Genomic DNA, 56,877 nt, shown 5'->3' with positions numbered 1-56,877 from the left:
GCGGCGTGCTGATCGGCACCGGCACCGGGCCGGACGATTTCGGCCTCAAGGGTATCGCGCTGTGCGCGGTGGTGGCGATCGGCTTGAACCTGATCCTGCCGGGCAATGACAGCTGGAAGCACAAGAAGGCGAATGAGCCGCTGATCTAAAGCCTCAGGCAATACCTTGTGGCGAGGGGGCTTGCCCCCGTTCGGCTGCGAAGCAGTCGTAAATCCAGCGAGCGCGGTCTGTCAGTTGACTCGCGGTTGAAGGATTCAGGGCCGCTCCGCGACCCAACGGGGGCAAGCCCCCTCGCCACAACAGCCCGTCAACCCACAGTTTGTATGCCTACAATGCAATCGGTGCCCTTTCACACAAGGTCGCCAACGCCTTCGCCCAATGCGGGTCATCGTTGAGGCACGGCACCAACACCAGATCCTCTCCCCCCGCTGCGCGGAATTGCTCCTTGCCGCGATCACCGATCTCTTCCAGGGTCTCGATGCAATCGGCTACGAATGCCGGGCACATCACCAGAATCTTTTTCACGCCGCTTTTGGCCAACTCATCGAGGCGCGCTTCGGTGTAGGGTTCGATCCATTTGGCGCGCCCCAACCGCGACTGAAACGACACCGACCACTTGCCCTCCGGCAATCCCATGCGCTTGGCGAACTCTGCCGCCGTACGCAGGCACTGGCCGCGATAACAGGTGGCGACCACCTCCGGCGGCGCACCGGCGCAGCAATCACCGCCACCCTCGAAGCTGTGACCGGGGTTGAGCTTCTTCAGATGCCGTTCCGGCAAGCCATGAAAGCTCATCAGCAAGTGATCGAAATCCTGCTGCAAATGCGGCCGGGTCGTGGCCACCAGCGCATCGAGGTATTCCGGTTGGTCGTAGAACGGCTGGAGCACCGACAACTGCACGTCGAGGTTTTTCTCGCGTACCACGCGCCTCGCCTCTTCTATGACCGTAGTCGTGGTGCTGTCGGCGAACTGTGGATAAAGCGGCGCCAGGGTGATTCGCTTGTGCCCCGCCGCGACCAGGCGCACCAGCGTCGATTCGATCGACGGCTCGCCGTAACGCATTGCCAGCTCGACCGGGCCGTGTTGCCACTGACTGGTCATCGCTTGTTGCAGGCGACGGCTGAGCACCACCAGCGGCGAGCCCTCGTCCCACCAGATCGAGGCATAAGCATGGGCCGACTGCTCGGGACGCTTGATCAGGATCAGCGACACCAGCAGCCGTCGAACCGGCCATGGCAGGTCGATCACGTACGGGTCCATCAGAAATTGATTGAGGTAGCTGCGCACATCCGCCACCGAGGTGGAGGCAGGTGAACCCAGGTTGACCAGAAGCAACGCGTGATCGGTCATGCAACGTCCTATTTCAAAGGCGACTGGACAGGTCGTCCAAAGCCGCGCGCAAATCCGTGAACTTAAAAGTGAAACCTGCCTGTAACAAACGCACTGGAGTGGCGCGCTGGCCGCCCAGCAACAACGAAGACAATTCGCCCAGGCCTACTTTCAAGGCAAGGGTCGGCATCGGCATGAACGCCGGGCGATGCAGCACGCTACCCAGTGTTTTGGCAAACTCGCGATTACGCACGGGTTCGGGCGCGCACGCATTATAGGGACCGCTGGCCTCGTTGCGATGCAGAAGAAAATCAATCAGGGCGATTTGATCGTCGATATGAATCCACGGCATCCACTGCCGGCCGTTGCCGATCGGCCCTCCCAGGCCCAGTTTGAACGGCAGTAACAGCCGCGACAAAAAGCCGCCCTCTGCCGACAGCACCAACCCGGTTCGAATAAGGATGACGCGAATGCCCAGCACCTCAGCTCGCTGTGCGGTCTCTTCCCAGGCGATGCATAACTGACTGGCAAAATCATCGATGACCGGTGGCGACTCTTCGGTCAACTCACGTTCGCCACCATCGCCATACCAACCGATTGCAGAACCGGAGATCAGCACCTGCGGTTTCTGTGCGCGGCTTTCAAGCCAGGCCAGAAGGGTTTCGGTCAGCGTGATGCGGCTACTCCACAACAGGGCTTTGCGTTTGTGCGTCCAGAGTCGGTCGGCAATCGGTGCCCCGGCAAGATTGATAATCGCATCGACAGGTTCTTGCCCCAGATCCTCCAGCCGTGCAACTCCACGCACTTGGGCACCACATATTTTCGCGACATTTTCAGGTTGGCGACTCCAGACTGTCAGGCGATGACCTTGGCCCAACCAGTGCCGGCAGAGCTGACGTCCTATCAAACCAGTACCGCCGGTCAGCAATATGTGCATGACTTCTTCCTCGCGTGGCGTTTTACCTTGTCCATTAGTCTATTTTTATAAGCAGGGATCTTTGGTATCGAGCAGGCTCTGTGTTTAACAATAGGCCAACCTGTCAGATCGAGAACGCTAAAAGTTATACCAAAAAACAATATTGTACAGGTTTGAACCCCGGCGTAGTCTGTACAGAAAGGTAAACGAGGCCCCTATGACTGTACCTATCGCAATCATCGGCACCGGCATTGCCGGACTCTCCGCCGCCCAGGCCCTGACGGACCTAGGGCACGTGGTCCAACTGTTCGATAAAAGTCGCGGCAGCGGCGGGCGCATGTCGAGCAAGCGCAGCGATGCGGGTGCTCTGGACATGGGCGCGCAGTATTTCACTGCCCGCGACCGGCGTTTTGTCAACGAAGTCCAGCGCTGGCAAGCCAAGGGCTGGGTCGCCGAGTGGACGCCGCAGCTGTACACCTACCATGGCGGCCAACTCAACCTGTCGCCGGACGAGCAGACCCGCTGGGTCGGCACGCCTCGCATGAGCGCCATCACCCGCGCCCTGCTCGGTGACCTCGAAGTGCATTTCGCCTGCCGGATCACCGAGGTCTATCGCGGTGAAGAACACTGGCACCTGCAGGACGCCGAAGGCTTCACCCACGGACCGTTCAGCCATGTGGTCATCGCCACGCCGGCCCCACAGGCCACGGCTCTGCTGGCATCTGCGCCGAAACTCGCCGGGGCCGCCGCCGGGGTGAAAATGGACCCGACCTGGGCCATCGCCCTGGCCTTCGAAACGCCGCTGGAAACGCCCATGGAAGGCTGCTTCGTACAGGACAGCCCCCTCGACTGGCTGGCCCGAAACCGCAGTAAACCCGGACGCGACAACACCCTCGACACCTGGGTCTTGCATGCCACCAGCGCCTGGAGTCGCCAGCACATCGACCTGTCCAAGGAAGCGGTGATCGAACAGTTGCACGGCGCATTTGCCGAACTGCTGCACGATTCAATGCCCGCGCCGAGCTTCAGCCTCGCCCACCGCTGGCTCTACGCCCGCCCCGCCAGCAGTCACGAATGGGGCACCCTGGCCGATGCCGACCTGGGGCTGTACGCCTGTGGCGACTGGTGCCTGTCCGGACGCGTCGAAGGGGCCTGGCTCAGCGGTCAGGAGGCCGCCCGCCGCTTGCATGAGCACCTGCAGTAAAGAGCATCAATCCGAGCAAATCGCTGCTGTCGCCCTGACAGCAGCCCGTCAAAAACCTATACAAATAATTTGACTTGTACAACTTCGAATCTATGATGAAGTTATCTTGTACAGACCCGAATGTTTGTACAGGTTTAGATTCGAGGTGCTCCGATGCTCCACTCCCCCGCCAAACCGAAAATCGCCATCAGCGCCTGCCTGATGGGGCTCGACGTACGCTACAACGGCGGACACAAGGAATCGCGGTTGTGCAGCCGCACCCTCACTGACTACTTCGATTTCATCCCGGTCTGCCCGGAAGTGGCCATCGGCCTGGGCGTACCCCGCCAACCGATTCGGCTGGTGGCCAGTGCAGATCAACCCGAAGCCCTGGGCACCCTCGATCACAACCTTAACGTGACACAACCGCTGGCCACCTACGGCCAGGAAATGGCAGAGCATCTGCGGGGTATTTGTGGCTACATCTTCATGCAAAATTCCCCGTCCTGCGGCCTGGAGCGGGTCAAGGTCTACCACGCCAACGGCGCACGGGCGGACAGTGGCGGGCGCGGGATCTACGCCCGGGCCTTCTGCCTGCGGCACCCGGACTTGCCGGTGGAGGAAGACGGCCGGCTCAACGATCCGGTGCTGCGGGAAAACTTCCTCACCCGAGTGTTCGCCTACAGCGCCTGGCAGCAGCTACGCCAAGAGGGCATGAGCCGGCGCGGTCTCACGGACTTTCATTCGCGCTACAAATACCTGCTGATGGCCCACAACCCGGTGCAATACAAAACCCTGGGCAACCTGCTGGGCAACATGGGCAAAACCGATCCACAGGAACTGGGCCCCCGATATTTCAGCGAACTGATGGCTGCGCTGAAAAAATGCGCCACACGTCGCACTCACACCAACGTCCTGCAACACCTCAGTGGCTACCTGAAACAGGCCATCAGCGGCGAAGACAAGCGGGAGGTGCAGCACGTGATCAGCCAGTACCGTCTGGGCATCGTGCCGCTGGTGGTGCCGCTGACACTGCTCAAACATCACTTTCGCCAACACCCCGATCCGTACATCGCACAGCAGGTTTACCTGCAACCGCACCCGGAAAACCTCAGCCTGCGAAACGCCATTTGATGAAAAAAGCACTCGACACCAGCGCCCGCGAAGACCTCGGCGATGACTTTAAAAAGGCGCTGGACGAAGGCTGGCTGCCGATCCGTGAGGTGGCGCGGCAGACCGGAGTCAATGCCGTGACCTTGCGTGCCTGGGAGCGGCGCTACGGTCTGATCGTGCCGCTACGCACGCCCAAGGGCCATCGGTTGTTCTCGGCCGACCACGTACAACGCATCCAGACCATCCTCACCTGGCTCAACCGTGGCGTTGCCGTCAGCCAGGTCAAACCATTGCTCGACACGCCGCAAGCCTTCAGCGAGTCCGTCGACAACGATTGGCACGCCTTGCTGCAAACGTTGCTGCAGGCAGTCAGCCGATTGCAGGAACGCGCCCTGGATGACAGCGTCAATCAGGCGATGGCGCTGTATCCGCCGCGAACCCTGTGCGAGCAATTGCTAATGCCCTTGCTGGCCGCTCTGGAGCAACGCTGGCAAGGCCAGTTCGGGGCGCAGATGGAGCGGGGCTTTTTTTGTGCCTGGTTGCGCAGCAAGTTCGGAGCGCGCATCTACCATAACAATCGTCAGTTGCGCACCGCGCCGCTGCTGCTGGTCAACCACTCGGACCTGCCTGTGGAACCGCACCTGTGGCTCACGGCCTGGCTGATCAGCAGCGCGGATTGCCCGGTGGAGGTCTTCGACTGGCCGCTGCCTGTCGGAGAATTGGCATTGGCGGTCGAACTTCTGCAACCCCGAGGAGTTCTGCTGTACTCAAGCAAAGCCCTGAATCCGGCGCAGCTGCCGAAACTTTTCAAAGGTGTCAGTTGCCCAAAAATGATTGCCGGACCAACGGTATGCATCCACCACACCGAGTTGTCCGCAAGTACTGCCGTGATCGCTGATCTGTACCTGGCCGAAGATCCGTTGTCGGCACATCAGGCACTCGTTCAGCGCGGGTTGATTTAAATGGATCGCGTGGATACCAAAATGCAATTGATCTGGCTGCGCAGCGACTTGCGCCTACATGACAACACCGCCCTCTCGGCCGCCGCGGCTCGCGGCCCGTGCTTGGCGGTGTACCTGCTGAGTCCGGAACAATGGCTGGAACACGACGATGCGCCCTGCAAAGTGGACTTCTGGCTGCGCAACCTGCGCGAGTTGAGCCGCGAACTGGGTCAACTGAACATTCCCCTGCTGATCCGCCAGGCCCCTCGCTGGGATGACGCACCCAGCGTATTGCTGAACCTGTGCCGACAGTGGCAGGTCGATGCGTTGCACCTCAACGAGGAATACGGCATCCACGAGTCCCGTCGCGATGCAGCGGTCGCCCGGACGCTACAGGCTGAAGGGATCGAAGTTCGCCGCTACCTCGATCAATTGCTGTTCAAGCCCGGGAGCGTGCTGACCCGCACCGGCACTTACTTTCAGGTCTTCAGCCAGTTCCGCAAAGTCTGCTACGAACGACTGCACCACTCGCTGCCCAGCCTGGTCCGCGCGCCGCACAAACAAGCGCCGCTGAACATTGCCAGCGATGCGATCCCCTTGAGTGTCGACGGCTTCGCAACACCCGCTGATAACCTGCGCAACCTGTGGCCGGCGGGCGAAGCCGAAGCCCGGCGTCGCCTCGACAGCTTTAGCGATGTGCAGATCGAGCACTATCAAAGCGAACGGGATTTCCCGGCGAAGCCCGGCACCAGTCAGCTCTCGGCCTATCTCGCCGCCGGGGTGATTTCTGCGCGCCAATGCCTGCACGCCGCCTTGAACAGCAATCAAGGTGAATTCGAAAGCGGCAAGACCGGCGCCGTCACCTGGATCAACGAACTGCTGTGGCGCGAGTTCTACAAACACATCCTGGTAGGCTACCCACGGGTTTCCCGGCACCGCGCGTTTCGTTCGGAAACCGAAGCGCTGGCCTGGCGCAACGCCCCAGAAGAGCTGGCCGCCTGGCAACAGGCGCGTACTGGCTTGCCGATCATCGACGCCGCCATGCGCCAACTGCTGGCAACCGGCTGGATGCACAACCGCCTGCGCATGGTGGTGGCGATGTTCCTGACCAAAAACCTGCTGATCGACTGGCGCGAAGGCGAACGCTTTTTCATGCGTCACCTGATCGATGGCGACCTGGCGGCGAACAATGGTGGCTGGCAGTGGAGTTCTTCCACCGGCACCGACTCGGCGCCTTACTTCCGGATTTTCAACCCGCTGAGCCAGTCGGAAAAATTCGACCCCGAAGGCGTATTCATCAAGCAGTGGTTGCCAGAACTGGCCGGGTTGAATAAAAAAGACGTGCACAACCCCGCCAATCTCGGCGGCCTTTTCGGTGTTGTGGATTACCCCTCACCGATCGTCGACCTGGGTACTTCCCGTACACGTGCGTTGACGGCATTCAAAAACCTGCCCTCACGGCAATACGCCGCCGCTGGGTCATGAATTACCGCCACCGGGATTACTTCGATGCCGGGGGCTTTGCTTTATGAACATTTACCCGTATTGGGCCGGGCAATTGCCTGGCTGAAAAGGAGATTGGGATGAGTCGGACACTCGCACGACGATACTGGCTGACCGGTGCAAGCAGCGGCATCGGTGCCGCCCTGGCCGAAGAAATCCTGAAAACCGGTGCGCACCTGGCCGTCAGTTCGCGCACCGTGGCCCCCCTGAAAGACTTGTCGCTACGTTATCCGGGGCAAGTGCTGGTGGTCCCCGGAGACCTGACCAACAGCCAGACCGTACGCGAGATCGGCGAGCAGATTGCCGAGGACTGGGGCTCGCTGGACACCGTGATACTGAACGCCGGCACCTGCGAGTACGTGGATGCCAAGCAGTTCGATGCGTCGATTGTCGAGCATGTGGTGCGCACTAACCTGTTGGCCAACAGCTATTGCATCGACGCCGCCCTGCCATTGCTGCGTGCCGGCACCGCACCGCATATGGTGGCCATGGCCAGTACGGTGACCTACCTGCCGCTGCCCAAGGCAGAAGCCTACGGCACTTCGAAGGCCGGGCTACGTTATCTGTTCGAATCCCTGCGCATCGACCTGGCCCCGGAAGGCATAGAACTCACGGTAATCAGCCCCGGGTTCGTCGATACGCCGCTGACGGCAAAAAACGACTCGCCCATGGCCTTGAGCTGGCCGGTGGAGAAAGCCGCGCGGCACATCTTCGAAAAACTCAAGGACCGCCCGTTGGAAATCGCTTTCCCGGCAGCGTTCATGGCCGCCCTCTGGCCACTCTCCAAGCGGCCGGACCAAGTAAAACTGGAGATCGGCAAACGCATGGTGCGCAGCCAGCCGCCGATCAAGGATCAACCCTGAAAGTCGTCATCAATGGCGGCGGTGTCTCGGGCGCTCCGATATTTGAGCGTCCGTCAGACCTTTCACACAGTACCCGGTGACTGCCTTACACTGCGCGCCATGAAAACCATCCCCCATACGCAAATCGCGGAACCCGCGGTCACCTGCTCGACCTGCGCAGCTTGCTGCTGCCAGCTCGAAGTCATGCTGATCACAGATACGGGCGTGCCTGAACGGTTCATCGATACCGATGACTGGGGCGGGGAAGTGATGTTGCGCCTGGATGACGGTTGGTGTGCCGCGCTGGATCGCAACACGATGATGTGCACGATCTACGAAAAACGCCCGCTGATCTGCCGGGAGTTCGAGATGGGCGCTCCGGAGTGCATCGACGAACGCCAGGGGATTTCAACGGCGTATCGCTGAACTGGAAAACCACGTGCCCCCCCCCCCTGTGGGGGCGAGCTTGCTCGCGATAGCGATTTCAGACTCAACATTGATGTTGAATGAAACATCGTCATCGCGAGTAAGCTCGCTCCCACAGAGGGATTTACAACCCGCTGAAACCGTGGTGCTTACAACGGCATCGTGTAATGCAATGCGTAACTTTCTACACCATCGTTCGGAGTGGTGATCCCGGCGTTGGAATAGTGCGTCGCACGAACCCCGACTTCATGTCCGCCGGCAAAGCGCAAACCGAAACCAAAGCGGTCTTCGAACTGAAAGGCGCTGCCCAGATCGTTGCTTTCGACTTCGGTGCTGGCAAACGCCGCCACGCCAATCCCAAACTCGATGTAGGGTTTGACGTTCTGGCCGGCAAACTCATAAACAAGCACGGGTGAGAACGACAGGCTGTGGTTACTGGATTTCTCGTCACCTTCCCAATAGGTATAGGCGCCGTCCCAGTAACCGGTCAGACGACCAACGTCGCTCTGCCACCAGCTCTGGTCCCAATCGAATTGCATCCCCAATCGATAGGTCATGGTCGACTCGCCGGTTTGCCCCACGGCAAATTCCACACCTGCCGCCTGCGCGGTAAAAGTGTGCCCCAAAAGTGCGGTCGCAATCGCGGCCAAGCAGAATAGTCGCTTCACTTGAAACTTCCTTTTCCGAACGATTTCGTATGGTTTTTTTTTGTTACCAAGCCCTGCAAAACTATAGAAGTCAGCGATTGATCAGAAGTTTACCCCGACTCTTCGTATTCCCCCGGACAGCCATCTACCTGTTGAAGCTTCGCACAACACCAGAGGTATTCCACAGTATCGGCAAGATATTTCTGAAATGAAGCGGATCGGCGCTGGTCCAGAACTGTGCCTCACGGGAAGGTCCCTGGGCGAGCAGCTCGCCTTCGGCCAGCAGACGCTGAAGTTGTCGCGCGACGGCGGCGCCGGTGTCGATCAGGCTGATGTCCTCGGGGATCATCTGCCGCAGCATCGGCTTGAGAAAGGGGTAATGGGTGCAGCCGAGAATCAGAGTGTCCGCGCCGGCAGCCAGCAGTGGCTCGACATACCCGGCCAACAGCTGGCGCAACTCGGGGCTGCGCAGGTCGCCGTTTTCAATCAGCTCCACAAGCCCTGGACAGGGTTGGGTGATCACTTTCACATCCGTGGCGAAGCGGTCGAGCAACGCGGCGAACTTGGCGCTCTGCAAAGTGCCTGTGGTGGCCAGCACCCCCACCACGCCGGAGCGGGTTGCGGCGGCGGCCGGCTTGACTGCCGGCTCCATGCCAACGATGGGCCATTCCGGATAGTCGCGACGCAGGTCGGCGACCCCGGCAACCGTCGCCGTGTTGCACGCCAGCACCAAAGCCTTGGCGCCCTGTTGCCGAAAGAAGTCGGCCATCACGCTGCAACGTTGCTGGATAAATGCCGGGGATTTTTCGCCGTAGGGAACATTCCCGCAGTCGGCGACGTACAACAGCGACTCGTTGGGCAGCAAACGCTGGATCTCGGCCAGTACCGAGAGCCCACCGACACCGGAGTCGAAAACGCCGATCGGCGCTTCACGCATGTTTCGACCCACAGACGCTGCAGCCCGGATCGCGCTTGACCCGCAGTTCACGGAAGCGCGTGCCCAAGGCATCGATCAACAACAGGCGCCCCACCAGCGGCTCGCCGAATCCGGCCAGCAACTTCAACGCTTCAAGCGCTTGCAGACTGCCGACCAGCCCCACCAGCGGACCGACCACGCCGGCCTCGCTACAGGTCAATTCGGCTTCGCTGCCGTGCCCGTATAAACAGTGGTAGCACGGACTCTCCGGTCGACGCGGATCGAACACCGACAGCTGCCCTTCGAGGCGGATCGCCGCGCCGCTGACCAGCGGTTTACCGGCCGCCACACAAGCGGCGTTGACCGCTTCACGGGTGGAAAAATTGTCAGAACAATCGAGGACCAGATCCACTCTGGCCACTACGGCGGCCAGGGAGTCTTCGTCCAGCGCCGCACTATGGGCGATCAGTTGAATCTCGGGGTTGATCGCCGTCAGGCGCTTGATTGCCGAATCGACCTTGGTCATGCCGACGCTGTCGGTGTCGTGAATGATCTGGCGTTGCAGGTTGGTCAGGTCGACCGTATCGAAGTCCGCCAGGTGCAACTCACCAACGCCGGCGGCCGCCAGATACAGCGCCACTGGCGCGCCAAGACCGCCAAGACCGACGATCAATACGCGGCTTTCCTTGAGCCGCAACTGGCCGTCGATATCGATGTGTTGCAGCAGAATCTGCCGGCTGTAACGCAGCAATTCCTGATCATTCAGCACGGCAGGCGCCCCAGACTGATGCGTTGATGACCGCCCAGATCGGTGCGGCTGTGGACTTCTTCGAAACCCCGGGTCAGCAGCAAATCGCGAACCGCCTCGGCCTGATCATAGCCGTGTTCGAGCATCAGCCAACCGCCGGCGTCCAGATGGTCCGGTGCCTGGGCAACGATCAAGCGCAGATCGTCGAGCCCGTCGACACCCGCCACCAGGGCGCTGGCCGGTTCAAAGCGCACGTCGCCCTCGACCAGATGCGGATCGGCCGCTGCGATGTAGGGCGGATTGCTGATGATCAGTTGAAAACGCTGACCTTCCAGGGCGCTGAACCAATGGCTGCTCAGCACGGTGGCGTTGTCCAGGTGCAGGCGCTGGCGATTGCGTTCGGCCAGGGCCACGGCTTCCAGGACACGATCCACGGCAGTGACGCTCCAGGCCGGACGCTCGCTGGCCAGGGCCAGGGCAATCGCGCCGCTGCCCGTGCCAAGGTCGAGTACCTTGGCTGGTGTTGCCGGCAACAGTTCCAGCGCGGCTTCCACCAGCAGTTCGGTGTCGGGGCGCGGGATCAGCGTGTGCGGTGCCACTTCCAGGTCCAGCTTCCAGAAACCCTGCTGGCCGAGGATATAGGCCACCGGCTCACCGCTGCGGCGGCGCTGCAAATACTCGGCGAACGTCAGCGCCGCTTCGCTCGGCACGATGCGCTCCGGCCAGGTATGCAGGAAACTGCGGGACTTGCCCAAGGCCGCCGCCAGCAGCAGTTCGGCATCCAGACGCGCCGTCGGCGAGTCGGGTAAATCGGCGGCGCGCAACAAACTGGCAATGATCGTCATTTACTCACCTATCGCTGCCAGTTGATCGGCCTGGTACTCGGCCAGCAACGGCTCGATCACCGCCTCGACACCGCCGGCGAGGATCTCGTCGAGGGAATACAAGGTCAGGTTGACCCGATGATCGGTGACCCGGCCCTGGGCAAAATTATAGGTGCGGATACGCTCTGAGCGGTCGCCGGAACCGACCAGCAACTTGCGCTCGCTGGCGATGGCGTTGGCCGCGGCGGAGGTCTGCTGATCGTTCAGCTTGGCCGACAACCAGGACATCGCCCGGGCGCGGTTCTTGTGCTGTGAACGTTCTTCCTGGCACTCGACCACAATACCGGATGGCAAGTGCGTGATACGGATCGCCGAGTCGGTCTTGTTGACGTGCTGGCCACCGGCGCCGGAGGAGCGATAGGTATCGATGCGCAGATCGGCCGGGTTGATCTCGATGGCTTCCTGTTCGTCCGGCTCGGGCAATACCGCCACGGTGCAGGCCGACGTGTGAATGCGGCCTTGGGATTCGGTCGCCGGAACCCGCTGCACGCGGTGCGCGCCGGATTCGAACTTCAGCTTGCCGTAGACGTTGTCGCCCTCGACCCGGGCAATCACCTCTTTATAGCCGCCGTGTTCACCCTCGTTCTCCGAAAGGATCTCCACCCGCCAGCCACGACGCTCGGCGTAACGCGAATACATGCGGAACAGGTCGCCGGAGAAAATCGCCGCTTCGTCACCACCGGTACCGGCACGGATCTCGAGGAACACGTTGCGGCCGTCGTTCGGGTCCTTGGGCAGCAGCATGCGCTGCAGGTCGGCTTCGAGCGTGACCAGGCGTTCCTTGGCCTCGCGGACTTCTTCCACGGCCATTTCCCGCATGTCCGGGTCGCTGTCCTTGAGCAGTGCCTGGGCGCCTTCGAGGTCGTCCTGCACTTTCAGCAGTTCTTTATAGGCGCCCACGATCGGTTCAACTTCCGCGTACTCCTTGGAATAGGTGCGGAACTTGTTCTGATCGGAAATGACCTCGCCATCGCCCAACAGGGCGGTCAATTCCTCGAAACGGTCCTGGAGGATATCCAGCTTATTGAGCAGTGACGCTTTCATTGCGGTTTTTTATCCGAAAAGCTATCCGATGAGCCCTCACCGAGGGCAAAGAGTTCCTGGGCCATCGCCAGCGCATCCAGGCGACCTTCGGCAGAGAGCTTTTTCAACTGCACGCTCGGTGCGTGCAACAGTTTGTTGGTCAGCCCGCGGGCCAGTTGCACCAGCACCTCTTCGGCACTGGTGCCGTTGGCCAGCATGCGCTGGGCCTTTTGCAATTCTTCATCGCGCAGGCGTTCGCTCTGTTGACGATAGGCCTTGAGCACGTCCACCGCCGCCAATTCGCGCAGGCGGATCATGAAATCTTCGGCACCGATCGAGACCATCTCTTCGGCGGCCTGGGCTGCGCCCTGGCGGCTCTTGAGGTTCTCGGCAACCACTTCGTGGAGGTCGTCGACGCTATAGAGGTAAACGTCGTCCAGTTCGCCGACTTCTGGCTCGATGTCGCGGGGAACAGCGATATCCACCATGAAGATCGGTTTGTGCTTGCGCAGTTTCAAGGCGCTTTCCACCGCACCCTTGCCCAGAATCGGCAACTGACTGGCGGTGGAACTGATGACGATATCGCTGCGCACCAGTTCTGCCGGAATATCCGACAACAACACCGCATGGGCACCGAACTGTTCGGCCAGAATGCTTGCGCGCTCCAGGGTACGGTTGGCGACCACAATGCGCTTTACACCCAGGTCATGCAGATGGCGGGCGACCAGGGTGATGGTCTCGCCGGCGCCGATCAACAAGGCCTGGCTGCGTTGCAGGTCGCTGAAAATCTGCTTGGCCAGGCTTACCGCGGCAAACGCTACCGACACCGGGTTCTCGCCGATGGCCGTGTCGGTGCGCACCTGCTTGGCCGCATTGAACGTGGCCTGGAACAGCCTACCGAGCAACGGCCCGATGGTGCCGGCCTCGCGTGCCACGGCATAGGCCGATTTCATCTGGCCAAGAATCTGCGGTTCGCCCAACACCAGCGAGTCGAGCCCGGAAGCCACCCGCATCATGTGACGAACTGCCGCATCATCTTCATGCACATAGGCGCTTTCGCGCAGCTCGTCGTAGCTCAAATGATGATATTCGGCCAGCCAGCGCAGCACGACGTCTGCCGACAGGTGATCCTGTTCTATATAGAGTTCACTGCGATTGCAGGTGGAGAGGATCGCAGCTTCGCGGCTGTCGGTGAGTCGGCAGAGCTGCTGCAAGGCCTCAACCAGCTGCTCAGGGGTAAAAGCCACGCGCTCGCGGACGTCTACTGAAGCAGTCTTGTGGTTAATACCGAGTGCAAGGAAGGCCATTCAAAGTCGCTGATGGTGACGTGAAGCCGGCAATTGTCCTACTTCGACGGAATCAGAACAACTACTCGATATCTATCGCCCCATCAGGCGCCGCCGCGGGCTGCGAGCAGTTCTCGTTTACACAAGCATCAGGGCGACGCGGATCGGGCTGGCAGGTAAATTGCCGGGCCGGTTATGTTTGCTCGAAAGCTTGTGTCATGATGATCCGACCGCAGGTTAGTCGTCCTCTTCCTATATGAATAGATCCTCCGCGTTGCTCCTCGCTCTTGTCTTCCTCAGCGGCTGCCAAGCCTTGGCACCCGTTTCGTCGGACGGTGCGCCGCCGGTTGAAGACAGCACCCCGGCCCCTGAAAAGCCCAAGGTCTACAGCCCATTCAGCGAGGAAACCATCTTCAGCCTGTTGAGCGCCGAACTGGCCGGCCAGCGCAATCGTTTTGACATTGCCCTGGACAACTATGTGACCCAGGCCATCAACACCCAGGATCCGGGCATCTCCGAGCGGGCATTTCGTATCGCCGAATATCTGGGCGCCGACCAGGCAGCCCTGGATACTGCGCTGATCTGGGCCAGGAACGCCCCCGACGACCTCGAAGCGCAACGCGCCGCCGCCGTGCAACTGGCACGCGCCGGGCGTTATGACGACTCCATGGTCTATATGGAGAAAGTCCTGCAAGGCAAAGGCGACACCCATTTCGACTTCCTTGCGCTGTCCGCGGCCGACACCGACCAGGACACCCGCAACGGCTTGATGAAAAGCTTCGATCGTTTGTTGCAGCGTCATCCGGACAACGGCCAGCTGATTTTCGGCAAGGCCTTGCTGATGCAACAGGATGGCGACGCCAAGGGCGCGCTGAAGCTGCTGGAAGACAATCCGCCAGAGGACGGCGAAATTGCGCCGATCCTGCTGCGCGCACGCCTGCTGCAAACCTTGAATCGCGGTGACGAAGCCCTGCCGCTGCTGCAGAAAAGCATCAAGAAATACCCGGACGACAAGCGCCTGCGCCTGACTTACGCGAGGATGCTGGTTGAACAGGACCGCATGGACGACGCCAAGGCCGAGTTCTCGAGCCTGGTCCAGCAATACCCGGAAGACGACGAACTGCGTTACTCCCTGGCGCTGGTGTGCCTGGAAGCCAAGGACTGGAATGAGGCCAAGGGTCATCTTGAAGACCTGATCGCCCGGGAAAGCCATGTCGACTCGGCGCACCTGAACCTCGGCCGCATCGCCGAAGAACAAAACGACCCGCAAGGCGCACTGATCGAATACGCCAAGGTTGGCCCGGGCAACGACTTCCTGCCGGCGCAATTGCGTCAGGCCGACATCCTGATCAACAACGGCAAGACCGCCGAAGCGCAACGCAAGCTGGCGGCAGAGCGCGATGAGCAGCCAGATTACGCCATCCAGTTGTACCTGATCGAAGTCGAAACCCTGTCCGCCAACAATCAGGGCGACAAGGCCTGGAATGCTCTGCAACAGGCCTTGCAGAAATACCCGGACGACCTGAACCTGCTCTACACCCGCGCCATGCAGGCGGAAAAACGCAATGATCTGGCGCAGATGGAAAAAGACCTGCGTACGATCATCAAGCGCGACCCGGACAATGCCATGGCGTTGAATGCCCTGGGCTACACCCTGTCCGACCGCACCACGCGCTACGCCGAAGCCAAGGCCCTGATCGAACAGGCGCACCAGATCAGTCCGGAAGACCCGGCGGTACTCGACAGCCTTGGCTGGGTGAATTACCGCTTGGGCAATCTCGACGAAGCCGAGCGCCTGCTGCGCCAGGCCCTGGATCGCTTCCCCGATCAGGAAGTCGCCGCTCACCTGGGTGAAGTCCTGTGGGCCAACGGCAAACAGCGTGAAGCGAAACAAGTCTGGGGCAAGTTCCTCAAGGAACAGCCTGACAGCCCGACCCTGCGCGGCACCATCAAACGCCTGACCGGATCAGAGACTCTTTAAGATTATGTTTTTGCGCCATTTCATCGTTTTCAGCTTTATCGCCCTGCTCGCCGGTTGCGCAGGCCTGGGTCCCCGTGAGTCGGTCGAGGGCCATGGCAACGCCGCCCAATGGCGTGAGCACAAACAGCAACTGACCGGCCTCGATGGCTGGCAGATCGACGGCAAGATCGGCATCCGTGCCCCGAAAGACTCGGGCAGCGGCACGCTGTTCTGGTTGCAGCGCCAGGATTACTACGACATTCGCCTGTCGGGACCACTGGGCCGCGGCGCGGCTCGCCTGACCGGACGCCCGGGCAAGGTGTCGCTGGAAGTCGCCAACCAGGGACGTTACGACGCGCCGAATCCGGAAGTGCTGCTCGAAGAACAGCTTGGCTGGAAGCTGCCGGTGTCCAACCTGGCCTGGTGGGTGCGCGGGCTCCCGGCTCCCGACAGCAAAAGTCGCCTGACCCTGGACGGCGACAGCCGCCTGGCGAGCCTTGAACAGGATGGCTGGAAGGTCGACTACACCACCTACACCCAGCAAAACGGTTTCTGGCTACCCGAGCGCATCAAGCTCAGCGGCACCGACCTTGATGTCACGCTGGTGATCAAGATCTGGCAACCGCGCAAACTGGGGTCGTGACATGCCGGCCAATCGCCTGACGCTGCCCTCGCCAGCCAAACTCAATTTGATGCTGCACATCCTGGGTCGCCGCGAAGACGGCTACCACGAACTGCAGACGATGTTTCAGTTTCTCGATTACGGCGACGAAATCACCTACGCCCTGCGCGATGACGGTGTCATTCATCTGCACACTGAGTTCGAAGGTGTTCCCCACGACAGCAACCTGATCGTCAAGGCCGCCAGAAAACTGCAGGAGCAATCCGCTTGCTCGCTGGGCGTCGATATCTGGATCGACAAGATCCTGCCCATGGGCGGCGGCATCGGTGGCGGCAGCTCGAATGCCGCAACAACATTGCTGGGCTTGAATCATCTGTGGCAATTGGGCTGGGATGAAGATCGCCTGGCCGGACTGGGGTTGACGCTGGGCGCCGACGTCCCGGTTTTCGTACGTGGCCACGCGGCTTTCGCCGAGGGCGTGGGGGAGAAACTGACCCCTGTGGACCCGGAAGAACCGTGGTATCTGGTGCTGGTGCCGCAAGTCTCTGTTAGTACGGCAGAAATTTTTTCAGATCCGTTGTTGACACGTAACACTCCTCCCATTAAAGTGCGCCCCGTTCCCAAGGGAAACAGTCGAAATGACTGCTTGCCGGTGGTAACAAGGCGTTATCCAGAGGTACGTAACGCTTTGAATTTGTTAGGTAAATTTACCGAAGCAAAACTCACCGGAACTGGAAGTTGTGTGTTTGGGGGCTTCCCAAGCAAAGCTGAAGCTGATAAAGTCTCGGCCCTTCTGACAGAGACCCTTACAGGATTTGTAGCAAAAGGAAGCAACGTTTCGATGTTGCATCGCAAGCTGCAAAGTCTGCTCTAAAGGAACCGATTACTGGGTAATCGTTGCAACAGATACAGGGGCGTCGCCAAGCGGTAAGGCAGCAGGTTTTGATCCTGCCATGCGTTGGTTCGAATCCAGCCGCCCCTGCCATTTTCCTATACTCATCCAGGTTACCCTCAGCCTTCAGGTACTGCGCGTGTCCAAGATGATGGTCTTTACGGGGAACGCTAACCCCGATCTGGCTCGGCGTGTCGTACGTCAGCTGCATATCCCTCTCGGTGACATCTCTGTCGGTAAATTCTCCGACGGCGAAATTACAGCCGAGATCAATGAAAACGTTCGCGGTAAAGACGTCTTCATTATTCAGCCGACTTGCGCTCCGACCAACGATAACCTGATGGAACTGGTAGTGATGGCTGATGCCTTCCGCCGCTCCTCGGCTACTCGTATCACTGCTGTTATTCCTTACTTTGGTTATGCCCGTCAGGATCGCCGTCCGCGTTCCGCACGTGTGGCTATCAGCGCGAAAGTCGTGGCTGACATGCTTACCGTAGTCGGCATCGACCGTGTTCTCACGGTTGATCTGCATGCTGACCAAATCCAGGGTTTCTTCGATATTCCGGTAGATAACATCTACGGCTCCCCGGTTCTGGTGGATGACATCGAAGATCAGCGCTTCGAAAACCTGATGATCGTGTCCCCGGACATTGGTGGCGTCGTGCGTGCACGTGCCGTTGCCAAATCCCTGGGCGTGGATCTCGGGATCATCGACAAACGCCGTGAGAAAGCCAATCACTCTGAAGTGATGCATATCATCGGTGATGTCGAAGGGCGTACCTGTATTCTGGTCGATGACATGGTCGATACCGCCGGCACCCTGTGCCACGCGGCCAAGGCCTTGAAAGAGCATGGCGCTGCCAAGGTTTTCGCCTACTGCACGCACCCTGTGCTGTCGGGTCGGGCGATCGAAAACATCGAAAATTCCGTGCTGGACGAGTTGGTGGTGACTAACACCATTCCTCTGTCCGCTGCAGCACAAGCCTGTGCGCGTATCCGCCAACTGGATATCGCACCGGTAGTTGCCGAGGCGGTCCGCCGCATCAGCAATGAAGAATCGATCAGCGCGATGTTCCGCTAAGGGCCCAGCCCTTCTCGAAATGTCTCGTTGACGAAAAGCGCCCCGCCCCGGCATTCCTGTCGGGGCGGGGCTTTTTTGCCCATATCGCCTTTAGCGCTGGTCGCAAACGCTGGGGCGAGTGTGGTTATTTTGGAGATACAACATGAACGATTTTACTCTGAATGCTGAAGTGCGTTCCGACCTGGGGAAAGGTGCGAGCCGCCGCCTGCGTCGTCTCGCAAGCCTGGTTCCAGCTGTAGTTTACGGTGGCGACAAAGCCCCTGAATCCATCAGCATGCTGGCCAAAGAAGTTGCCAAACTGCTCGAAAACGAAGCGGCTTACAGCCACATCATCGAGCTGAACGTTGGTGGCACCAAGCAGAACGTCGTGATCAAAGCCCTGCAGCGTCACCCGGCCAAAGGCCACGTGATGCATGCTGACTTCGTACGCGTAGTAGCCGGCCAGAAACTGACCGCTATCGTTCCAGTGCACTTCATCAACGAAGAAGCACCGACCAAGAAAGGCGGCGAAATCTCGCACGTTGTTGCCGAGATCGAAGTTTCCTGCCTGCCGAAAGATCTGCCTGAGTTCATCGAAGTCGACCTGGCTAACGCTGAAATCGGTTCGATCATTCACCTGTCGGACCTCAAGGCTCCTAAAGGCGTTGAGTTCGTGGCCCTGGCACACGGTGATGACAAGGCTGTTGCCAACGTCCACGCTCCACGTGTTGCTCCAGAAGCTGCAGAAGGCGCTGCAGAGTAATTTTACTCTGTACGCCGGAGTGACCGGAAACATCGCGGACTAGAGCATAGCGAGAAAGCGGGCGAGAACGCGGAGTTTACATCATGGTAAATGAGCAATTTTCGTCCACTTTCGCCGCTATCCCTGATTGCGGCGATGTTATCCACCACTCCAAGGAAGGGCCCCTATCGTGACTGCCATCAAACTGATCGTTGGCCTGGGAAATCCAGGCGCTGAATACGAACAGACCCGGCATAACGCAGGGGCCCTTTTTGTTGAGCGCATCGCGAACGCACAAGGCGTAAACCTTGTGGCGGACCGCAAATATTTCGGCCTGACCGGGCGCTATTCGCATCAGGGTCAGGATGTTCGTCTGCTGATTCCCACCACGTACATGAACCGCAGCGGCCAGGCCGTGGCGGCCCTTGCAGGTTTCTTCCGCATCAAGCCTGAAGAAATCCTCGTGGCACACGACGAACTCGACCTGCCACCCGGCGTCGCCAAACTCAAAGTGGGCGGTGGCCATGGCGGTCACAACGGGTTGCGCGACATCATTGCGCAACTGGGCAATCAGAACACTTTCCACCGCCTGCGGCTTGGCATCGGTCATCCGGGCGTCGCCAGTATGGTTTCAAATTTCGTCCTGGGTCGTGCGCCACGCGCCGAACAGGAAAAACTCGATGCCAGCATCGACTTTGCCCTCGGCGTGCTGCCGGATATCCTCGCCGGGGAATGGAACCGCGCGATGAAAAACCTGCACAGCCAGAAGGCCTGACTCTTATCCGAGGGGAAACACCATGGGATTCAATTGCGGCATCGTCGGCCTGCCTAACGTCGGCAAGTCCACCCTGTTCAACGCCCTGACCAAATCCGGGATCGCGGCCGAGAACTTCCCCTTCTGCACCATCGAGCCTAACAGCGGTATCGTGCCGATGCCGGATCCGCGCCTGGAAGCCCTGGCTGCCATCGTCAATCCAAAGCGCATCCTGCCGACCACCATGGAATTCGTCGACATCGCGGGCCTGGTTGCCGGCGCGTCGAAAGGTGAAGGCCTGGGCAACAAGTTCCTGGCCAACATCCGTGAAACCGATGCCATCGCCCACGTGGTCCGCTGCTTCGAAGACGAGAACGTGATTCACGTCTCCAACAGCGTCGACCCGAAACGCGACATCGAAATCATCGACCTGGAACTGATCTTCGCCGACCTCGACAGCTGCGAGAAGCAACTGCAGAAAGTCGCGCGCAACGCCAAGGGCGGTGACAAGGACGCAGTGGTCCAGAAAGGCCTGCTGGAGCAACTGATCGCTCACTTCACCGAAGGCAAGCCGGCGCGCAGCCTGATGAAGAACATGGGCACCGACGAGAAAGCGGTGATCAAGGGCTTCCACCTGCTGACCACCAAGCCGGTCATGTATATCGCCAACGTCGCTGAAGACGGTTTCGAGAACAACCCGCACCTGGACGTTGTACGCGCCATCGCCGAAGAAGAAGGCGCCGTGGTTGTTCCGGTGTGCAACAAGATCGAAGCGGAAATCGCCGAGCTCGATGACGGCGAAGAAAAAGACATGTTCCTCGAAGCCCTGGGCCTCGAAGAGCCTGGCCTGAACCGCGTGATCCGCGCCGGCTACGAAATGCTGCACCTGCAGACCTACTTCACCGCCGGTGTCGAAGAAGTCCGCGCCTGGACCGTCCGCGTCGGTGCCACCGCACCACAAGCCGCTGGCGTGATCCACACCGACTTCGAAAAAGGCTTCATCCGCGCCGAAGTGATCGCCTACAACGACTTCATCCAGTACAAGGGCGAAGCCGGTACCAAGGAAGCCGGTAAATGGCGTCTGGAAGGCAAGGATTACATCGTTAAAGACGGCGACGTGATGCACTTCCGTTTCAACGTGTAAGCCATACGCCCAAGAAAAAGCCGCGTTTGATACGCGGCTTTTTTTGTGCCTTGTTTTTGCTTTTCTGTGGGAGCGAGCTTGCTCGCGATAGCGGTGTGTCAGCCAACAAAGATACTGACTGACACTCCGTCATCGCGAGCAAGCTCGCTCCCACAGGGGATTTGTGCTGGATCAGGACTTTTTCGTACGCGGCAGGAAGATCGCCAGCACCCCAAACAGCGGCAGGAACGAACACAGGTAGTACACGTATTCGATGCCGTGAATATCCGCCAGATGGCCCAGCAACGCCGCGCCAATCCCACCGAAGCCGAACATCAAACCGAAGAATATCCCGGCGATCATCCCAACATTACCCGGCACCAGTTCCTGGGCGTACACCACGATGGCCGAGAATGCCGAGGCGAGAATGAAGCCGATGACCACGCTGAGAATGCTGGTCCAGAACAGGTCGACATGGGGCAGCAGCAAGGTGAACGGCGCAACGCCGAGGATCGAGAACCAGATCACCGCCTTGCGCCCGATCCTGTCGCCGATCGGCCCGCCAAAGAACGTCCCCGCCGCAACCGCGCCGAGAAACAGGAACAGATGCAGCTGCGAGCTGGCCACCGACAGGTCGAACTTCTCGATCAGATAAAAGGTGAAGTAGCTGGTGAGGCTCGACATGTAGAAATACTTGGAGAACACCAGCAACCCGAGCACCACCAGCGCACTGGTCACTCGGCCCTTGGACAAGCCGTGAGTCGCCGCCTGACCCTGCTTGAGCTTGAACAGGTTCAAATGGTTGGCGTACCAGCGGCTGATCCGGTAAAGCACGAACAGCGCAAACACCGCGAACAGGCCGAACCAGGCCACCTGCCCTTGACCGTAGGGAATGATGATCGCCGCCGCCAGCAACGGGCCGAACGCCGAGCCTGCGTTACCGCCGACCTGGAAGGTCGATTGCGCCAGCCCGAAGCGTCCGCCCGAAGCCAGGCGCGCCACGCGGGACGCTTCCGGGTGGAAGGTCGATGAACCGATGCCGATCAGCCCCGCCGCCAACAGGATTAGCGGGAAGCTGCCGACCACCGACATCATCAGAATCCCGACCAGGGTGCAGACCGTACCCGCCGGCAACAACCAGGGCTTGGGATGACGATCGGTGTAGTAACCGACCCACGGCTGCAGCAGCGAGGCCGTCAACTGGAACGTCAGGGTGATCAGGCCGACCTGGGTGAAGGTCAGGCCATAGTTGGCCTTGAGCATCGGATAGATCGACGGCAGCACCGACTGGATCAGGTCGTTGATCAAATGCGCCAGCGCTACCGCGCCAATGATGCGCATCACCAGGGGACTGCTTTGGGGCGTAGCGGACGCCGGCACTGAGCCGGTCTGGGCGTTGCTGATAGCCATGGGAATTTCCAGACAACAGGAGGTACAAACGTGCAGGTGCGCCAATGTGCCATTTTTCGGTGCGGCAACGCCATCCCCTTAGCCTGCTAACGACCTCGTTTTTCATCACCACAACCTTGATGGCGCAAAGCCATGGTCTGAATCTTGCCTTCCTTGTCTGCTTGAACGCGGCTTCCTTACAAAGGAGACCGACAATGGGAAGTTTCGCTACAGAGTCGGCCTACAGAGCGGACAAGGGTGAACTTTCGAGGCCTTTTTAGAGGGCACGAGTCGGGGGTGCGACAACCTCCGTCGCACGCCAATAGTGCGTGGTGTCCAGAGGAGTCATGGGGCATGCAGGCTTTTTTATCACCGGGGATCGGGCTGCTGGGGCGTTTTGGCTTCGCACGTAAATTCCAGCTGTTGTTTCTGCTGTTTATCCTGCCGCTGGCCGGCAGCCTGTGGATGATCGGCCAGGACTATCGCGACAAACTCAGCCTGATCTCCGGCGAACGCGCCGGGGTGCGGCAACTGCTTGCGCTCGATGCGCTGGATGACCTGCTCGCCGCCCAGCGTGATCGCGCCGCCAGGTGGCGCGCCACGGAAACCAATCGCCAGCCAACGCCGGCCACCCTCGCCGCGATGGCCGCCGTCGATGGGGTTCAGCCCGCCGTCAGCCAGGCCACTGCCGAATTGGGCAATGCCCTGCAAAAAGAAAGCGCCGAGGGCGAAACCCTGTCGCGTTATCAGGCCCTGCAAACCGCCCTCGATGGCCTCGACTCAAAAAGCCTGAGTGCTGTCGGTTGGTGGCCGGATGGATATGATCGCTTCACCAACGCCTTGAGCGCCCTGCAAGCCTTGCGCGAGCAGATCGCCATGGACAATCGCCTGACGCTGGCACCGTGGCTGGAAACCTACTTGCTGACGCAGATCTCCACACAGCATGCGCCGGACCTGATCGAACGGGTCGGTCGTCTGGCTGCTGTGGGCCAGGCCTCGGTGGTGTCCGGACAGTTCACCCTGCAAAGCCGCCTGCAACTGCGCGACTTGCGCAGCCGCATCGGCGATGCGCGCGAGCAGCTGGTGAAAACCGCAGGCCTGCTCGAAGCGCGCTTGCCCAACGCCCTGCAAACCTGGGCCGGGCAATACCACGACAGCCTCAAGCGCCTGGATGCGGGCCTGAAGGTGCTGGATGACGGCGTGTTCGGCGGCAGCATCAACCTCAAGCCGGAGGACTTCGAACGCAGTCTCGATGCCCTGCTCTCTGACCTCGCCTCGTTGCGTCAGCAGTCGCTGGTGTCGCTGGATCAACGCCTGGATTACTACCACGACTCGGCGATCCGCCAGTTCGTTGTTGTGGCCGCCGTGTTGGGCTGCCTGCTGTTGGCCGCGCTGTATCTGTTCATCTGTTTGCAGGCCTCGATCCGCCGCAGCGCCAGCGGCATCACGGTACTGGCCGAGGCCCTGCGCGATGGCAATCTGAGCCTGCAAGTGCCGGTTCAAGGCCGGGACGAACTGGCGGTCATCAGCACCGCGCTGAACGTCGCCGTGGTGCAACTGCGCACCAGCCTGCAAGGGGTGGATCACGAAACCCTGCAACTGAGCAACGCGGTACAAACCCTCAACCATCATTCCAGCGACGCCCTGGGCGAAGTCGAAGCCCAGCAGTTGCAGATCAGCCAGATTGCCGCTGCCGCGACGCAACTGGCCGCCACCTCACAAGGGGTGGCCCACAGTTGCGAACAGGCGTCCGGCAGCGCCCAGCACACCCGGCGCATTGCCGCCGACAGCAGCCGTGACAGCCAGCGCACCACCGCGAGTATCCAGCAGCTCAATCAACGTCTGAACGAGACCGCTGCGGCGCTGGGCCGGGTCAGTGAACAAGGACAGCAGATTCAACTGGTGGTCGACACCATTCGCGGTGTCGCCGAGCAGACCAACCTGCTGGCACTCAACGCCGCCATCGAGGCGGCCCGGGCGGGCGAGCAAGGGCGTGGCTTCGCAGTGGTGGCCGATGAAGTGCGCAGCCTGTCCCAACGCACCCAGTCGTCGACCGCACAGATCGCCGGCACGGTCGACAGCCTGCGCAACACCGTGAATGAGGCCGTCAGCCTGATGCAAGCCGCGTGCAGTCAGGCAGAGAGCGATGCGCAAGCGGTCACCGGCCTCGGTGAACGGCTCGGGGAAATCGCCAGTGCGGTGCAGAGCGTCACCGATACCCTGGCGCAAATCGCCACGGCGGTGGAGGAACAGGCCAGTACCGCCGACGAGGTCAGCGGCAATATCCAGCAGGTCGATCAAGCGGCGGTGCGCTTGCTCGAAGGGGCTCGCGCGGTGAACCAGGCCGCGGACACCCTGAGCCACGGCAGCAAAGCCTTAAGCGACAACACCGGGCGCTTCCGTTTGAGTTGAACCCGCCAGGACTTCTCAGGCGCGGATCACCGCCTCCGGGAAGTCCTGCTCCAGTTCGCTCTTGAGCCAGTCGATAAACCACGCCGCGTCCGCCGAGAGTTCGGCGGACGGCGTCAGCACTCGATAGCTTTCCAGCTTCACTTGCGCCTCCACCACCCGCACCAGCTTGCCGCTATGGAGTTCGTCGCGCACCAGCACTTCGTTGGCCAGTGCGATGCCCTGCCCGCTCTCGGCCACCGACAGCGCGTGGTCGTTGTTGACGTAGAGCATGTCCGAATTGAGGTGCATGTCGAGGTCGTTGGCGGCGAACCACAGGTTCCACCACTCGCCGTCATCCACATGGATCAGGTTGTGTTTCACCAGGTCCGCGGGGCTGTCGATGGGCTCGACGCTGGCCAGATAGTCGGGGGAACAGATCGGAAACACCCGAGGACAAATCAGGCTGGTGCGCGAGTGCGCATATTGGCCGTCCAACCCGTAGACGATGCCCAGGTCAGCGCTTTTGCCATCCACTTCGGTGAAGGTGGAGTTGGGCTCGATGGCGAACTTCAAGCCCGGGCGCAGATGACGCATGGCCTCGATGCGCGGCATCAGCCAGCGCTTGGCAAACCCTGGCACAACCATGATGCGCAGCCAGCGTTCGGCGTGTTTTGGCTGCACCTCTTTTCCAGCTTCGATGATCAGTTGCAAGGCGGCGGTGATCTTGCGGTGGTACTTCTCCCCCGCCGTCGTCAGGTTGACCCCGCGTGAGGTGCGCTCGAACAGTTGGATGCCCAGCCAGTCTTCCAGCAATTTCACATGGCGGCCGATGGCCGGCTGGGTCACGTGCAGGGCTTTGGAGGCTTCGACATAGCTGCCCAACCGGGCCGCGGCATCAAAGGCACGCACCGCGTTGAGCGGCGGCAAACGGTGGTCAGGCATGGTTTCCGGGCGCCTTCTGCTGTTAAATTTTTTAACAGCCCCTATGTTAAAATTGAAGTTTCGCCCCCGCAACCCCTCGCTGATAATCGATCCACAGCAGAACAACAAAACAGCTGGTTACAACACCCGAACGCAATCTCGATCCTGCCCAGAAAAATAATATCCATGGCCCGACGACACAGCTGTTTTCAGCACGTGCGCAGGCGATGGGGGAATCGGAGGTAACGCATGAATGCCCTGCATTCGCTGCAAACGCTGGCGGTGTCCATCCGCTCAGTGCGCAAAGTCTACGGTGATCCAAAGACTGGCCCGGTGGCACTCAAAAGCATCGACCTGGACATTCGCGACAACGAGTTCTTCACCCTTCTCGGCCCTTCGGGCTGCGGCAAAACCACGCTCCTGCGGATGATCGCCGGGTTCGAATTCCCTACCGAAGGCGAAATTCTGCTCTACGGCGAAAACATCGCCGACCGCCCGCCCTTCCAGCGCCCGGTCAACACAGTGTTCCAGCATTACGCGCTGTTCCCGCACATGACCATCGCCGAGAACCTGGCCTTCGGCCTTGAGTCCCACCCGATGGGCAAAGTCCTGAACAAAACGCAAATGGCAGAACGGGTGCGCGAGATGCTCGCCCTGGTGCAGATGGAGCGCTTTGCCAACCGCAAGCCGGCGCAACTGTCTGGCGGTCAGCAACAGCGTGTCGCCCTCGCTCGTGCATTGGCGCCGCATCCCAAAGTCTTGCTGCTCGACGAACCGCTTTCGGCGTTGGACCTCAAGCTGCGCCAGGCCATGCGCGAAGAGTTGAAAACCATTCAGGCGCGCACCGGCATCACTTTCATCTTCGTCACCCACGACCAGGAAGAAGCCCTGACCATGTCCGACCGTATCGCCGTGTTGTCCGAAGGCGAGGTGCAGCAGGTCGGTCGTCCGGAAGACATCTACGAACGCCCGCGCAATCGCTTCGTGGCGGACTTCATCGGTGAAACCAACTTCATCGAAGGTACGGTCACCCGCGTTGCAGACGGCCTGGCCTGGTTCGCCGGTCCGGCCGGTCATCCATTGCCTGCACAGCCATGCAGCGATGTGCGAGTCGGTGCCAACGTCGCATTGTCCGTGCGCCCCGAGCGTTTGCATCTGGTGCCAGCCACCACTGAGAACGCTCTGCCGTGCCGGATCGAAGCGCAGATCTACCTCGGCACCGACCTGCAATACCAGGTCAGCCTGAGCGACGGTTCACGCCTCACCGTGCGCACCCCCAACTGCGTCGACCAGAGCAAACGCTTCGCCGTCGGCAGTCAGGCCGGTCTGTTGTTCGACCAGGGCAGCGCCAGCGTCCTGCACGATTGAGCACGAGGAATTGCCATGCACGCTTTACCGATTGCCAACACACTGGAACGTCGGCGGGCCTTCCAGAGCTTTCTCGGTGTCAGCCCCGCGCTGATCGCCATCGGCCTGTTTCTGATCGTGCCGATCCTGATCGTCATCGGTTACTCGCTGATGGAGGCTAACCCCTATGGCGGGGTGAACAAGGTATTCAGCAGTGACGCCTACACCTCGCTGCTGTTCGAGCGGCAACTGGACGACAGCCTGGCCTTCGCCGACTCCTACCTGATCATTGCCCTGCGCTCCATCGGCATCGCCGGGCTGACCACGCTCATCACCCTGTTGATCGGTTTTCCGGTGGCGGTATGGCTGGCCATGCAACCGGCCCATCGCCGTGGCTTGCTGATCTTCCTGATCACCGTGCCGTTCTGGGCCAACCTGTTGATCCGCACCTACGCCTGGATTCTGCTGTTGCGCAACACCGGGGTGATCAACAACAGCCTGATGGGCCTCGGGGTCATCGACCAGCCGCTGCAACTGCTCTACACCGACGGCGCGGTGCTGCTGGGGCTGGTTTATACCTATGCGCCCTTCGTCGTGCTGCCGATCTACGCCACCCTGGAAAAAATGGACATCCGCCTGCTCGAAGCCGCTCAAGACCTCTACGCCGGACGCGTTCGAACCTTGCGCAAGGTGGTGTTGCCGATTGCCAAACCGGGAATTCTCGCCGGCGCCATCCTCACTTTCGTGCCTTGCCTGGGCGCGATGATCGCTCCGGAACTGCTCGGTGGCGGCACGCGAATGATGCTCGGCAACCTGATCTTCCGCCAGTTCAGCGATGCGCGTAACTGGCCTTTCGGTGCGGCCCTGTCGCTGGTGCTGATGGCGGCGGTGATGTTGGTACTGACGGTTTATGCCTTGCGTGCCGAGCGCCAGCGCATCGCCAAAGGAGGTGCGTGATGATCGGCCTGTTCAAACGCAACACGCTGGGGGTGCAGGACTTCCCCGGCTTCGGCGGTTTCAGTTTCCTGTTCTACCTGTACCTCTACGCGCCGATCGTGGTGCTGGTGGTGTTTTCGTTCAACGCCAACCAGTCGGCCACGGTGTGGACCGGTTTCAGCTTCGACTGGTATCGCGCCGCATTCGCCAACCAGGCCCTGCGCCAGGCGGCTGGCAACAGTCTGTTGATCGCGGTCTGCGCCAGCATGGTCGCCACGGCCATCGCCACCCTCGCCGCTCTCGGCACTTCACGGGGTGCGAAGTTCAAGGGCCTGCAATTGTCCATGGGCGCGATCATGTTGCCCCTGGTGCTGCCGGAAATCGTGGTCGGCGTCGCCACCCTCGCGCTGTTCTCCACCATCGGTCTGTCCCTGGGCTACGGCAACCTGATCATCGCGCACACGGTGTTCTGTATCCCGTTCGCTTTTCTGCCGATACGGGCACGCCTGAACGACATGGACCTGTCCCTGGAACAGGCCTCGGCCGACCTCTATGCCGGCCCGTGGCGGACCTTTCGCAAGGTCACGTTGCCGCTGTTGATGCCGGGAATTTTCTCCGGGTTGATGCTGGCCTTCATCGTGTCGCTGGATAACTTCGTGATCTCGATGATGGTCTCCCAGGCCGGCACCACCACCTTGCCGATCTTCATCTTCGGCCTGTTGCGCATGGGTGTGACACCGGACGTCAACGCTGTCTCGACCCTGATCCTGGGCGTCTCGGTGCTGTTCGTCACGCTCTCTTATCTGCTGGGCAAAAAGAAAACCTGAACCTTCTACGTACTGTGGGGAAATAGCATGAGCAAGTGGATTAAAAGCATCGGCACTTCGTTGTTCCTGACTTTACCGCTGACCATGGTCGGCAGCGTTCAGGCCGCGGAAAAACTCAACGTGGTGAGCTGGAGCGGCTACTTTTCGCCGGAGATTCTCGCCAAGTTCCAGAAGCAGACCGGCATCGAAGTTACAGTCGACTCCTACGATTCCAACGAAACCCTGCTGGCCAAATTGAAACAGGGCGGTGCCGGTTATGACGTGGCGATCCCTTCGCACCAGTTCGTGCCGATCCTGATCAAGGAAAAACTGCTGGAGCGCTTCGACCCGGTCAACCAGCCCTACTACGCCAGCGTCGTCGACAACCTGAAAAAACCCACCTGGGACCCGGAAGGTGCCTATTCCGTGCCGTTCATCTGGGGCACCACCAGCGTGGTGCTCAACACCGAGCGCTACAAGGGGCCTGCCGATAGCCTCAAGGTGCTTTACGAGCCACCGGCCGAGCTGCAAGGACGAATCAACATGTTCGACTCGGTCAGCGACGTGGTGGACATGGCCAGCCTGTATCTGAACATTCCACTGTGCAGCGAAGACCCGAAGCAGATGCAGCAGATTCTGACCCTGCTCAAGGCGCAGAAACCCTTCGTCAAAACCTACAGTTCCAAGGCCGGTTCGATCCGCGAAAACCTCGCCTCCGGCGAAATCGACATGTCGACCTTCTGGGGTGGCTCGTCGATGCGCGCCCGGGAGATGAAACCGAGCCTGAAATACCTGTACCCGAAAGAAGGTGTGCTGGCCTGGGTCGACAACATGGTCATCCCGACCGGCAGCAAGAACCCGGCAAACGCCAAGGCCTTCATCGCGTTCCTCAGCCAGCCTGAAAACGCGGCGATGACCCAGAATTTCCTCAAGCACCAGAGCCCGATCAAGGGTGTGGAGCCGTTCCTCGACGCGGGCCTCAAAGACGCCCCGGAACTGCACATTCCCGAAGGCACCCAGGTGGTGTTCAGCAAGACCTGCGGCGAAGGCGCGATCCGCCTGGCCGACCGTCTCTGGACCAACCTGATGCGTTGATCTCTACCGCCCCGACGCGATGACGGGGCGTTTTTCCAGCCGTCTGAAAGGCCGCTTGCAATGAACTCTAATAACATCAGCGAACTGGTCCTGTTACAGGCCCACGAGCTCGCCGAACGCATCCGCCTGCGCCAGGTTTCCTGCCGGGAAGTGATGCAGACTTATCTTGCCCATATCGAACGCTTCAATCCGAAGGTCAATGCACTGGTGAGCCTGCAAGCGCCGCAAGACCTGCTGGCCCAGGCCGATATCCGCGACGCCGAACTGGCGAAAGGTCAATACCGTGGCTGGATGCACGGCCTGCCCCACGCCATCAAGGACTTGTCCCTGACCCGTGGCATCCGCACCACGCTGGGTTCGCCGCTGTACAAGGACTTCATCCCCGAGCGCGACGGCATCATGGTCGAGCGAATCAAAGCGGCGGGCGCGATCATCATCGGCAAGAGCAATACCCCGGAATTCGGCCTCGGTTCGCAAAGCTATAACCCGCTGTTCGGCGCGACCGGTTGCGCCTACGACCCGAGCAAGACCGCTGGCGGCAGCAGCGGCGGTGCGGCGGCGGCGCTGGCGATGCACCTGGTGCCGGTGGCCGACGGCAGCGACATGATGGGCTCGCTGCGCAACCCGGCCGCCTTCAACAACATCTTCGGGTTCCGTCCGTCCCAGGGCCGCGTGCCCTTCGATGACAGTGCCGACCTGTTTATCGACCAACTCGGCTACGAAGGCCCCATGGCTCGCAGCGTGCGCGATGCGGCGTTGCTGCTGTCAGTGCAGGCCGGGGCCGATGCACGGGCGCCGCTGTCGATTGCCGAGCCCGGCAGCGCCTTTGCGGCACCGCTGGATCGGGACTTCAAAGGCACGCGTCTGGGCTGGCTCGGCGACTTCAACGGCTACCTGCCGATGGAAAAAGACATCCTCTCGCTGTGTGAAAAGGCCTTTGCCGATTTCGAAAGCCTGGGTTGCCACATCGAGCCCGTTCAATCCGGATTCGCGCCAGAGAAGCTGTGGAGCAGTTGGCGGACGTTGCGCCACTGGATGGTCGCCGGCTCGTTGGGCGCGACATACGCCGACCCGCAAAAACGGGCGCTGTTGAAACCGGAAGCCTGCTGGGAAGTCGAAAACGGCCTGAAACTCTCGGCCACCGACGTGTTTGCCGCCTCGGTGACGCGCAGCGACTGGTATCGGGCGATCTCCAGGTTGTTCGAAAAATACGACTACCTGCTGCTGCCCAGCGCCCAGGTGTTCCCCTTCGATAAAACCCAACCGTGGCCCACCACCATCGAAGGCGTGACCATGGACACCTATCACCGCTGGATGGAGGTGGTGATTCCCGGCACCTTGTCCGGCTGCCCGGTAGCCAACGTACAGGTCGGCTTCAACGCCAGCGGCCTGCCCATGGGCCTGCAAATCATCGGCAGACACCAGGCCGACTTCGCTGTCCTGCAACTGGCCCACGCCTACGAACAGGCCAGCCGCTGGTTCCAGCGCTGCCCTTCACCCTTGCTCAGAGGATAGATTTTGATAAACGGTTGAAAGCGCAGAGAAATATTTTAGATTTATGCTTGACGCATCCCCGTTACCGGTGAATAATGCGCGCCACTTGGCTACATAGCTCAGTTGGTTAGAGCATAGCATTCATAATGCTGGGGTCCGGGGTTCAAGTCCCTGTGTAGCCACCAAGTACTAAAAACGGCTTACCGAAAGGTAGGCCGTTTTTTTATGCCTTGAAAAAGTACGCTGCGGTTGCAGGAAATCCTCAACCGCATGCGCGCATCGATCAGACGCCAATGGTCGGCAATGCCGATAACGCCCGCTCCCAGATCTGCCAAGTGCGCAACCAGACCATCGCCTGCCAATCGCTATCCGCCGGATAGAACTGCTCCAGCAGATTCAACTTGATCCCGCGCCCCGTTGCGTCGCTCGGGTTGCCATGCAAATGCAGCCAGTGATCATCGCGCAGATGCCGGTGAACGTCCGGCCCCGGGTAAGTCCCACACTCAATGACAAACGGCATCAGCCGTACCTGCGGCAGCGCATCGATCAATGCCTGCGAGGTATAGCCGGTGGCCGTTGCCGCCACGCCGGTTTCGCTCAGGGTATCGGCACCGGTCTGCAGGCTGTAGAGCCACGGGCCATAAATCGCCTGCGCATCCGCCAGCGCCGGATAGGCGGACTCGGTGATGGTCAACAACATCGGATGACCGTATTCGCCAGCGCCCGTGTGCAAGTCGAAACACATGGCGACCTCGGCATGGGCTACGTGCATTTGCACGATCTTGTGCAACGTGCGGTTCGACCAGCTCGGCGCCAGCCCGCCGAAAAACAGACCGTCGGGGTGAGCATGCTGACCGCCCTCGACAATCGACATGACTGCCGGCCAGCCGTGCAGGCGAATCTGTTCGTCGAGCAAGGCATCGGCACGATCACGCTCCGGACCTTGCAACTGTGGGCAGGCATAGATTTCATGCAGGGCGTCATAGGCCTGGTTGTCCGGCAGCGGTCGCTGGAAATCCAGGTGATTGCGGTTCAGGTCGATGTTGTCTTCGTTGACCCGGCGCAACCACGCCATGCCCCAAGGGTTGATGGCATGGATCATGACCACGGCGACATCCGCTGGCAGAGAGCGCTTGCCCAACTCCTGCAGCCATTTGATCTGGCAACCCGAGCCGTAGAAGCCCTCGACTCCGTGGGTACCGCTCAGCGCGATCAACAGGCGCTTGGCGCCCGGATCACCCAATACCGCCACATCCGTGCTCAGGGACTCACCAAACGGCCCCTTGAGCGGGTGTGGATACTCCGTCAGCATTGCGCCTGCAGTGGTCGCGGCGGCCAGGAACTGTTCACGCTGGGTGCGATAGCTGGACTGGGTGGGGAACTCGGTTTGCATGTCTGCCTCTTGTTGATTTTCCGGCCTGCCTGTTGGCAACGACCCTACAGAAAATCCCGCTATTGATGAAGGACAAAAGCGTCAATGCCGTGGGACCTGGTTTGCGTCCCTCCCGGTCGGCCGATAAAGTCCACTGATCGTAGATCCAACGGACGGAGTACCCCACGTGTTCTCAACCTTTCCATTGCGCCGCTATCGCCTGCCAACCCTGGTTCTGCTCGCCAGTGCCTTGACCCTGGCCGCGTGCCACAACGCTTCGGTGCCGACGCTGCCGCTCGCACCGGAAAGCGCTTCCGGGTTCCGCACCGACCTGAAAACTCAACATGCCGACAAATACATGGCAGCGGCGGCCAATCCGCTGGCGGCCGAAGCCGGGCGGGAGATGCTGCGCCGGGGCGGCTCGGCCATCGACGCGGCGATTGCGATGCAAGCCGTGTTGACGCTAGTCGAGCCACAGTCTTCGGGCATCGGCGGCGGCGCATTGATCGTCCTCTGGGATGGCAAGGCCGTGCGCACCTACGACGGACGTGAAACCGCCCCGGCCGGCGCCACCGAAAAGCTTTTCCTGCAAGCCAACGGACAACCGATGGGGTTCACCCAGGCGCAGATTGGCGGTCGTTCGGTGGGCACACCCGGCGTGCTGCGCGCCCTAGAACTGGCCCATCAAAAACACGGACGCCTGCCCTGGGCGCAGCTGTTTGAACCGGCCATCCAGCTCGCCGAACAAGGCTTCGCCATTTCGCCACGCCTGCACCGGTTGATCGCCGCGGATTCGTCCATGCCTCGCTCGCCGGAAATGATGGCTTACTTCCGCAATGCCGATGGCAGCCCAAAAGCCGTCGGCACAAACTTGAAGAACCCGGCACTGGCCGCCGTGTTCAAGCGCATTGCCCATGAAGGCCCGGATGCCCTGTACAAAGGCCCGGTCGCCGAGGAAATCGCGGCCAAGGTGCAGGGGCACGCCAACCCCGGCAGCCTGTCCCTGACCGATCTCGCCAACTACCAGGCCAAGGAGCGCGCGCCGCTGTGCACCGACTACAAGCGCTGGCAGGTCTGCGGCATGCCGCCACCGTCGTCGGGCGGGATCGCCGTGGCGCAGATCCTCGGCACGCTGCAAGCCCTGGAGACCCGCGATAAACGCCTGGCGCTGGCACCGCTGCAACCGGTCAAGACCACGGCCCCGGCCGGCATCGAACCCGACCCGCAAGCCGTGCACCTGATCTCTGAGGCCGAACGCCTGGCCTACGCCGACCGCGCTCAATACTTAGCCGATACAGACTTCGTCCCCGTGCCGGTCAAGGGCCTGGTCGACCCGGCCTACCTCGCCAGCCGCGCCGCCCTGATTGGTGAACGCAGCATGGGCACGGCCAAACACGGCACTCCGCCGGGCATCCGTGTGGCCTATGCGCCGGACCGTTCGCCACTGCGGATTTCCACCTCGCAAGTGGTGGCCGTCGATGACGCGGGTGGCGCCGTGTCGATGACCACCACCATCGAGTCAGCGTTTGGCTCGCACATCATGGTTCAGGGTTTCATGCTCAACAACGAGATGACCGACTTCTCGTTCATCCCCGAGGAAAACGGGCAAAAAGTCGCCAACCGCGTCGAGCCCGGCAAACGCCCGCGTTCGTCCATGGCCCCAACCCTGATCTTCGACCGCCAGAGCGGCGAATTCCTCGCCACCGTCGGTTCCCCCGGCGGCTCGCAAATCATCGAATACGTGGCCAAATCCACCATCGGCCTGCTCGACTGGAACCTCGATGCACAAGCCGCCATCAACCTGCCCAACTTCGGCAGCCGCAACGGCCCGACCGAACTGGAACAGGGGCAGTTCAGCCCGACGCTGATTCAGGCGCTGAAAGACAAAGGGCACAGCGTGAGCGAGATCGACATGACCAGCGGGACCCAGGCGATTGTTCGGGTCAAGGACGCCCAAGGCAAAGCGTCGCTGACAGGCGGAGCCGATCCGCGACGTGAAGGGCAAGCGCTGGGGGATTGAGTCGTACGCGGGGGATGAGAAAGGGCTTACCGGTGGGTAGGCCCTTTTTATAAGCAAAGAGTCCAGCTCGCCTCTCTCCCGCTGCTTTTTCCTACCCGCAAATATTTGCGTCCTGGTTAGAGTTTCCACGCCACGTACATAAAATTTGTCGGCACTCACAAGCAGTACGACACGGTCGACGCTGATAACGTCGAAATGGAGTAACCCATGAACATTCGCCCGATTCACACAGAAGAGGATTACCGCGCCGCCCTCAAGAGCGTGTCGGCTCTGTTTGAGAATGAACCAGAGATTGGCACTCCCGAGGGAGATTACTTCGACATCATGATTACGCTGATCGAATCGTATGAGTCGAAGCACTTCCCGGTCGACTTACCCAATCCTATCGATGCGATCAAGTTCAGAATGGAGCAGTCCGGGTTGTCCGCCGCCGATCTTGCACCCGCCATCGGCCGCACAAATCGTGTTTATGAAGTACTCAATGGCAAGCGAGCGTTGACGCTTCCAATGATCTGGAAACTGCACGAGCTGTTCGGGATACCCGCCCAGAGCCTGATCAAACCGGTCAAAAACGCTTGATCAGGGTCGGCTCTTGCAAGCATACCTACCGATAATACGGACGATGCAGAACTCCCCTTATCGACTGATCTTCAACCCCTGCCGAACCTGGTGCTTTTCCAGCGCCAGCTCGATCAGTCGCGTCACCAGCTCGCTGTAGGTCATGCCGGTGGCCTGCCACAGTTTCGGGTACATGCTGATGCGGGTGAAGCCGGGCAGCGAGTTGATTTCGTTGATCAGCACTTCGCCGCTGTCGGTCAGGAAGACATCGACGCGGGCCAGGCCGGAGCAGCCCAGTACCTGGAACGCTTCGACGGCCAGGGCGCGAATGCGCTCGCTGGCCTCGACGCTGATATTGGCCGGCACCACCACTTCAGCCGCCTTGTCGTCGATGTATTTGCTGTCGTAGGAATAGAACCCGCTGCGCACCACGATCTCGCCGCAGCCACTGGCGATGGCGTCTTCATTGCCGAGCACCGCGCATTCAATCTCGCGGCCGCTGACGGCAGATTCGATCAACACCTTGGTATCGAAACTTAACGCCAGCTCCACCGCTGCGCTGTACTCAGCCTCGTCGGTGACCTTGCTCACGCCCACGGAAGAGCCCTGATTCGCCGGTTTGACGAACAGCGGCAAACCCAACTTGCCCTGCACCTCGGCAAACCCGGTGCGCGCCGCCGTGGCGCGGGTCAATGTCACGAACGGCGTCACGGCCAGGCCGGCATCGCGCAGCAGGCGCTTGCTGATGTCCTTGTCCATGCACACGGCCGAGCCCAGCACATCGGAGCCGACAAACGGCAGATCGGCCATGCGCAGCAAGCCTTGCAGGCAACCGTCTTCACCGAGGGTGCCGTGGACAATCGGGAAGATCACATCGACGTGGCCGAGCATTTCCTGGCTGGAAGTTTCCACCAGTTGCTGACTGGCCTTACCCGGCACCACGGCCAGTTCGCGGTTGGACTGGTTGAGGGCGATCAGCGCCGGATTTTCCTGATTCAGCAAAAAATTCGAAGGATCGTTGAGGTGCCAGTGGCCTTGTTTGTCGATGCCGATCAGCACCGGTTCAAAGCGTGAACGGTCCAGCGCATCGACGATGTTTTTCGCCGATTGCAGCGACACCTCATGCTCAGCCGAACGGCCCCCGAAAATGATCCCCACGCGCAGCTTGCTCATGACCTGGCCTCACCTGACGAATAGAAAAAAACGACCTGCAGAGAATGCGCCACACAGTGCAGTATTTGCCCTTGGTTTTCTAGCGTACCTGTCGCCTTGCGATCAGAAGACACGGAGTCGCTGACTGGGTTACCGTGTTGCGCATCGAGCTCAAGACAATCATCACCATGGCCAAGTACCCGCCTCGCAATGACTGGTTCCATCGCGCGCCCGATGTCGGCGGGCTACAGCGTTTCGAGGCGTTTTTTGCCGGCCATGGCTACGATCTTCACCGCCACGACACCTATGCCATCGGCCACACCCTGGCCGGGGTGCAGAGCTTTCAGTATCGCGGTGGCTGGCGTCACAGCCAGCCAGGCGCAACGATCGTGCTGCACCCGGACGAAGCCCACGATGGCGAGGCCGGCACCGAGTCCGGTTTCCAGTACCGGATGATGTACATCGAACCGGCGCTGATCCAGCAGATGCTCGGCGGCCAACCGCTGCCGTTCATCAAGACCGGACTGTCGAACGACCCCCGCCTGTTTGCCGCCACGGGAGCCTTGCTGCGCAGCCTTGATTGCCCGCTCGATCCACTGGAAGAACAGGATGCGCTGTTCGATCTGGCGCAGGCCTTGAGCACCGTTTCCGGTGTGACAGCCAAACGCTCGGGTTTCGATTACGTGGCCGCGCAGCGCGCGCGGGAATACATCCACAGCGCCCTCGATCGCACCGTGACACTCGATGAGCTGGCGCAACACAGTGGCCGGGATCGCTGGAGCCTGTCCCGGGATTTTCGCCTGTTGTTCGGTACCAGTCCCTATCGCTACCTGACCATGCGACGCCTGGACATGGTTCGCGCGCTGCTGACTCAGGGGCAGACACTGGTCAGCGCCGCGCTGATCGCCGGCTTCACCGACCAGAGCCACATGACTCGGCAATTCAGCAAAACCTACGGCTTGCCACCGGCCCGCTGGCTGAACCTGCAGCGGCGCTGAGCCACGCACAATCGTTCAAGAATCGCGCCGGATTGCTGGCTATCGTGACCCAGGATCAACCACGAGAGCCCCATGATGAACGCCTACGAAAGCCTGAACTTCGCGGAAAAACTCGCCCGGATCGATTCACTCTGGTCGCCCCGGGTCATCGCCGAAATGAACGACTACCAGTTCAAGGTGGTGAAGCTGCTGGGGGATTTCATCTGGCACGACCACTTCGATACCGACGAAACCTTCATCGTTCTGGAAGGCCAGTTACGTATCGACTTTCGCGATGGCCATGTGCTGGTGAACGCCGGGGAGATGTATGTGGTGCCCAAAGGCGTCGAGCACAAACCCAGCGCGGGGCAGGAGGTAAAACTCCTGCTGATCGAACCCAAGGGCGTGCTCAATACCGGCCGCGAAGGTGGCGAGCGCACGGCCGAGAATGATGTCTGGATTTGAGCGCTGGCCGCCTCACGCCTGCAAGGTCTTGCCGTCCACTGGATCACCAATGGTCAAGAAGTGCCCGCCCGCCACGTGGTGCAAGGTGCGCAAGGCGTCTTGCCCTTCGAAGTGCCAGCGGCCTTCGCTGAACACGCGCTCGTCAGCCTGGGCGGCAATCACTTCAGCCAGGAACAGATCGTACTGCTGGTGGTTGTTCGGCTCCGGCAACAGGCGACATTCCAGCCAGGCCACGCAGCCCTCGAGCATCGGCGCATCAACCGACTGGCCGGTGAACGTCTGTAAATCGTAGGTCTCAAACTTGTCGCGCCCCTGGCCCTGGGTCAACTCCAGGCCGGAGGTCGAACCGACGGTCTGCACAATGTCGGCCTGTGCAGCGCATGGAACGTTCAGCACAAACGTGCCCGAGGCTTCCAGCAACTGGCGAGTCCAGGTGGACTTGTCCAACACCACGGCAATTTTCGGTGGTTCGAAATCCAGTGGCATGGCCCAGGCTGCCGCCATGATATTGCGCTGGCCATCGTGGGCTGCGCTGACCAGCACGGTCGGGCCATGATTGAGCAGACGATAGGCCTTGGGCAAGGGAACCGGACGGCGGTGGGGAACGCTCATGGAAGTCTGCTCCTGGGGGAAAAGAGCCGATTGTAGCGCCCACGTAACCCTGTGGGAGCGGGCTTGCTCGCGAAGGCGTCAATTCAGTCACCGCTGGGTTGAATGACACACCGCTTTCGTCGGAACGCCGCCCGGAGCAAGCCCGCTCCCACCAAGAGCTGATCTCAGGTCAGTTGGTGAGTTGATTGGCAAACTGCCCCACCGCGTTGACCACTTTCTGCGCGCCGTCCTGGATCTCGACAATCACCGTACCCGCTTCCGCCGCCAGTGCCAGGCCCTGCTCGGCCTGAAGCTTGCCGTCGGACATCAGCGCTACGGCGTTGCGCGCCATGTCCTGGTTCTGCCGCACCACGAGGACGATTTCGTCGGTGGCCTGGCTGGTGCGCGAAGCCAGTTGCCGGACCTCATCAGCCACCACGGCGAACCCCCGCCCCTGCTCGCCCGCACGGGCCGCTTCGATGGCCGCGTTGAGCGCCAGCAGGTTGGTCTGCTCGGCAATGCCGCTGATGGTTTTGACAATGGTACCGATCACCAGCGACTGCTCGTTCAGCGCTTCGATGCCATCGCCGGCGGTTTGCATATGCCTGGCCAGGTTGCGCATCACGTCCACGGCCTGGGTCACCACGGCGTTGCCGCGCTGAGCGCTTTGGTCGGTTTGCTGCGAGGTGCTGTAGGCGATGTTGGCCGCCTCGGCGACGGCTTGCTCCTGATTGACCTGATCGGTAATCACCGTGGCGAACTTCACCACCTTGTAGAGATTATTGTTGGCATCGGCCACCGGGTTGTAGGACGCCTCAAGCCAGACCGCACGACCATGGCTGTCGACACGTTTGAAACGGTCGGCCACGTACTCGCCCGCATTCAGGCGACGCCAGAAGTTATGGTATGCGTCACTGTTGTATTCTTCCGGCAGGCAGAAGGTGCGGTGATGCTTGCCCTTGACCTGCGCCAGGCTGTAACCCATACCGCTGAGGAAGCGGTCGTTGGCGGTCAGCACGTTGCCGTTGAGGTCGAATTCGATCACCGCCGTGGAGCGCACCAGCGCGCCGATCAGGTTCTCGTGTTCGCGGGAGGCCTCGATGGTGCGGGTCAGGTCGCTGGAAAAGATCGAAAAACACTTGATCCGCCCGTCCGCCGAGCGCACCGGTTGCAGGATCGAACGCAACCACGCTTCCTGGCCGGTACCGCGCAACAGACGCACTGCGCCGGCGAAGTGCTCGCCACGGGTCAACGCGTTCTTGAAGCGCAGCTGGAATTCATCGGATTTCACTTGATCCGGGACCAGATCGTCGATGTGTCGGCCAATCAGGTCGCCGCTCTTGTAATGCATTTCGCCAAGGAAGTTCTGGTTGACCGACTGAACCCGCCCGTTGCTGTCGAGGGTCAGCACCAGCATTTCGCTTTCCAGACTTTCCTTCACTTGCTGGAGGCTGGAGAGTTCTTCACGAAGAGCCGACAGCTCCTGCTTCAAGCGTTTATTGAACATGGGAAAGCACCGATGGACAGGGGTAGAAAGCGATATGCAGCCTAACCATCGGCCTTGGAAACATTTTCTTAAGCGTGCTTCAGGCTTGTCCTAAAAAAATAATTACGACATGCCCGATCAATGCGCGCCAGCCGCAGGACAGCCTGCGATTCTCGGCATCCGCGCACCGAAGTACGCCGCACTGCCCATGCCCACCGCGCCCATCACCGCACTGAACATCACGCAGATCCATGGGCTCCATGGCATCAGACCGATCAACAACAGCGGTGTGACACTCGCCCATGCGGCATAGGCAATGTTGTAGGTGAACGAGATCCCCGAAACGCGAATCCGCGCCGGGAACAGGCTGACCATCACCGATGGCACCGCGCCAACTACCCCGCAGGACAGCCCGGCCACCGCGTAGGCCAGGCCGATCCAGTCGCCGCCCATGATCAGGCAGGCATACAGCACGCCGATGCCCAGCGGCAGCAGCAGGCTATAGAGCATCACCGTGCGCCAGGCGCCGATGCGATCGACCAGCAGCCCGGCGAGCACGCAGCCGATGTTCAGGAACACGATGCCCAGCGCGCTCAAGGCGAAGGTACGACTGGCGGTCATACCAAAGGTTTTCTGCATCATGGTCGGGGTGATGACCACGAACACCACCACGGCCGAGGTCAGCACACAAGTGAGAATCATCGCCGGCAAAATGGCCAGGCGATGCTCGCGCAAGACCGTACGCAGCGGCAGTTCGCCGGCTGCCTCGCGCTGCGCCTGCATGGCCGTGAACACTGGGGTTTCGCTGAGCCAGCGACGCAGCCACACGCCAATCACCCCAAACACGCCGCCCAACAGGAAGGGATAACGCCAGGCGTAATCGAGGATTTCCGCCGCAGTGAACGCCTGCGCCAGGAAGGTCGCGGTCAATGCGCCGATCAAATAGCCGAAGGTCAGCCCCGCCTGCAAGAAACCCAAGGCATAGCCGCGGTGGGCGATGGGTGCGTGCTCGGCGACGAATACCCAGGCACTGGGTACCTCACCGCCCACCGCCGCACCCTGGAGGATGCGCAGGGCCAACAGCAGCAAAGGTGCGAAATAGCCGATTTGCGCGTAGGTCGGCATGATCCCGATCAGCAGGCAGGGCAACGCCATCATCAGGATGCTCAGGCTGAAGACTTTCTTTCGCCCCAGACGGTCGGCGAAGTGCGCCATCAGGATGCCGCCCAGCGGTCGCGCCAGGTAACCGGTGACAAAGATCCCGAAGCTTTGCAGCAATCGAAGCCACTCGGGCATTTCCGGCGGGAAGAACAACTGGCTGAGGGTCAGGGCGAAAAACACGAAGATGATGAAGTCGTAGATTTCCAGCGCCCCGCCGAGAGCGGCGAGCCCCAGGGTCTTGTAGTCCGAGCGGCTGAACGGCGTCGGGCGCGAATCGGTGTTAGTCATGAAAAGAACTCTGGCACAGGCAAAAACCAAGGCGCCCATGGTCTACGCAAATGCACCGACGGACAACCCGTTAGACCAAAGTCCCATAGCCACGAAACAGCCCCGCAAAAGTCCTCGGCTTGAATTAATGTTGGCGCCTGTCCAGACGGGCGGTTACTGCCCCGAAGACCACTACAAACATAATAAATCCGAGGTACCCCCGTGGCCGCTGATATCGAAGATAGCCGCTCCGCCCGCTTTGCCCTGCGCTGTTCAAGTTTTGCCGAACGCTGGTTTCCCGACTCTTGGGTGTTTGCTGCCCTGGCGGTGATTATCGTGGCCCTGGCCACCATGGCGATGGGTGCCAAGCCCACCGATGCCGCGGTGGCGTTCGGTGACGGCTTCTGGAGCCTGATCCCGTTCACCATGCAGATGGCGTTCGTGGTAATCGGTGGTTACGTGGTCGCCAGTTCGCCACCGGCGGTGAAGCTGATCGACCGTCTGGCGAAAATCCCGAAAAACGGCCGCTCCGCCGTAGCCTGGGTGGCGCTGATTTCCATGGTTGCTTCGCTGCTGAACTGGGGTCTGTCGCTGGTGTTCGGCGGTTTGCTGGTGCGCGCTCTGGCCCGCAGAACCGATCTGAAGATGGACTATCGCGCCGCCGGTGCCGCTGTCTACCTGGGCCTCGGCGCGGTTTGGGCCCTGGGCCTGTCATCGTCCGCTGCGCAATTGCAGGCCAACCCGGCCAGCCTGCCGCCGTCGATCCTGTCGATCACCGGGGTGATCCCTTTCACCCAGACGATCTTTCTTTGGCAGTCCGGTGTGATGTTGCTGGCCCTGATCATCGTTTCACTGATCGTTGCCTACGCCACCGCCCCCGGCCCGAACTCCGCACGAGACGCCAACGCCTGCGGGATCGACCCAAGCTTCAACCTGCCACCGCTGCAACCACGCACCCGCCCCGGCGAATGGCTGGAACACAGCCCGCTGCTGACGATTCTGCTGGTGCTGCTGGCAGCCGGATGGCTGTTCCATGAGTTCTCGACCAAACCGGCCATCAGCGCGATTTCCGGGCTGAACACCTACAACTTCCTGTTCATCATGCTGGGGGCGCTACTGCACTGGCGTCCGCGCAGCTTTCTGGATGCCGTGTCCCGTGCGGTACCGACCACCACCGGTGTGTTGATCCAGTTCCCGCTGTACGGCTCGATCGCCGCACTGATGACTACGGTCAAGGGTGCCGATGCGCAGACCCTGGCGCACCACATCTCGACCTTTTTCGTCAGCATTGCCTCCCACGACACCTATGCCCTGCTGATGGGGGTGTACTCGGCGATCCTCGGCTTCTTCATTCCGTCCGGCGGCGGCAAGTGGATCATCGAAGCGCCGTACGTGATGCAGGTGGCCAATGACCTGAACTATCACCTGGGCTGGGCCGTACAGATCTACAACGCCGCCGAAACCTTGCCGAACCTGATCAACCCGTTCTACATGCTGCCGTTGCTGGGCGTACTGGGGTTGAAGGCGCGGGACCTGATCGGCTTCTCGTTCGTGCAGTTGCTGGTGCACACGCCACTGGTGCTGTTTTTGCTGTGGGCACTGGGCACGACGCTGACGTATACGCCGCCGGTGATGCCGTGACCCAAATGGTGGTGATGACATAGAACCCTGTGGGAGCGAGCTTGCTCGCGATGGCAATGTCACTGACATATTGATGCTGAATGTGCCGACGCCATCGCGAGCAAACCCGCTCCCACAGTGGTTTCTCCCACATTAAGAATGCACGTTGCCTGACAGCTTTTTGCCTCCCCCCTCTAGACCAACCGCCGCCTGCGGTTTCAGTATGTAGCACCCACGCCAACGGGAAACCACGCTGAAAAGGATCTGAGCATGCTAAAACTTGCAGGACTGACTCTCGCAGCCGTCACCCTGAGTGCCGCTGCCCACGCCGATGTCGCCCTGAAACTGGGCAGTACCGAACGCGTTACCCGTCTCTTCGCCTATCCCAACAACTGCAACGTGATCTGCTTTCGCAACTGGACACTTGAACAGACCGTCGAGCATTACCTGACCCAAAGCGTGCAGCGTGATGGCTACACCGGGGCGAAGGTTCTGATCAAGACCGATAACAATCAGCTTTATGCCGAAATCAGCGGCGTACCCAACGGCTATGAAAAGCCTCTGGCCGCGCTGCTCGACGCCGGTGACCTGGCCTACAACGGCGCCAGCAAACTGAATGCCGATGGCAAGTGGGCGTATAGCTGGTACCTGTTCCTGCCGTTGGGTATGGCCCTGGAAAACCGCAAAAGCGTCGAACTGCTGCACTTCCCGCCAGACTATTCGCTGACCCAGGCCCAGGATTACCTGAGATCCGCCACTACGGATCGCTGGGCCACGCTGCTGACTGCCAACGGCATCCCGGCCGGGCAGACGCCGGGCTACCAGACAATCATCGACATCGCCCCGATTGCCGCGCCGTCCAACGCGGGCAAAGACCTCGAAGGCGTCTACGGCTACTTCAAGGATTACCAGACCACCATGGTCAAGGAAGTCAGCCTGAACGCCAGCGGCGCAGCCCTGCCGATGGTCGCCTTCGGCGCACCGGTGCGTAACTGGATCAAAGAGCAATACGGGCAGACGGTGAACGTGTTGGGCCTGGTCCAGATCACCCCGGACAACGGCGTGAAAGTCCCTGTGCTGGGCTCCAACCATCCGAGCTACATTTGGTATGCCGCCGATCCGACAAGCTACACCGGCAGTGACGCCCAGGCCAAGGCCGATGCGGCAGGTCTGAAAGTCATGGGTCAGGATTTGAGTGCTGCGTGCTGGCAGGCCGCCATGGGACGCCAACCGGACAGCAATCCGGACGTTGAGCTCAATACCTGCAGGCAAACCTGGCAAGTGGCCCAGAAAGAAAAAACCTGCGAGCTGTTCTACACCTCGATCCGCAACCTGTCGCCCCAACAGGCTGTGGGCAAATGCGCGACAGCTTCGATCGTGTCCCAGCTCAAGCAGCTCAAGGCCCCGGCACCCGCCACGGCGAAACCTGCTCCGCCGCTGTAACCCGATGAACGGCGAAAAAATCTGTCACTTATGACAGTAGACCGCCCATGGTATCTGCGAGAGGCTTGGGCTGAACCCATGTGCTGCTGTGCTGACAGGACCGTCGGTGCAAGGAAGTAGCAGCACCCAGCAGACAGGGATTGTTATGAAAGCTCACGCCCCTCAACGAAAACGCCCACAACCGCCGCAAGGTGTTTACCCCTTTTCGGAGCTGCCCGTTCGCCTGGGATTTCCTTCCCTGGCCGACTTCGAAATCATTGAACACGCCAAGGGCGAAGCCACGGGTATTGCCGCACGACGCGAGTTCCCGCGAATCACCCGTATCTGCCGGGCGTCGGGGCATTTGCTGCCCTACCGCTGCCGACATACCCGCCAGCTCGCCCCGAGCATACACGTCTACGACCCGCGCTTCTGCGGACTGTTACGACACTCCTGCGACCCCAATGTCTTTCTGGACTTGAGCGAGTTGTGCTTATGGGCGCTGAAGGACATCAGCAAGGGGGACTGGCTGACCATGGACTTCGCCGCCACCGAAGACAAACTGCAACGCCAATTTGCCTGCCAGTGCGGCTCATACGAGTGCCGTGGCTGGATTACCGGCTACAACGAGTTGCCAAACGCCGACGGCCAGGCGTTTCTGCAACGCTGGCGTCGGCAACGTCATTATTGACGGGTATTACTGAGGGTCGATCGGACGCAGGCGGTACTGCGGCGGCAGTTGCTCGAAGCCGCTGATGGTGGTGTTCAGGCTTTTCCAGCGACCGTCCTTGATGCCGTAGATGCAACCGTGGACCGACAGGCTCTGCCCGCGGTGCCAGGCATTTTGCACAATGCTGGTATGGGCGACGTTGGCCACTTGCTGAATCACGTTGAGTTCGCAGAGGCGGTCGACCTGTTCCTCTTCGGTGGCCAGTTTGGCCAGCTCTTCGCGCTTCTCGTAGTAGAGATCGCGAATCGAACGCAGCCAGCCGTCGATCAGGCCGAACTGGCGATCCTGCATCGAAGCGCGCACACCGCCGCAGCCATAATGGCCGGTGACAAGGATGTGTTTGACCTTCAGTACATCGACCGCGTACTGAATCACCGACAGGCAGTTGAGGTCGGTGTGCAGCACGACGTTGGCCACATTACGGTGTACGAACAGATCGCCCGGCAGCATGCCGACGATCTCGTTGGCCGGCACCCGGGCGTCGGAACAACCGATCCACAGAAACTCAGGGGTCTGTTGGCGAGCCAGCTTGGCGAAGAAGTCAGGATCTTCCTCCTTGATCGCAGCGGCCCAACGCTCGTTGTTATCAATCAGATCTTGTAATTCGTTCATGCTTTGAAGCCTCAAGAATGATGCGCAGCTTTGACTGACAACCGTCCGTCGGGGTCACGCGCGAAAATGCAGATGCTCTCCTGATCCGGAACACGGGGCTCCATGCCGGTGGAATTCTCGGTAGCCACGGGGGTCAACCGTAGTAGGGACTACAGTATGAGGAATTGCCATGAATGATTCACGACGTCCGTACGATGCGGTGCAACCGGAACCCGTCGATGACAACGAAGACCGCATGGGCTCGGTGCGTGAGCTGGATTTCGACGCTGAAGAACCCAGCACCAGAATCGGTGACGAACTGCCGGAAAAGGAGCGCGAGCGACTGCTGTCACGCCAGCGCGGACGTGAAGCGGGCCTGACCGCTGCTGCCTCGACCGGTGACCATCAACCTACCGATGACGATCTGAGCCCGGAAACCCTGATCCGCGAGGACGGCGCCCGGGATGCCCACGAGGCGGGCAATGATAGCCGTGCGGATTGGGACCTGAGCATCGTCGACGAGGACGAAATCGGCGGTGGCAATGGCCTGGATGAGGCTGAACTGGCTCAGCGCGATCCGATGGACGGCAAGCGCTGATCTTCAGTGTCTGAAAGATCGCCATCGCGAGCAGGCTCGCTCCCATAGGTTTTATGTACGACACAAATCTCTGTGGGAGCGAGCCTGCTCGCGAAGCTTTTGAAGCTCAATCCACCAAAGTGCAGGCCATGACCACCGCATCTTCGCGCCCGCCCACCGCCGGGTAGTAATCCCGACGCCGGCCGATCTCGTTGAAACCATATCGCTCATACAGCTTGAACGCCGCGGTATTGCTGTCGCGCACTTCCAGGAAACACTCCCGGGCGTCGGCCTTGTAGGCAATCGACATCAAATGCTCAAGCAATGTCAGCCCCAGGCCACGCCCCTGGTTTTCCGGCTTGACCGTAATGTTGAGCAGGTGCGCCTCGTCGAGGATGATCTGCACCACACCGTGGCCGACCTGTTGCTGACCTTCGAACATCAGCCAGATCTGATACTTGCCCAGGCCATCGAGGAAAATCCCGCGGGTCCAGGGATGGCTATAGGCCGCATATTCGATTTTCAGTACAGCTTCCAGGTCCGCCTCGGTCATCGGGCGAAACGATACAGCGTCACTCATTCGATTCTTTCCAGCGCGCCATCAGCCGACGCATGGCTTGCCAGACATCAGCCTTACGCTGTGGCTCTTCCATTAATAATTCCAGGCCCGGCACCGCCCAGGCCGAGCCCAGGCCTTCGATCTGCAATTCGCGATTGAACGCCTCGGCATCCGCTTCGCCGGCAAATCGCACCGCAGGCAAGCCGATCAGCCACAAGCAGGCGCAGGGCGTTTCTTCCATGCGCACCGAGAGAAAACCTTGCACGAAGTCGCGGGCCGCTTCCGGGCCCTGATCCATCGTGCCACGCACCAACAGCGGCCAACGCACCGGCTCACCGACGATCTGCGGGCTGTCCGGCAGACCGGCGGCGCGCAGCATGTCCTTGAGCAGCAGGTAGGCAGGATCGCGAGTCTGGAAGGATTCACCTGTGGGTAACTCCACCAGCAGCAGGCAACGCCCGGCCCGCAATAATTGCAGGGCGAAACGCGGGGGCGGCACGATGGGTGCCTTGACCACGGCTGGCGTCTCTTCGGCCTCTTCCACCGGTTTGGCGCCGGTGCGGGTGCTGGCCAGCGATGGCCGTGGCACCTCGATCTTCACCCGCTCGGCCGGTTTGACCACAGGCGCCACGGGCGTATCGGCCACAACAGCGGGCACGACAGGCGCGACCACAACCGGCTCGGGAATCTCCAGCAGCTCGGGCCGCGACGGCGCGGCAAAGGGCAATTCGGTGCGCGGCAGCCAGTTGACCACCTGCATGGCGGCCAGATAAGCGCGACGACGGGACTCGATAAGCAAAGGTCGGCCACTTGTGGATAACTAAAGTGCGCTGATTCTACCGCCGTTCGCTGAAGATCGCCCGCAGTTGATCGATGCACCTTACCGAAAAGAAGGCGACAGTCCGTCCCGAGAGTGAATCGCATTGCCCCCGATGCAGTACAATCGCGGCTTTTAATCGCCAACCAGCCGGCCATTCCGATGATCGAACCCAAGCGCGTCTTGCGCGCCCTCGCTGAACACTGGGCACTTCTGGAGCCACTGTGCGAGCACTTCGACCAAGGCACACTGAGCCTGAACGAACTGCGCACGCAACTGGCCGCCCAGCAACTCGACAGTACGCCGCAGGACATCACCAGCCTGCTGGATGTGTGGATTCGCCTCGACATCCTGGTTCCCGTGGCCAAAAGCCCGAACCGTTTCGAGCTCAATGCGCAGATTCACGACTTCCTCGCCTATCTGCGCCGTGAACACCGTCTGGGCCTGTGCCTGGAGATCGAAGCCTACCTACGCCACCTCGAGCGTCTGGCCGGTTATATCCAGGACGCATTCGATATCCGCGACGGCAACGACCTCGCCCGCCAATTGCGCCTGCTCGACATGCGCGTGCGTGACGTGCTGAAAAAACTCGATAACGACGAACAGGCACTGGTGGCCGTCGCCGAACGGGCGAAAACCAGCGACCGGCAGATTCCGCTGCGCCAGCGTTACGCCGAAGTGCTGGCGACCTGGGACGAATACGTCGAGCCGATGATTGATCTGGTGAACGCCGACGGCGCCTTCGAACAAGGCGTGCGCAAGGTCGAAACCGTCCTGCTGAAGATGCTCAGCGAACAGCAGCGCCTCGGCCACCTGGTCGACGACGACATGTTGCTGCGCACCCACGCGCGCATCCTCGAAATGCAGACCAGCGCCCAGCTGACCCTGCGTCACGCCCGCGAGCTGCTGCTGCCGCTGCGCGAAGAGGCGCGCCGGCACAACGCCGTGACCCGTGGCGCCGCATTGGCCCTGTCGATGATCCGCCGCAAAGGCATCGACGCCGTGCCGCAAGCGGCGATGCCGATGTTCACTCGCCCACAGAGCACCTTCCTCGGCAGTGCCAGCCAGGTCGAAGCCTACGTTTATGCCCTGGCCCGCTTCGAACCGAAACCGGCGCGCTTCCCCAAGGCTCACAAGACCCAGAAAGGCGAAGCGCCACGGGCGCCACGCACCGTTCGGGAAATGCTCGAACGCTGCGAAGATGCCCTGCCGATGCCGGACCTGATGACCTGGCTGCTGGAGCAGGAACCGGACGGTGCCACCGACGAACTGTTGTACTGGTTCTCGCGCCTGTCGCGGGAAAAACGCTTCAAGCGCGAGCGCCTGGAACGTCGCGAATACCATACTCACGAGCACCAGGTCAGCCTGCGCTCCTTCGCCCTGCTCTCGGTCAGCGACACCGCCGCCGAGGATTCTGCGAGCACTCCCTATGCATCTTGATCTATCCGAACTGTCCCAGCTGGCGCCGATCTTTCGCGAGCTGTTCAAGGGTTATCACGTCAGCCGCCGCGATCCGGAGCTGTACGCGCAGTTGTCGAACTTCCAGGACCAGTACCGCACGCTGTTCAAGGCCCTGGGCTTTGAACTGGTCTGCGACACCCGTGGCTTCTACTACTTCGTGCCGGACCTCGCGGCGGCGGCGGTGAACAAGACCGCCCAGCGTCTGGCGCTGTTCACCTTTATCCTCGTCGAGCACCTGGCCGATCAGGGCCGCGATCCGATCGCCGTGCTCGACGGCGGCAGCCTCGGTCGCGATGAATTGCCGTCGCTGCTGGAAAAGTACCGCGACCTGTTCATCCAGGCCGAAGTGCAGACCCAGGACGAGCTCGAAGAAAAGATCATGCGCCGCATGACCCAGCTCGGTTTCGCCAGTGAAGAAAACGGCATCTACCGTTTCCTGCCGCCGATGCACCGTTTCCTCGATGTGTGCCTGTCGGTGCAGCAGGACCGCGACCTGGCCGCCAGCCTGCACAGTGTCCTGCCGTTGCCGGTGCCGGTCCTGATCGACGAAGACAGCGACGAAAAGCTGTTGCAGACCGATGACCCGCTCGACCTCGCGGAATTTGAAGACGAGAGCGAAGAAGACGCCTTAGCCCGCGCCATCGCCGAAGAACAGGAGCTCGACGCATGAGCAAGGAACGTTACGGCATCCGCCGCTTTGCCCTTTTGAACACCGCCGGCTACAGCCTCGGCCTGTTCCCGCTGGAAGAGCCGCTATCGGTATACGGCGCCAACAACCTGGGTAAATCCGCCTCGATCAACGCCCTGCAGTTCCCGATCCTGGCGCGCATGTCGGACATGAGCTTCGGCAAGTACAGCCTGGAGCAGTCCCGGCGCTTCTACTTCGCCTCGGACACCAGCTACATCCTGGTAGAGGTGAACCTGCCCCACGGCCCCCACGTGATCGGTGTGGTCGGTCGCGGCCCGGGCGGCGGCTTCGGTCACCAGTTCTTTGCCTATGCCGGCAAACTGGACCTGGCCCACTACCAGAAAAACGACACCTGCCTGCGCCAGAAAGAACTGTTCACCAACCTTGAGCGCGAAGGCTTGAAAGCCTACGAACTCAAGCCGGACGAACTGCGCCGCCTGCTGGTTGGAGGTCACACTTCGATCCCGCTGGACCTGACGCTGATCCCGCTGCGTTCCACCAGCGAGCAGAGCCTGAAGACCTTCCGCGCGCTGTTCATCAACCTGCTGCACATGCGCGAAATCACCGCGGCCAAGCTCAAGCAGCTGTTCCTCGATGCCTTCGAGCACAGCCTGCGTTCCGGCAGCGTCGACTACATCGCCGCGTGTGAAGAAGCGTTCCGCGATGTACGACGCATGGAGCAGGACTACAACTCGCTGGTCGCCGCCGGCCCGCTGGTCGAAGCCCTGGCCAACGGCGTGAAGCAACGCGACATCCTGCGCGGCAAACTGCACCGGATCTCGCCGCTGCTCGACTCCTTGCTCGGCACCTGGTCGGACTACGCCAGTGCGCGCAAGGAAGAGCTGACCATTCAGGCCGAGCACTACCGCAACGAGCAGGATGCCCTGCAAAACGACCAGCGCGGTGGCACCCAGGAACTGATGCGTCTGGAACGGGAAATCACCGGCATCCAGCGCTGGCTCGGCGAATTGTCGGTGCTCAAGCATCGCTTTGCCCTGGTCGATGACGTCAAGGTGCTGGAGCAGCAGCTGCTGGCCGCCAAGGACGCTCACGATGAACTGGCCGGTGCGCTGGCACAGTCCCGCCAGTTCAGCGCGGAAGACCTGGACGAGCGCCTGCGCGACCTGGAAAAACGCCTGAAGTCGGTCAAGCAGCAGCTCGATCACGCCGACAACAACAGCTACGCCCGTCTGCGTGAAGAATTCTCGCAGCAAGACGTCGAACGCCTGATGCGCCTGTTCAACAGCGCACTGTTCAGCCTGCCGCTGGGTGAACACGGCATCACCCTCGACGACGACGGCGAGTGGGTCAAATCCGTGGAGCTGATCCTCGACGGTTTCAAAGGCGAACGCTTCGAAGTGCCGGGCCTGTCCATCGACATCTCGCACATCGAACCACCGGCGCTGCAGGCCCTGGCTGACCGCGCAGCCCTGCGCGACCAGAAGGAGCGCCTGGACAAAGAACTCAAGCAACTGAAGACCCAGCAGGCCGTGGCGGCCGACCGCGCCGCGAGCAAGACCCAGACTGAAGTGCTGTACCAGCAAGTGCTGGATGCGCAGAAAGCCCTGGAAGATTTCCGTCGCGCGCAAACCCTGAGCGCCGAGGAAGGCGACAAGCTGGAACAGATGGCACAGATGGAAGCCGCACAGGACGAATTGAAGCGTTCCAGCGATGCCTTTACCGAGCGCGTCCAGCAACTGTCGGCCAAGCTACAACTGGTCGGCCGCCAGATCGGCGACATGGAAGCCAAGCAACGCACCCTCGACGACGCCCTGCACCGTCGCCAGTTGTTGCCGGCGGACCTGCCGTTCGGCACACCGTTCATGGACCCGATCGACGATTCCATGGACAACCTGCTGCCACTGCTCAACGACTATCAGGACAGCTGGCAAGGCCTGCTGCGGGCCGACGGCCAGATCGAAGCGCTGTACGCCCAGGTACGCCTCAAGGGCGTGGCCAAGTTCGACAGCGAAGACGATATGGAGCGTCGCCTGCAACTGCTGATCAACGCCTATGCGCACCGTACCGACGAAGCCCTGACCCTGGGCAAGGCTCGCCGTGCCGCCGTGACAGACATCGCCCGGACCCTGCGCAACATCCGCAGCGACTATGACAGCCTCGAACACCAACTGGCACTGTTCAACCGCGAGATCAACAAACGCCAGGTCTCCAACCTGCAAAGCTTCCGCATCGTGCTCGCACCGAACAAGGAAGCGCTCAAGCACATCGACCAGATCATTCACAGCGCAGGTCAGTATGAAGAAGGCGAAACCCTGTCGGTCTTCGATCTGAGCCAAAGCGCCGAGCAGGACAACAAGAACGAAGAGGCCAAGGAATACCTGGCGCGGCTGGTGGCGGCCAACCACAACCAGCTCGGCCTCAAGGACTTGTTCGAACTGGCGTTCGAGATCACCAAGGTCAACGGCCAACCGGTGATCCACACCGACATCGACGGCGCGGCGTCCAACGGCACCACCATGACCATCAAGGCGCTGACCAACATGTACTTGTTGCTGCACTTGATGGACCGTGACCAGGCCGGTCGCGTGCGCCTGCCGTACTACCTCGACGAGGCGGCGGACATCGATGAGAAGAACCAGGCCGCATTGCTGGAAACCAGCCTGCAACTGGGCTTCGTGCCGATCCTGGCGAGCGTGAAGCCGCAGGTCTGCGCCAGTGTCGCCATCGACCTGGAAGGTGGCAGCGGCCCGGCCGGTATCTACATCGATGAGGCGGACTGGAAGTACATCCGTCGTCACGATCAGGTAAGGGCGACGATCAACGAACAAGCGGATGAACCGGAGCTGGATGCGGTCTGAGGCTTGAATCGAAGGCAATAAAAAGGCCGCGGTCCAATGGATCGCGGCCTTTTTCATAGGTGTGTCATTTAGCTTTGCAGTGAACTTCAGAGCCTCTTCGCGGGCAAGCCCGCTCCTACATTTGATCGCATATCTTCAGGAACAACCCAGCCCCCCTGTGGGAGCAGGCTTGCCCGCGAAGGCGTCATCACAGACGCCAGAAAACTACTTACCGAGTGAAATCTTCGGCGCCCAGCCCAGCCACTCCTCTTCGAACTTGTCGAACAGCGCGAACGTCTGCTCCGGTCGCGCCGGGCTACCCATGCGCTCGCCATCCGGCGTGGCAAAGGCGACACCGCCCTGAATCATCGTCTCCAGTGATTCAGTACGCACCGTTGCACCTTTGAACAGGCCGACATCGAAGTCGAAACCGCTGGTGTTCCAGAATCGTGTACCGCTGCGTACCAATGGCGCGTACTTCGGTTCGATCAGGATATGGATCAGCACGCGATCAGCGGTCTGGCCCAGTTCATAACTGGTCACCTTGCCCACGGTGATTTCGCGATACGTCACCGGCACGCCGGCCTTCAGCGAACCGCGACGTGCCGCGCTCAGCACCAGACTCAATCCCGCCTCCTGCTTGGCAGTTTCGGGCGCGGCGGCCAAAACGACAAAGTTCTTCTGCGGTCCCAGGTTCTTCGGCGCCGGTTGTACCTCGATGTATTGCCCGGTCACCAGGGTTTCGAGGTTGGACGTCTTGATCAGGCCCAGTTCAGGCTTGACCACCCAGAACTGACTGCCGACCCGGGCAATGCGCTCTGGCACTTCGGTAATCCGCGCGGTCAACAGCACCGATTGCAGGTCCTCGCTGAGATCAACATCCTCCACCTTGCCGACATCCAGCCCCTTGAAACGAATCGGAGTGCCGGTACGCAGGCCATCAGCGCGATCGAGCTTGAGCGTGATGACTTCGCCCTTCTGCGTAGCGTCTTCATGGTTCGCGAACAGACGGAAACGTGGAATACGCTTCTGCAACGGGGCGTTGTCCTGCGGGGTCTCGAAGGCAATGCCGCCGGCCATCAAGCTTTGCAATGACTCGCTTTTAACCTGGACCCCGCCGGTCAGTCCGCCCGTGAGGGTGATGCCACTGGCGTTCCAGAAGCGCGTCGAGGCGTTGACCAGGCCTTCATATTCCTTCTCGATGTGCACGCCAATGATCAGTTGTTTCTTTTTGCGGGAGAACTGATAGCTCTGTACGGAGCCGACTTTGACCTGCTTGTAGAGAACCGGGCTGCCGACTTCCAGCGAACCGAGGTTTTCCGTGAACAAAACAAGGTGCAGGCCCGGTGCACGCAGATCCAGCGGCGGTGCCTTGGCCCGGGCTACAAACTCCCGCTGTGGCGCCGAACCCTTGTCGCCAGGCCGCACAGCGATGTAGTTGCCTTTGACCAACGCTTCGAGGCCGGTAATCCCCGCCAGGGAAATCGACGGCTTGACCACCCAGAACTGGGTGCCTTCGACCAGGTAATCCTCGGCCAATGGGTCCATCGTCAACTCGGCGGTTGCGCCAGACAGATCCGCATCGACCTTCAGCGTTTTCAGGCTGCCCACCTGAATACCCTTGTACATCACCGGTGTGCGACCGGCCTGCAAGCCGTCGAAATCACTGAGCTTGACCTTCACCCGGATACCGGCGGCGGCGGCGTCAAAGTCTTCATAGAGTCTGAACGGCAGGCTCGGATCGGTAGGCGGACTGTCCTTTCGGTTTTCGGGTGTGGCGAACGCAATACCACCGGCGACGATGCTGGCCAGGGACTCACTGCGGACCTTCACACCCGACAGATTGGCGTCGATGCTGATGCCGCTGGCATTCCAGAAACGTGTGTGTTTGCGCACCAGTTTGGCGTAAGTCGGCTCAATGAAGACCTTGAGCTCGACAGTGTTCTGGTCCTCGGACAATACATAGCTTTTGATCTGGCCCACTTTGATCTGTTTGTAAAACACCGGACTGCCACGGTTCAGCGAGCCCAGGCGGTCGGCCTTGATAGTCAAGTGCAGACCGGGCTGGGCATCGGAGAGCGGCGGTTCCTGGGCCAGGGCCTTGAACTTGCGGACCGGCTCGCCTTCCCCCGGGCTGATGGCGACATAGTTACCTGAAACCAGCGTCTCGAGACCGGTAATCCCTGCCAGCGTCACGCTCGGCTTGACCAGCCAGAAACGCGTGCTGGTTCGCAGGTATGGCTCTACGTCCTTGTTCATTTCGATGCTGGCGATCACGCCTTTGGAACTGCCTTCGTCATCGAGCTTGAGACTTTTGACCTTGCCGACCGACATGCCTTTATAGACAACTTCGGTCTTGTTGGCCTGAATGCCCTCGCCGCTCTCAAAACGCACCTGAATCTCGATACCGGTCTCGTTATAGGCACGCCAGCCGAGCCAGCTGCCAATGATCAAGGCGATCAGGGGCAACACCCAAATGGCAGACCAGTTCGAAGCCGGTCGGGTTTTCGCTACAGGCAAATCAGTCATGGTCGTCGTCCGACTCCGTGTTATCCCAAATCAGTCGGGGATCAAAAGTTACCGCGGCAAGCATCGTCAGAATCACCACCGTGGCGAAAGCGATGGCGCCAAGATTGGCTTCGATGCTGGCAAGCCGCCCAAAATTCACGACCGCCACGAGGATGGCAATCACAAAGATATCGAGCATCGACCAGCGGCCGATGAATTCAATGAAACGGTACATCCAGATACGCTGGCGAGCCGAAAGGGGCTGACGGCGCTGCACGGAAAACAGCAGCAGAGCGATGCCCACCAGCTTGAACGTGGGCACCACGATACTGGCGATAAACACCACGGCCGCAATGGGGAACATTCCGTAGTGCATCAGTTCGATCACACCTGCCATGATCGTGCTCGGCGCACCTTTGCCCAAGGAGTTCACGGTCATGATCGGCAGCAAATTGGCCGGTATGTAAAGAATGGCGGCGGTAATCAGCAATGCCCAGGTGCGCACCAGGCTATTCGGGCTGCGGGCGTGTACCAGCGCCCCGCAGCGCGTACAGACTTGCTCATCGGTATCAGCTTCCTGCCTGTTCAATTCATGACATTCCTTGCAAATCAGAATGCCCGCATCAATCGCCCGCATGGGCATCCTCTCCTGATAACGCTTGCCAGATCTGGTGAGGCGACATTACGACCTCCAGCCAGACTTGAACCAGCAACAAACCAATGAAGCACACCAGGCCGAGGCCTACGGTGATGGCTGCCATATCTGCCAGTTTTACGATCGCCACCAGTACGCCCATGAAGTAAACCTCGAGCATCCCCCATTCGCGTATATGGTGATAAATGCGATAGAGCAGCAAGCCGTAGCTGCGTCCGACATCAAAACGGATACTCAACAATACGGTCAGTTGGCACAGTAGCTTGAGCAGCGGGATCCCCATGCTGCACAGGAATACAATCACTGAAACGCTTTGCATACCCGTGTCAAAAAGGGCAACAACGCCGCTCCAGACAGTGTCTTGCGAAGACTGCCCGAGTAGATTGAGCTGCATGATGGGTAAAAAGTTCGCCGGAATAAACAACAACAAAGCGGCTATGACAAGGGCGAGACTGCGCTGTACGACGTTGTACCGATTGGCATAAAGCTCGTAGCCACAGCGCGGGCACATGGCTTTTTCGCCATGGGCGAGTTCGGGTTTACGCATGAGCAAGTCGCACTCATGGCAGGCAACCAGATTTTCCAGTGGTATTTCTGACAGCTCTTTGGCGTCAACCGAATCCGGCATAAGCGCTCTGACTCTGAAAAAGTTGGACCTATTCTAGTGTCCCGGGACAAAAATAACTGCGCCAATTTGTGCTTGATTGATCGTGCTTTTTCTACGACAAAAACAAAACCCCTACCTGCATACGCAGATAGGGGTTTCGGAATTTAATCTTGACGATGACCTACTCTCACATGGGGAAACCCCACACTACCATCGGCGATGCATCGTTTCACTGCTGAGTTCGGGATGGGATCAGGTGGTTCCAACGCTCTATGGTCGTCAAGAAATTCGGGTACTGAGTCGCGGCCGGTCGGCCTCGCTTCAGCAAATTGGGTATGTGACAGCTTTCGGTGTTTTGCAAGAGTCGAACTTTCGGTTCTTTCGTCTTCACACACCGCAATCTGATGCTCTTTCGAGTAGTCAAATTGCTTGGGTGTTATATGGTCAAGCCTCACGGGCAATTAGTATTGGTTAGCTCAACGCCTCACAGCGCTTACACACCCAAC

General features: G+C 60.5%; 51 protein-coding genes, 2 tRNA genes, 1 rRNA gene and 4 pseudogenes (1 of these 58 only partly in view). 35 read left to right on the top strand and 23 right to left on the bottom strand.

Annotation, left to right across the window (positions count from 1 at the left end):
• Window positions 1-149, top strand: the 3' portion of a protein-coding gene (locus KW840_RS00280; RefSeq protein WP_057713328.1) for a uracil-xanthine permease family protein. 1,126 nt of this gene lie to the left of the window's left edge; only the last 149 of its 1,275 coding nucleotides appear in the window; its start codon lies beyond the left edge, outside the window; it ends in the stop codon at window positions 147-149.
• Window positions 150-327: 178 nt separating this feature from the next.
• Here the strand turns inward: KW840_RS00280 and hemH are convergent, their stop codons facing one another.
• Together hemH and KW840_RS00270 are read right to left on the bottom strand one after the other, a co-directional pair.
• The gene (gene hemH, locus KW840_RS00275) at window positions 328-1,350 is read right to left on the bottom strand and encodes a ferrochelatase (RefSeq protein ID WP_057713327.1); all 1,023 of its coding nucleotides are present in this window, start codon (window positions 1,348-1,350) and stop codon (window positions 328-330) included.
• A gap of 13 nt (window positions 1,351-1,363) precedes the next feature.
• The gene (locus tag KW840_RS00270; RefSeq protein WP_218494213.1) at window positions 1,364-2,266 is read right to left on the bottom strand and encodes a TIGR01777 family oxidoreductase; all 903 of its coding nucleotides are present in this window, start codon (window positions 2,264-2,266) and stop codon (window positions 1,364-1,366) included.
• Window positions 2,267-2,462: 196 nt separating this feature from the next.
• Here KW840_RS00270 and KW840_RS00265 point away from each other — a divergent pair, with 196 nt between their 5' ends.
• The 7 genes and pseudogenes from KW840_RS00265 (at window position 2,463) to KW840_RS00235 (ending at window position 8,253) form a co-directional block, all read left to right on the top strand.
• Entirely contained in the window at window positions 2,463-3,449 is a 987-nt protein-coding gene (locus KW840_RS00265) for an NAD(P)/FAD-dependent oxidoreductase (protein WP_057713325.1), read from the top strand.
• Window positions 3,450-3,602: 153 nt separating this feature from the next.
• Complete coding sequence (locus KW840_RS00260) at window positions 3,603-4,562, top strand: DUF523 and DUF1722 domain-containing protein (protein WP_218494212.1); 960 nt, start codon at window positions 3,603-3,605, stop codon at window positions 4,560-4,562.
• On the top strand, window positions 4,562-5,503 hold the full coding sequence (locus tag KW840_RS00255; RefSeq protein WP_057713323.1) for a MerR family transcriptional regulator: 942 nt from the start codon (window positions 4,562-4,564) through the stop codon (window positions 5,501-5,503). The genes KW840_RS00260 and KW840_RS00255 overlap by 1 nt, the downstream gene beginning before the upstream one ends.
• Window positions 5,504-5,524: 21 nt before the next feature.
• Complete coding sequence (gene phrB, locus KW840_RS00250) at window positions 5,525-6,967, top strand: deoxyribodipyrimidine photo-lyase (protein WP_218494211.1); 1,443 nt, start codon at window positions 5,525-5,527, stop codon at window positions 6,965-6,967.
• A gap of 2 nt (window positions 6,968-6,969) precedes the next feature.
• Window positions 6,970-7,069: pseudogene (locus KW840_RS00245) on the top strand (nuclear transport factor 2 family protein); the annotation flags it as partial.
• Window positions 7,066-7,848, top strand: a complete 783-nt coding sequence (locus KW840_RS00240; RefSeq protein ID WP_218494210.1) for an SDR family oxidoreductase — start codon at window positions 7,066-7,068, stop codon at window positions 7,846-7,848. The pseudogene KW840_RS00245 and the gene KW840_RS00240, both read left to right, overlap by 4 nt.
• A gap of 99 nt (window positions 7,849-7,947) precedes the next feature.
• The gene (locus KW840_RS00235) at window positions 7,948-8,253 is read left to right on the top strand and encodes a YkgJ family cysteine cluster protein (RefSeq protein WP_007981864.1); all 306 of its coding nucleotides are present in this window, start codon (window positions 7,948-7,950) and stop codon (window positions 8,251-8,253) included.
• Window positions 8,254-8,402: 149 nt separating this feature from the next.
• Here KW840_RS00235 and KW840_RS00230 read toward each other — a convergent pair whose 3' ends face one another.
• The 6 genes from KW840_RS00230 to hemA all read right to left on the bottom strand — a co-directional run bounded on the left by KW840_RS00230 (window position 8,403) and on the right by hemA (window position 13,778).
• A complete protein-coding gene (locus KW840_RS00230) occupies window positions 8,403-8,921 on the bottom strand; it encodes an acyloxyacyl hydrolase (protein ID WP_057713321.1) in 519 nt (172 codons plus the stop codon).
• A 124-nt stretch (window positions 8,922-9,045) separates the two neighbouring features.
• Complete coding sequence (murI, locus tag KW840_RS00225) at window positions 9,046-9,837, bottom strand: glutamate racemase (protein WP_150814906.1); 792 nt, start codon at window positions 9,835-9,837, stop codon at window positions 9,046-9,048.
• Window positions 9,830-10,585, bottom strand: a complete 756-nt coding sequence (locus KW840_RS00220; protein WP_218494209.1) for a molybdopterin-synthase adenylyltransferase MoeB — start codon at window positions 10,583-10,585, stop codon at window positions 9,830-9,832. The genes murI and KW840_RS00220 overlap by 8 nt, the downstream gene beginning before the upstream one ends.
• Window positions 10,579-11,409: a peptide chain release factor N(5)-glutamine methyltransferase gene (prmC, locus tag KW840_RS00215; RefSeq protein WP_090457656.1), complete on the bottom strand. Its 831-nt coding sequence runs from the start codon at window positions 11,407-11,409 to the stop codon at window positions 10,579-10,581. The genes KW840_RS00220 and prmC overlap by 7 nt, the downstream gene beginning before the upstream one ends.
• A complete protein-coding gene (gene prfA / locus KW840_RS00210) occupies window positions 11,410-12,492 on the bottom strand; it encodes a peptide chain release factor 1 (protein WP_007981853.1) in 1,083 nt (360 codons plus the stop codon). It lies immediately after the preceding gene.
• Window positions 12,489-13,778: a glutamyl-tRNA reductase gene (gene hemA / locus KW840_RS00205; protein WP_057713317.1), complete on the bottom strand. Its 1,290-nt coding sequence runs from the start codon at window positions 13,776-13,778 to the stop codon at window positions 12,489-12,491. The genes prfA and hemA overlap by 4 nt, the downstream gene beginning before the upstream one ends.
• Before the next feature lie 235 nt (window positions 13,779-14,013).
• On the opposite strand from hemA, the gene KW840_RS00200 reads away from it, so the two are divergent.
• The 8 genes from KW840_RS00200 (at window position 14,014) to ychF (ending at window position 20,931) form a co-directional block, all read left to right on the top strand.
• The gene (locus KW840_RS00200) at window positions 14,014-15,738 is read left to right on the top strand and encodes a tetratricopeptide repeat protein (protein ID WP_150814904.1); all 1,725 of its coding nucleotides are present in this window, start codon (window positions 14,014-14,016) and stop codon (window positions 15,736-15,738) included.
• A gap of 4 nt (window positions 15,739-15,742) precedes the next feature.
• On the top strand, window positions 15,743-16,360 hold the full coding sequence (gene lolB, locus KW840_RS00195; RefSeq protein ID WP_218494208.1) for a lipoprotein insertase outer membrane protein LolB: 618 nt from the start codon (window positions 15,743-15,745) through the stop codon (window positions 16,358-16,360).
• 1 nt (window position 16,361) lies between these two features.
• Window positions 16,362-17,213, top strand: a complete 852-nt coding sequence (gene ispE / locus KW840_RS00190) for a 4-(cytidine 5'-diphospho)-2-C-methyl-D-erythritol kinase (protein WP_057713314.1) — start codon at window positions 16,362-16,364, stop codon at window positions 17,211-17,213.
• Window positions 17,214-17,249: 36 nt separating this feature from the next.
• Window positions 17,250-17,324 (top strand) — tRNA-Gln (locus KW840_RS00185).
• Between the two features lie 46 nt (window positions 17,325-17,370).
• Window positions 17,371-18,312 (top strand): ribose-phosphate pyrophosphokinase, encoded by a 942-nt coding sequence (locus KW840_RS00180; protein WP_003171603.1) that lies wholly within the window; start codon window positions 17,371-17,373, stop codon window positions 18,310-18,312.
• 142 nt (window positions 18,313-18,454) lie between these two features.
• Complete coding sequence (locus KW840_RS00175) at window positions 18,455-19,054, top strand: 50S ribosomal protein L25/general stress protein Ctc (RefSeq protein ID WP_007973891.1); 600 nt, start codon at window positions 18,455-18,457, stop codon at window positions 19,052-19,054.
• A 169-nt stretch (window positions 19,055-19,223) separates the two neighbouring features.
• Entirely contained in the window at window positions 19,224-19,808 is a 585-nt protein-coding gene (gene pth, locus KW840_RS00170) for an aminoacyl-tRNA hydrolase (protein WP_007973893.1), read from the top strand.
• Between the two features lie 22 nt (window positions 19,809-19,830).
• Window positions 19,831-20,931 (top strand): redox-regulated ATPase YchF, encoded by a 1,101-nt coding sequence (ychF, locus tag KW840_RS00165; RefSeq protein ID WP_007981836.1) that lies wholly within the window; start codon window positions 19,831-19,833, stop codon window positions 20,929-20,931.
• Between the two features lie 171 nt (window positions 20,932-21,102).
• Here the strand turns inward: ychF and KW840_RS00160 are convergent, their stop codons facing one another.
• A complete protein-coding gene (locus KW840_RS00160) occupies window positions 21,103-22,320 on the bottom strand; it encodes an MFS transporter (protein WP_090457663.1) in 1,218 nt (405 codons plus the stop codon).
• Window positions 22,321-22,653: 333 nt separating this feature from the next.
• Here KW840_RS00160 and KW840_RS00155 point away from each other — a divergent pair, with 333 nt between their 5' ends.
• On the top strand, window positions 22,654-24,711 hold the full coding sequence (locus KW840_RS00155; RefSeq protein WP_218494207.1) for a methyl-accepting chemotaxis protein: 2,058 nt from the start codon (window positions 22,654-22,656) through the stop codon (window positions 24,709-24,711).
• 15 nt (window positions 24,712-24,726) lie between these two features.
• On the opposite strand, the gene KW840_RS00150 is transcribed toward KW840_RS00155, so the two are convergent.
• Window positions 24,727-25,632 (bottom strand): LysR substrate-binding domain-containing protein, encoded by a 906-nt coding sequence (locus tag KW840_RS00150; protein ID WP_218494206.1) that lies wholly within the window; start codon window positions 25,630-25,632, stop codon window positions 24,727-24,729.
• A 228-nt stretch (window positions 25,633-25,860) separates the two neighbouring features.
• On the opposite strand from KW840_RS00150, the gene KW840_RS00145 reads away from it, so the two are divergent.
• The 6 genes from KW840_RS00145 to KW840_RS00120 all read left to right on the top strand — a co-directional run bounded on the left by KW840_RS00145 (window position 25,861) and on the right by KW840_RS00120 (window position 31,474).
• Complete coding sequence (locus KW840_RS00145; protein WP_218494205.1) at window positions 25,861-26,979, top strand: ABC transporter ATP-binding protein; 1,119 nt, start codon at window positions 25,861-25,863, stop codon at window positions 26,977-26,979.
• A 15-nt stretch (window positions 26,980-26,994) separates the two neighbouring features.
• Entirely contained in the window at window positions 26,995-27,915 is a 921-nt protein-coding gene (locus KW840_RS00140; RefSeq protein WP_007981819.1) for an ABC transporter permease, read from the top strand.
• A complete protein-coding gene (locus KW840_RS00135; protein WP_057713307.1) occupies window positions 27,915-28,721 on the top strand; it encodes an ABC transporter permease in 807 nt (268 codons plus the stop codon). Before KW840_RS00140 ends, KW840_RS00135 begins: the two co-directional genes overlap by 1 nt.
• A gap of 27 nt (window positions 28,722-28,748) precedes the next feature.
• Window positions 28,749-29,795: an extracellular solute-binding protein gene (locus KW840_RS00130; RefSeq protein ID WP_090457671.1), complete on the top strand. Its 1,047-nt coding sequence runs from the start codon at window positions 28,749-28,751 to the stop codon at window positions 29,793-29,795.
• Between the two features lie 60 nt (window positions 29,796-29,855).
• Window positions 29,856-31,310, top strand: coding sequence for an amidase (locus KW840_RS00125; RefSeq protein WP_218494204.1), 1,455 nt, complete (start codon window positions 29,856-29,858; stop codon window positions 31,308-31,310).
• A gap of 87 nt (window positions 31,311-31,397) precedes the next feature.
• Window positions 31,398-31,474: transfer RNA gene (locus tag KW840_RS00120), tRNA-Met, on the top strand.
• A 98-nt stretch (window positions 31,475-31,572) separates the two neighbouring features.
• Here KW840_RS00120 and KW840_RS00115 read toward each other — a convergent pair.
• Window positions 31,573-32,682, bottom strand: coding sequence for a M14 family metallopeptidase (locus KW840_RS00115; RefSeq protein ID WP_218494203.1), 1,110 nt, complete (start codon window positions 32,680-32,682; stop codon window positions 31,573-31,575).
• Between the two features lie 166 nt (window positions 32,683-32,848).
• On the opposite strand from KW840_RS00115, the gene ggt reads away from it, so the two are divergent.
• The 3 genes and pseudogenes from ggt to KW840_RS00105 all read left to right on the top strand — a co-directional run bounded on the left by ggt (window position 32,849) and on the right by KW840_RS00105 (window position 35,260).
• A complete protein-coding gene (ggt, locus tag KW840_RS00110; protein WP_218494202.1) occupies window positions 32,849-34,681 on the top strand; it encodes a gamma-glutamyltransferase in 1,833 nt (610 codons plus the stop codon).
• A 123-nt stretch (window positions 34,682-34,804) separates the two neighbouring features.
• Window positions 34,805-34,885 (top strand): annotated as a pseudogene (locus KW840_RS28865) (type II toxin-antitoxin system HigB family toxin); the annotation flags it as partial.
• Window positions 34,886-34,888: 3 nt separating this feature from the next.
• Window positions 34,889-35,260 carry a type II toxin-antitoxin system HigA family antitoxin gene (locus KW840_RS00105; RefSeq protein WP_218494201.1) on the top strand — a complete coding sequence of 124 codons (372 nt, stop codon included), beginning with the start codon at window positions 34,889-34,891 and terminating at the stop codon, window positions 35,258-35,260.
• Between the two features lie 57 nt (window positions 35,261-35,317).
• On the opposite strand, the gene ddlA is transcribed toward KW840_RS00105, so the two are convergent.
• Window positions 35,318-36,412 carry a D-alanine--D-alanine ligase gene (ddlA, locus tag KW840_RS00100; RefSeq protein ID WP_218494200.1) on the bottom strand — a complete coding sequence of 365 codons (1,095 nt, stop codon included), beginning with the start codon at window positions 36,410-36,412 and terminating at the stop codon, window positions 35,318-35,320.
• Window positions 36,413-36,579: 167 nt separating this feature from the next.
• On the opposite strand from ddlA, the gene KW840_RS00095 reads away from it, so the two are divergent.
• Both KW840_RS00095 and KW840_RS00090 read left to right on the top strand, forming a co-directional pair.
• Window positions 36,580-37,389, top strand: coding sequence for an AraC family transcriptional regulator (locus KW840_RS00095; protein WP_154947814.1), 810 nt, complete (start codon window positions 36,580-36,582; stop codon window positions 37,387-37,389).
• A 75-nt stretch (window positions 37,390-37,464) separates the two neighbouring features.
• Window positions 37,465-37,833 carry a cupin domain-containing protein gene (locus tag KW840_RS00090; protein WP_218494497.1) on the top strand — a complete coding sequence of 123 codons (369 nt, stop codon included), beginning with the start codon at window positions 37,465-37,467 and terminating at the stop codon, window positions 37,831-37,833.
• 12 nt (window positions 37,834-37,845) lie between these two features.
• On the opposite strand, the gene KW840_RS00085 is transcribed toward KW840_RS00090, so the two are convergent.
• The 4 genes and pseudogenes from KW840_RS00085 to KW840_RS00075 all read right to left on the bottom strand — a co-directional run bounded on the left by KW840_RS00085 (window position 37,846) and on the right by KW840_RS00075 (window position 41,359).
• Window positions 37,846-38,445 (bottom strand): flavin reductase family protein, encoded by a 600-nt coding sequence (locus tag KW840_RS00085; RefSeq protein ID WP_090457683.1) that lies wholly within the window; start codon window positions 38,443-38,445, stop codon window positions 37,846-37,848.
• A 169-nt stretch (window positions 38,446-38,614) separates the two neighbouring features.
• Window positions 38,615-39,052 (bottom strand): annotated as a pseudogene (locus tag KW840_RS28860) (methyl-accepting chemotaxis protein); the annotation flags it as partial.
• A gap of 150 nt (window positions 39,053-39,202) precedes the next feature.
• Window positions 39,203-39,841: pseudogene (locus KW840_RS28855) on the bottom strand (PAS domain-containing protein); the annotation flags it as partial.
• Window positions 39,842-40,048: 207 nt separating this feature from the next.
• The gene (locus tag KW840_RS00075) at window positions 40,049-41,359 is read right to left on the bottom strand and encodes an MFS transporter (protein WP_328587071.1); all 1,311 of its coding nucleotides are present in this window, start codon (window positions 41,357-41,359) and stop codon (window positions 40,049-40,051) included.
• Between the two features lie 201 nt (window positions 41,360-41,560).
• On the opposite strand from KW840_RS00075, the gene KW840_RS00070 reads away from it, so the two are divergent.
• The 3 genes from KW840_RS00070 (at window position 41,561) to KW840_RS00060 (ending at window position 45,071) form a co-directional block, all read left to right on the top strand.
• Window positions 41,561-42,979, top strand: a complete 1,419-nt coding sequence (locus KW840_RS00070; protein ID WP_218494198.1) for a TIGR00366 family protein — start codon at window positions 41,561-41,563, stop codon at window positions 42,977-42,979.
• Between the two features lie 249 nt (window positions 42,980-43,228).
• Window positions 43,229-44,401: a hypothetical protein gene (locus KW840_RS00065; RefSeq protein ID WP_218494197.1), complete on the top strand. Its 1,173-nt coding sequence runs from the start codon at window positions 43,229-43,231 to the stop codon at window positions 44,399-44,401.
• A 145-nt stretch (window positions 44,402-44,546) separates the two neighbouring features.
• The gene (locus KW840_RS00060; protein WP_218494196.1) at window positions 44,547-45,071 is read left to right on the top strand and encodes a lysine methyltransferase; all 525 of its coding nucleotides are present in this window, start codon (window positions 44,547-44,549) and stop codon (window positions 45,069-45,071) included.
• Between the two features lie 6 nt (window positions 45,072-45,077).
• Here KW840_RS00060 and can read toward each other — a convergent pair whose 3' ends face one another.
• Window positions 45,078-45,722, bottom strand: a complete 645-nt coding sequence (gene can / locus KW840_RS00055; protein WP_057398071.1) for a carbonate dehydratase — start codon at window positions 45,720-45,722, stop codon at window positions 45,078-45,080.
• A gap of 169 nt (window positions 45,723-45,891) precedes the next feature.
• Here can and KW840_RS00050 point away from each other — a divergent pair, with 169 nt between their 5' ends.
• Window positions 45,892-46,299: a serine kinase/phosphatase gene (locus KW840_RS00050; protein ID WP_150815034.1), complete on the top strand. Its 408-nt coding sequence runs from the start codon at window positions 45,892-45,894 to the stop codon at window positions 46,297-46,299.
• Window positions 46,300-46,405: 106 nt separating this feature from the next.
• On the opposite strand, the gene rimI is transcribed toward KW840_RS00050, so the two are convergent.
• Together rimI and KW840_RS00040 are read right to left on the bottom strand one after the other, a co-directional pair.
• Window positions 46,406-46,858 (bottom strand): ribosomal protein S18-alanine N-acetyltransferase, encoded by a 453-nt coding sequence (gene rimI, locus KW840_RS00045; RefSeq protein WP_007981794.1) that lies wholly within the window; start codon window positions 46,856-46,858, stop codon window positions 46,406-46,408.
• Window positions 46,851-47,597, bottom strand: a complete 747-nt coding sequence (locus KW840_RS00040; RefSeq protein WP_090457694.1) for an energy transducer TonB — start codon at window positions 47,595-47,597, stop codon at window positions 46,851-46,853. Before KW840_RS00040 ends, rimI begins: the two co-directional genes overlap by 8 nt.
• Before the next feature lie 219 nt (window positions 47,598-47,816).
• On the opposite strand from KW840_RS00040, the gene mksB reads away from it, so the two are divergent.
• Genes mksB through mksF form a run of 3 tightly spaced genes read left to right on the top strand, consistent with a single transcriptional unit; the run spans window position 47,817 to window position 52,622 of the window.
• Window positions 47,817-49,094, top strand: a complete 1,278-nt coding sequence (gene mksB, locus KW840_RS00035; protein ID WP_174245530.1) for an Mks condensin complex protein MksB — start codon at window positions 47,817-47,819, stop codon at window positions 49,092-49,094.
• Complete coding sequence (mksE, locus tag KW840_RS00030; RefSeq protein WP_154947809.1) at window positions 49,084-49,785, top strand: Mks condensin complex protein MksE; 702 nt, start codon at window positions 49,084-49,086, stop codon at window positions 49,783-49,785. The genes mksB and mksE overlap by 11 nt, the downstream gene beginning before the upstream one ends.
• Window positions 49,782-52,622, top strand: a complete 2,841-nt coding sequence (gene mksF / locus KW840_RS00025) for an Mks condensin complex protein MksF (protein ID WP_218494195.1) — start codon at window positions 49,782-49,784, stop codon at window positions 52,620-52,622. The genes mksE and mksF overlap by 4 nt, the downstream gene beginning before the upstream one ends.
• Window positions 52,623-52,826: 204 nt before the next feature.
• Here mksF and KW840_RS00020 read toward each other — a convergent pair whose 3' ends face one another.
• From KW840_RS00020 to rrf, 4 genes are all read right to left on the bottom strand, one after another.
• Window positions 52,827-55,130 carry an intermembrane transport protein PqiB gene (locus KW840_RS00020; protein WP_218494194.1) on the bottom strand — a complete coding sequence of 768 codons (2,304 nt, stop codon included), beginning with the start codon at window positions 55,128-55,130 and terminating at the stop codon, window positions 52,827-52,829.
• Window positions 55,123-55,746, bottom strand: coding sequence for a paraquat-inducible protein A (locus KW840_RS00015; RefSeq protein ID WP_007997011.1), 624 nt, complete (start codon window positions 55,744-55,746; stop codon window positions 55,123-55,125). The genes KW840_RS00020 and KW840_RS00015 overlap by 8 nt, the downstream gene beginning before the upstream one ends.
• Window positions 55,733-56,392, bottom strand: coding sequence for a paraquat-inducible protein A (locus KW840_RS00010; RefSeq protein WP_218494193.1), 660 nt, complete (start codon window positions 56,390-56,392; stop codon window positions 55,733-55,735). Before KW840_RS00010 ends, KW840_RS00015 begins: the two co-directional genes overlap by 14 nt.
• A 147-nt stretch (window positions 56,393-56,539) precedes the next feature.
• Window positions 56,540-56,655, bottom strand: a 5S ribosomal RNA gene (rrf, locus tag KW840_RS00005).
• Window positions 56,656-56,877: the final 222 nt, after the last annotated feature.

Origin of the sequence: Pseudomonas sp. PDM30, from assembly GCF_019218985.1 — a bacterium.
GTDB classification, from domain to species: Bacteria; Pseudomonadota; Gammaproteobacteria; order Pseudomonadales; family Pseudomonadaceae; genus Aquipseudomonas; species Aquipseudomonas jessenii.
This window is presented reverse-complemented; position numbering and strand designations above follow the sequence as displayed.

Bases quoted from the DNA above. Each gene is read 5' to 3' on its own strand.
- hemH (WP_057713327.1), bottom strand. From the start codon at position 1,350: ATGACCGATCACGCGTTGCTTCTGGTCAACCTGGGTTCACCTGCCTCC.
- KW840_RS00270 (WP_218494213.1), bottom strand. From the start codon at position 2,266: ATGCACATATTGCTGACCGGCGGTACTGGTTTGATAGGACGTCAGCTC.
- KW840_RS00265 (WP_057713325.1), top strand. From the start codon at position 2,463: ATGACTGTACCTATCGCAATCATCGGCACCGGCATTGCCGGACTCTCC.
- KW840_RS00260 (WP_218494212.1), top strand. From the start codon at position 3,603: ATGCTCCACTCCCCCGCCAAACCGAAAATCGCCATCAGCGCCTGCCTG.
- KW840_RS00255 (WP_057713323.1), top strand. From the start codon at position 4,562: ATGAAAAAAGCACTCGACACCAGCGCCCGCGAAGACCTCGGCGATGAC.
- phrB (WP_218494211.1), top strand. From the start codon at position 5,525: ATGCAATTGATCTGGCTGCGCAGCGACTTGCGCCTACATGACAACACC.
- KW840_RS00240 (WP_218494210.1), top strand. From the start codon at position 7,066: ATGAGTCGGACACTCGCACGACGATACTGGCTGACCGGTGCAAGCAGC.
- KW840_RS00235 (WP_007981864.1), top strand. From the start codon at position 7,948: ATGAAAACCATCCCCCATACGCAAATCGCGGAACCCGCGGTCACCTGC.
- murI (WP_150814906.1), bottom strand. From the start codon at position 9,837: ATGCGTGAAGCGCCGATCGGCGTTTTCGACTCCGGTGTCGGTGGGCTC.
- prmC (WP_090457656.1), bottom strand. From the start codon at position 11,409: ATGACGATCATTGCCAGTTTGTTGCGCGCCGCCGATTTACCCGACTCG.
- prfA (WP_007981853.1), bottom strand. From the start codon at position 12,492: ATGAAAGCGTCACTGCTCAATAAGCTGGATATCCTCCAGGACCGTTTC.
- hemA (WP_057713317.1), bottom strand. From the start codon at position 13,778: ATGGCCTTCCTTGCACTCGGTATTAACCACAAGACTGCTTCAGTAGAC.
- KW840_RS00200 (WP_150814904.1), top strand. From the start codon at position 14,014: ATGAATAGATCCTCCGCGTTGCTCCTCGCTCTTGTCTTCCTCAGCGGC.
- lolB (WP_218494208.1), top strand. From the start codon at position 15,743: ATGTTTTTGCGCCATTTCATCGTTTTCAGCTTTATCGCCCTGCTCGCC.
- ispE (WP_057713314.1), top strand. From the start codon at position 16,362: ATGCCGGCCAATCGCCTGACGCTGCCCTCGCCAGCCAAACTCAATTTG.
- KW840_RS00175 (WP_007973891.1), top strand. From the start codon at position 18,455: ATGAACGATTTTACTCTGAATGCTGAAGTGCGTTCCGACCTGGGGAAA.
- ychF (WP_007981836.1), top strand. From the start codon at position 19,831: ATGGGATTCAATTGCGGCATCGTCGGCCTGCCTAACGTCGGCAAGTCC.
- KW840_RS00160 (WP_090457663.1), bottom strand. From the start codon at position 22,320: ATGGCTATCAGCAACGCCCAGACCGGCTCAGTGCCGGCGTCCGCTACG.
- KW840_RS00155 (WP_218494207.1), top strand. From the start codon at position 22,654: ATGCAGGCTTTTTTATCACCGGGGATCGGGCTGCTGGGGCGTTTTGGC.
- KW840_RS00150 (WP_218494206.1), bottom strand. From the start codon at position 25,632: ATGCCTGACCACCGTTTGCCGCCGCTCAACGCGGTGCGTGCCTTTGAT.
- KW840_RS00145 (WP_218494205.1), top strand. From the start codon at position 25,861: ATGAATGCCCTGCATTCGCTGCAAACGCTGGCGGTGTCCATCCGCTCA.
- KW840_RS00140 (WP_007981819.1), top strand. From the start codon at position 26,995: ATGCACGCTTTACCGATTGCCAACACACTGGAACGTCGGCGGGCCTTC.
- KW840_RS00135 (WP_057713307.1), top strand. From the start codon at position 27,915: ATGATCGGCCTGTTCAAACGCAACACGCTGGGGGTGCAGGACTTCCCC.
- KW840_RS00130 (WP_090457671.1), top strand. From the start codon at position 28,749: ATGAGCAAGTGGATTAAAAGCATCGGCACTTCGTTGTTCCTGACTTTA.
- KW840_RS00125 (WP_218494204.1), top strand. From the start codon at position 29,856: ATGAACTCTAATAACATCAGCGAACTGGTCCTGTTACAGGCCCACGAG.
- KW840_RS00115 (WP_218494203.1), bottom strand. From the start codon at position 32,682: ATGCAAACCGAGTTCCCCACCCAGTCCAGCTATCGCACCCAGCGTGAA.
- KW840_RS00105 (WP_218494201.1), top strand. From the start codon at position 34,889: ATGAACATTCGCCCGATTCACACAGAAGAGGATTACCGCGCCGCCCTC.
- ddlA (WP_218494200.1), bottom strand. From the start codon at position 36,412: ATGAGCAAGCTGCGCGTGGGGATCATTTTCGGGGGCCGTTCGGCTGAG.
- KW840_RS00095 (WP_154947814.1), top strand. From the start codon at position 36,580: ATGGCCAAGTACCCGCCTCGCAATGACTGGTTCCATCGCGCGCCCGAT.
- KW840_RS00090 (WP_218494497.1), top strand. From the start codon at position 37,465: ATGAACGCCTACGAAAGCCTGAACTTCGCGGAAAAACTCGCCCGGATC.
- KW840_RS00085 (WP_090457683.1), bottom strand. From the start codon at position 38,445: ATGAGCGTTCCCCACCGCCGTCCGGTTCCCTTGCCCAAGGCCTATCGT.
- KW840_RS00075 (WP_328587071.1), bottom strand. From the start codon at position 41,359: ATGACTAACACCGATTCGCGCCCGACGCCGTTCAGCCGCTCGGACTAC.
- KW840_RS00065 (WP_218494197.1), top strand. From the start codon at position 43,229: ATGCTAAAACTTGCAGGACTGACTCTCGCAGCCGTCACCCTGAGTGCC.
- KW840_RS00060 (WP_218494196.1), top strand. From the start codon at position 44,547: ATGAAAGCTCACGCCCCTCAACGAAAACGCCCACAACCGCCGCAAGGT.
- can (WP_057398071.1), bottom strand. From the start codon at position 45,722: ATGAACGAATTACAAGATCTGATTGATAACAACGAGCGTTGGGCCGCT.
- KW840_RS00050 (WP_150815034.1), top strand. From the start codon at position 45,892: ATGAATGATTCACGACGTCCGTACGATGCGGTGCAACCGGAACCCGTC.
- rimI (WP_007981794.1), bottom strand. From the start codon at position 46,858: ATGAGTGACGCTGTATCGTTTCGCCCGATGACCGAGGCGGACCTGGAA.
- KW840_RS00040 (WP_090457694.1), bottom strand. From the start codon at position 47,597: ATGCAGGTGGTCAACTGGCTGCCGCGCACCGAATTGCCCTTTGCCGCG.
- mksB (WP_174245530.1), top strand. From the start codon at position 47,817: ATGATCGAACCCAAGCGCGTCTTGCGCGCCCTCGCTGAACACTGGGCA.
- mksE (WP_154947809.1), top strand. From the start codon at position 49,084: ATGCATCTTGATCTATCCGAACTGTCCCAGCTGGCGCCGATCTTTCGC.
- mksF (WP_218494195.1), top strand. From the start codon at position 49,782: ATGAGCAAGGAACGTTACGGCATCCGCCGCTTTGCCCTTTTGAACACC.
- KW840_RS00020 (WP_218494194.1), bottom strand. From the start codon at position 55,130: ATGACTGATTTGCCTGTAGCGAAAACCCGACCGGCTTCGAACTGGTCT.
- KW840_RS00015 (WP_007997011.1), bottom strand. From the start codon at position 55,746: ATGCGGGCGATTGATGCGGGCATTCTGATTTGCAAGGAATGTCATGAA.
- KW840_RS00010 (WP_218494193.1), bottom strand. From the start codon at position 56,392: ATGCCGGATTCGGTTGACGCCAAAGAGCTGTCAGAAATACCACTGGAA.